We start from the raw sequence: 57,671 nt of genomic DNA on the forward strand, positions 1-57,671 counted from the left end.
CTTGGCGCGGCGAACCTGCTCGACGAGCTTGTCGACCGCGAGATCGAGGGCGACGAACTTGTCGCCGTCCGTGGCCTCGGCCCGGACGATCGGTCCCTTTCCGGTGAGGGTCAGTTCGACGGTCTCATCATCCATGCGCCCGTTGCGGTAGGCGTGATGCGTGACCTTGATGTCGAGGCGCTGCGCACGAGGTGCGAGCGTCTCGATGCGACTGGACTTCTCTTCAGCCACCGTGCGGAAGCGATCCGTGATCCCGACTCCCACGCCGACGATGCTGGTTTCCATCCTGACCTCCTTGCTCCGGTCCGCCCGGTTCAAGGGCGGACCTTCGTTCGCCTTGGTCTCCCCCACGCTAGTGCGGCGAGCGCGCGTTGTCACTCATGAACCGCCGGGAATATCTTCAGCGCCCACCCGGAGCGGCGTGTCGGCCAGCACGACGGCGCCCACGACCTGCCGACCGGCAGCGCTGAGCGCGCGCTGCGCCGCGCGGAGCGTCGCTCCCGTGGTCATCACGTCGTCGACGATGACGACGGCGCCCGCTCCCGGCCGCGCGAGGAACGCGCCCGCGACGTTGCGCTGCCGCTCCGCGCGGCCGAGCAGACGCTGGTCGAGGGTGCGTCCACGCGAACGGAGCCACCGAGCGACACGGGCCTCGCAGCGCCGTGCGAGCAGCTCGGGCACGGCGTACCCCCGACGGCGCAGCGCCGCCCGTGACGGCGGAACCGGGACCAGCACGGCATCCGCCCACCCCGCTTGGCGGACCAGGTCTGCCATCAGGGCGCCGAGTGGTCGGGCCAAGCCGGTGCGGCCGTCTTCTTTGAGCGCACGGACGACGCGGGCGGCCGTGCCCTCGTAGCGCGCGGCGCTGCGGACGTCGAGCCCGTCGGCATCGCGCCGGCGCGCTCGCGCGATCTCCGCGGCGCAGGTCTCGCAGAGCGGTCGGCCCGGTGCGTCGCATCCCGCGCACCAGACGGGTATGAGCAGATCGAGCGCGTCGGCGAGATGGTCCCGCCACGGCCCGCGCCGAAGGGGGTCGGGCTGCATCACCCCATGCTGTCGACGCGTTGGGGTCGGAGGCAGCGCCGTTCCCGCTGCTGTGGACGACGGCGTCGGGCCCGTCGCCGGGGAGAGGTCAGCGCGGCGAGCCCTGCTGGGTGGCGAGTACGCGGATGCCGCCCGCCACCGTAGGCCATGCCTGCCCCTTCTGCGCGTAGAGGACGCCCTCGCCGTCGAGAAGACGGACGGCGCGCAGCTGGTTCGTGGCGGCGATCGCGACGGGGCCGGCCGGTGCCACGATCTCCTCCCCGAAGCCGCCGACCGACTGCGAGATGACGACGTCGGAATCGCCGTCCTCCGCGAGGACCGCGATGGTGGACCCGTCGACCCAGCTCGCGTCGATGCCCGTGCCGGGCAGCTGCGCCACGGTCTCGCGATCGCCCAGTCCCACCGGTGCCCCGTCGTCGTCGCGGAGGATGCCCGCGATCCACAGCGCCGGACGCGAGCCGTCGCGCACCAGGGCGGCGATGCGCGTGCCGTCGCGCGACACCTCGATGCTCGAGATCTGCGATGCGCCCGGCCACGCGTTGGCGATCGAGACGACCGTGCCGTCGGCGCCCGTGGCCGTCAGGCCCGACGGTTCACCGGCCGGCACGCTCCAGATGAAGCCCTGCGGATCGATGGTCGGGTCGACCAGTCCCGCCCGCTCATCGACGATCTCGAAGGTCGCGTCGTCGCGCACGCGCACGACAGCGCCGGCTGCCGTGCGGACGGCGGCCGTGCTGCGATCCGCCCCCAGCTGGATCGACTCCGGCTCGAGATCGGGGAGGACGGCGGACAGCCCCGGCAGCGGCTCGATCTCCGAGCCGGAGAGGAATCCGAAGGCCTCCTCGGTCAGGACCGCTGGCCGGACATCGACGCGGATCGGCCGGACATCGACGGCCTGGGCGGCGACGGGTTCGCCGTCGACCGACATCTGGGCGCCGCGGATGCCGGCCGACTGCAGGCTCGCGTCCAGCTGCGCCTGCATCCGGTTGCGGGTCTCCGGCACGATCGCGAGCGCCGACTGCGACAGCGGCACCTGGGCCACTCCCCCCTCGAGCGGGACCGCGCGCGTCGCGAGCTCGAGGCTTTCCGGAAACGCCGAGTAGACGGCGCCCGAGAGCCAGGGGCTGGGGTCGCCATCGATGAGGGCCTCGGTGATGTGGGTGGCGGCGTTGGTCGCGGGGAACCAACGGCGGTCGGGCACGAGGTAGGTCCAGGACCGGTCGAAGTACATGACCGAGTACTCGCGGAAGACCGCTTGGAACCGGGCGCGGTCGAGCACCACGCCGTCGGGCGCGTCCGAGATCCGCCACTCGCCGTCGACCTCGACGAGGGAGAAGTCCAGCGGCATCGAGCCGCCGTCGGTCACCGACATGGCCCCTGTGGCGTCGACGGCTGCCTCGGGGGTGATGGAGACGGTGACGGTCCCGTCGCCCGCGACGGTGTAGACGCGTTCGCCCGGGAGGTCGATGGTGGCGCGGGCGGTCGGCTGCCAGGACGAGCGGAAATCCGGCGCGAGGAACTGCCGGGCCGTCCCCCAGTCGTCACGCGGTCCCGACCCCGCCGCGAGGAATCCCGCCACGATCTGCTGCGGCGTCGCCCCCGGCGGCGGATCGTCGGGGAGGAAGGAGAAGTCGACAGCGCCGGCCTCCTGGTCGATCGGCGCGCCGGCGACGACGGGGCCCGAGGTCGGCAGCCCCGTGCAGCCGGCCAGCAGGAGGGTGAACAGCATCCCCAGGACGGCGGCGACCGGGCGCGGACGTTTCACGACGAGCCTCTCGCGGGACGGGGAAGGGAGATCGGCTGGGTCAACCCCAGATCGTCGAAGGGTACGCCATCCTCCCCCGGGTCGACCGGGAGGGGCGAGTGACCGTCGAGCGGCTCGCTGCGCCGGGGAATCGTGAGCACGAAGTTGGTCCCCCGTCCGAGCTCGGACCACACCGCGAGTGTGCCGCCGTGCAACCGGGCGTCGCCGAGGGCGATCGAAAGTCCGAGCCCCGTGCCGCCGATGGTGCGCTTGCGCGAGGGGTCGGCTCGCCAGAAGCGATCGAAGACGCGCCCGGCGTCGGCGGGCCGCATCCCGAGACCATAGTCGCGCACGCCGATCGCGACCGCCCGGGCGTCGCTGTCGACGCTGACCACGATGGGCCGCCCCTCGCCGTGCTCGATCGCGTTGCCCAGCAGGTTGCGGACGATCCGGCGCACGCGCCGCGGGTCCATCTCCACGGGTGAATAGCCGCCCGGTGCGACGAGTCGCACATCGCTGCCGTGCTGCTCGGCGAGCTGAGCCATCGACGCGATGACGTCCTCGGCGAGCTGGGTCATACTCGTCGGCTCGCTCTCGAGCTGCACCGAGCCGGCGTCGTAACGGCTGATCTCGAGCAGGTCGGTGAGCAGCACCTCGAACCGGTGCACCTGGTCGTGCAGCAGCTCCGCCGCACGTGCCGCCACGGGATCGAACTCCTCCCGCCGGTCGTTGAGCATGTCGGAGGCGAGCCGGATCGTCGTCAGCGGCGTCCGCAGCTCATGCGAGACGTCGGAGACGAATCGCTGCTGGACCTGCGACAGCTCGGCGAGCTCCTTGATCTGCGCCTCGATGCTGTCGGCCATCGCGTTGAACGACCGTCCGAGGGTCGCGAACTCGTCCTCGCCGCGCACCTGCAGCCGCACCGCGAGGTCGCCCGCCGCCAGCCGCGAGCTGCTCTCGGCCGCCTGCGCGATCGGCTCGGTCACCGAACGCAGCACGATCCACGAGATCGCGCCGATGAGGACGACCAGCCCGACGCCGACGATCCACAGCGTGATCTGGACGAATGCGAGGGTCTGCGCCTCGCCGGCCAGGTCGTAGCCGAGGTAGAGCTCGTAGGCCCCCACCTCGGGGAGGACGATCTGCTGCCCCACGACGATGCCGGGCACCTGGCCGCCGCCGGACGCGGCGAAGCCGACGGGCTGCCACCACTGCAGCTCGTCGTCGCTCTGGACCTGCGCGCGCAGGTCTTCGCTGATGCGGTCGGCGGGGAGCCCCGCCGAGTCGAAGTCCTGCGGCGCGATGGCCGACGGTTCCGACGAGATCCGGAACGCGGCGATGCGGTCGGTCGAGGACTGGCGCTGAATGGAGGTGCGCACGCTCTCCATGAGGTTGTCGACGGCGACGACGTCGCCCCCGACCTCGGCGGCATCCAGCGTCGCCTGCGCCGACTGCGTCGCCCGCTGCGCCTCGGCGAGCAACTGGGAGGTGCGCGACTCGAAGAGGTCGTTCTGGATCGCCAGCGACATCCACACCAGTGCCACGGTGATCGTCAGCGCGGTCGCTCCGAGGGTGATCGCGACCGTGCGGAACCGCAGCGATCGCCGCCACGTGCGGGCGAGCCGACGCCCCCAGGATCGCCACCCGTGCGTCGCGACCGTCGCCGTCGTGACGGTGCGGATGGGCATCGGCGCGTCAGATGACGGCGCCGGCGCGATAGCCGACGCCGCGGACGGTCGTCACGATGCGCGGGTTGTCGGGGTCGATCTCGACCTTCGCCCGCAGCCGCTGCACGTGCACGTTCACGAGACGCGTGTCGGCCTTGTAGTGGTAGCCCCAGACCTGTTCGAGGAGCATCTCGCGCGAGAACACCTGCTGCGGCTTCGAGGCGAGCGCGACGAGCAGCTCGAACTCCAGCGGCGTCAGCGCGATGACGTCGGCGCCGCGCCGCACCTCGTGGCCCTCGATGTCGACGACGAGATCGCCGATGCGCAGCGACTCCGATGCCGACGCGACCGCGGGACGCAGGCGGGTACGGATGCGGGCAACGAGCTCCTTGGGATTGAACGGCTTGACGATGTAGTCGTCGGCTCCCGATTCGAGCCCGCGCACGACATCCGCGGTGTCGGTGCGTGCGGTCAGCATGATGATCGGCACACCGGACTCGGCGCGCACCTGCGTGCAGATCTCGATGCCGTCCACGCCGGGCAGCATCAGGTCGAGGAGGATCAGGTCGGGCTTCTCGCTGCGCCAGGTCTCGACGGCCGCCGCGCCATCGGCGCAGAAGACGGTGTCGAACCCCTCGGTGCGCAGCACGATGCCGATCATCTCCGCCAGTGCGGTGTCGTCATCGACCACCAGGATGCGAGAAGTCATGGGCGGCGTTCGTCTTTCGGCTCGGGCTCGCGCGCGACGTGCGCGTACTCACCGTACCCGACCCGCGCACCGTCGACTCCGGACGCCGCGCGCTCGTGTGACACGATGGGTTCGACCGAGCCGACTGTTCCAGGAGTGCATCGTGACGTCATACCCCGCGTGGACGCCGGCGCCGCGTCCCGGCATCATCCCGCTTCACCCGCTCTCGTTCGGAGTGATCCTGGGGCGTTCGTTCTCGGCCCTGCGGCAGAATCCGAAGGTGCTGCTGGGCTTCGCCCTCGTCGTGCAGACCGCCGCGATCCTCGTCGCGACCGCGGGAATCGTCGCAGTCGGCTTCGCGACGTTCGGCCGGCTCGCGTCGCTCCGTCCCGGCACCGACGAGTTCGAGACCGTCCTGGCCGGCTCCATCGCGATCAGCGGAGCGACGGCGCTCGTGCTGTCGCTGGCCGCGGGGGCGCTGGGCGTCATCGTCCAAGGGGTCGTGGTCAGTGAGGTCGCACACGCCGTCGTCGCCGAGAAGCACACCCTCGGCGGCCTGTGGCGCCGCGTGAAGCCGGTGGCCTGGCGACTCATCGGCTACTCCGCCCTGGTGTTCCTCATCGTCGCGGTCGTCATCGGCATCCTCACCGCGGGTGTCGTCGGGCTCGCGATGAGCGTCGGTCCCGCGGCCATCGTGCTCGCCATCATCCTGGGGCTGTCGGCGATCCCGCTGAGCCTGTGGCTGAGCACGAAGCTCCTGCTGGTTCCCTCCGTCATCGTGCTCGAGCAGTCGACGGTCTTCGGGGCCGTCGCGCGATCGTGGCGACTCACGCGCGGCCGGTTCTGGCCGACGCTCGGGATCATCGTCATCATCTCGACGAGTTTCGGCATCCTGGCCCAGGTGATCAGCGTTCCCTTCTCGTTCGTCACGATGGGGCTGACATCCGTCATCACGCCGACCGGCGACCCCGAACCCGGCCAGATCATCGCGCTGCTCGTCGGCACGCTTCTGGCTCAGGCGTTCGTCACCCTCATCCAGACCATCGCCGTCATCGTGCAGTCGACCGCGGGAGCGCTCGTCTACGTCGACTGCCGCATGCGGCGCGAAGGGCTCGACCTCGACCTGTCGTCGTACGTCGACCAGCGCGACGCCGGAATCGCAGCCCCCGACCCCTATCGGCGCAATGTGGGACGTGTGATGGACGGCCGCTGGCAGCAGCCCCCGGCGTACGCAGGCGCACATGCCGGATACGGCTACCCCGGGCAGCCGGGTTACGCGGCACCGTCGGGCTACGCGGCCCAGCCCGGGTACGCCGCGCCGGCCGGGTATCAGCCGCCGACGTCCGCCGAACCGCCGGCTCCGGGTCCGGCCCCGGCTCCGGCTGACGCGTCCGAGGAGACCCCCGCAGCCCCCGCGGATCGTCCGTCATCGACCGACTGGACCGCTCCGGGCGCTGACCGCGCATGAGATTCCTCGCCACTCCGGTCGCCCCGGACCCCGACGAAGCCCGTCGCTGGGCTGAGGAAGAACTCTCGAAGACCGCCTACCAGGAGGCCCAGCCCACGCCCATCGACCGCTTCGCGCGTGGCGTGGTCGACTTCCTGGCGGCTCTGTTCAACGGGCAGGTTCCGGCGACACTCGGCCCCTGGCTCGCGGTCGGAGCGATCGTGGTGCTGCTGGTGCTGGTCGCCGTGGCGATCCTCATCTGGGGGCGCCCGCGCACTGTCGTGCGCTCGCGGGCGAGCGTGCCGCTGTTCGGCGAGGACGAGACACGCAGCGCCGACCAGATACGCGCGGATGCGGCGGATGCCGCGGGCCGCGGCGCCTGGGACGAGGCGATCGTCCTCCGTGTGCGGGCGCTCGCCCGGGGGCTCGCGGAGCGCACGATCGTCGACCCGGCTCCGGGCACGACGGTGCATCGGTTCGCCGCTGACGCCGGACGCGTCTTCCCCGCGGAGAGCGCCGAGCTCGACCGGGTGGCCGGAGTGTTCGACGACGTGCGCTACCTGCGGCGGCCGGGCACGGCTGAGGCATACGCCACCGTGCGGGCCCTCGACGAGCGCCTCGCGGCGGCACGAGCGGAGATGCCGGTATGAGCACGGCCGTCGCCGCACCGTCGGCCCTGCGTCGACGATCGCGCTCGGTGCTCGGCTGGGCGGGAGTGGGCGCCGGCCTCCTCGTCGCCGGCATCGCGGTCGCAGCGATCGCCGGCATCAACACGATGCCGGCGCAGGGGCTCCTCGACCCCGAGGCCGCCGGCCCCGAGGGTTCGCGGGCGCTGGCCGAGCTGCTGCGCGACCGAGGCGTCGAGATCGAGATCGCCCGCGACCGCTCGGCGGCGCTGCGTGCCCTCGACGGCCGTGACGCGACGCTCGCGATCGCCGACACCGCACCGCTCGACGACGACGACCTCGTGGGCTTGCGGGATGCCGCCTCCGGCGTCGTCCTGCTCGAGCCGCGCACGCGCGATCTGCGCCTGCTGCTCGGAGACCCGCGCAGTGCGGGCTTCGCCGACGGCTCCGCGGTCGGGCCCGCCTGCGACCTGTCCGCCGCCGCCATCAGCGGGCCGGTCGCCCCCGGCGAGGTGTTCACCGCCGACGGGGCCGACCAGGCGTGCTATCCGGCCGCAGCCGGATTCGGGCTCGTCGCCTCCGGCGAGGGCGCCGACCGGGTCGTCGCCCTCGACGCGACCGCGCTGCTGGTCAATCAGCGGCTCACCGACGACGGGAACGCCGCGCTCGGGCTCAACCTGCTGGGCTCCCGTGGCACCGTCGTCTGGTACCTGCCGTCGATCGGCGACGGCTCGCTCACCGGCGCACCGTCGCTGGGTGAGCTCACACCCCCGTGGGTGACCCCCGCGATCCTGCTCCTGCTCGGCTCGGCCGTCGCCGCCGGGATCTGGCGCGGTCGCCGTTTCGGACCGCTCGTGGCGGAGAACCTGCCGGTGACCGTCCGCGCGTCGGAGACCACCGAGGGCCGGGCGCGCCTGTACGCGGCGTCGGCCGACCCCGTGCACGCGCTCGACCAGCTCCGACGCGAGACGCTGCGCCGCATCTCGCGGGCGCTGGGGCTCGGCTCCGCCGATGCCGGCGCCATCGCCGATGCCGCGGCGAGCCGCATCGGCGACGATCGCACACGCGTTCGCGGCATCCTGATCGACGACCTCCCCCGAAACGACCGCGACCTCGTCGACGCCGCCGACCGGCTGCGCGACCTGGAAGCCGCCTTCCTCCGATCCGTCCGTCCCGAAAGGAACACCCCATGAGCGAGACCGCACCCGGCGACCTGCGCGAGGCGATGAACCGTGTCCGGCTCGAGGTCGGCAAGGCCGTCGTCGGTCAGGACGGCGCTGTCACCGGCCTTCTCATCGCGCTCCTCGGCCGCGGGCACGTGCTGCTCGAAGGCGTGCCCGGCGTCGCGAAGACGCTGCTCGTGCGCACCTTCAGCCGGGCGGTGGGACTCGACACCGCCCGCATCCAGTTCACTCCTGACCTCATGCCGGGCGACGTCACCGGATCGCTCGTCTACGACGCTCGCACCGGAGAGTTCGAGTTCCGTTCCGGGCCGGTCTTCACCAACGTGCTGCTCGCCGACGAGATCAATCGGACGCCGCCGAAGACCCAGGCGGCTCTCCTGGAGGCCATGGAGGAGCGCCAGGTCTCGGCGGACGGCGTCTCCCGTCCGCTTCCCGACCCGTTCCTCGTGGCGGCGACGCAGAACCCGGTCGAGCACGAGGGCACCTACACCCTCCCCGAGGCGCAGCTCGACCGCTTCCTGCTGAAGCTCGTCATCGACCTCCCCGCCCGGGACGACGAGATCTCCGTGCTGCGTCGCCACGCCGACGGCTTCCGGCCCGGCGCGCTCGAGACCGCGGGCGTATCGGCGGTCGTGACGGCGGCCGAGATCCGCGCCGCTCAGCAGGCCGCGGCCGCCGTGGAGGTCTCGGACGACGTCCTCGGCTACGTCGTGGATCTGGCCCGCGCGACCCGCCAATCCCCGTCCGTCCAGCTGGGCGCGAGCCCGCGCGCCGCCACCGCCCTGCTCGCCGCCGCCAAGGCGTGGGCGTGGCTCGGCGGCTACCCGGCGATCACGCCGGACCACGTCCAGACGATGCTCGTGCCCGCGTGGCGCCATCGGCTGCAGCTGCGCCCGGATGCCGAGATCGAGGGCGTCTCCGCCGACACTATCCTGACCTCGGTGCTGCAGCAGACGCGCGTCCCGATCTGAGCCGCCGTGTACCTCTCCGGCCTGTTCGTGCTGCTCGTCGCCCTCGGCGTCGTGCCCGTCGTGCTCGCTCCCGCCGCGGGGCTGAACGCGGCGTGGACCGCGCTCGCGTGGCTCGGGCTCTGCCTCATCCTCGCCGCCGTCGACCTCGTGCTCGCGGGGCCGCTGCGCGCCGTCGAGATCGAGCGGCGCATCCCCTCCCGCGCACGGGCCGGCGAACCGGTCGAGACGACACTGCTGCTGCGCAATCGCGGCACCCGCCGCATCCGCGGGAACCTCCGGGACGGATGGCAGCCGACCGCCGGGGCCGGCGACGCGCGAGCCGCCGTCGACATCCCGGCCGGCGAGCGCAGAGCCGTGCCGATGCCGCTCGTCCCGCGGCGCCGGGGCGAGCTGCGGTCGGCGTTCGTCGCGCTGCGCAGTCGCGGTCCCCTGGGCCTCGCCGGGAGGCAGCGGGTCATCTCCGCCCCGGGTGCCCTGCGCGTTCTGCCCCCGTTCGCCTCGCGCCGGCATCTGCCGTCGCGGCTCGCCCGGCTGCGCGAGCTCGACGGCAACACGAGCGTTCAGGTGCGCGGGCGTGGAACCGAGTTCGACAGCCTCCGCGAGTACGTCCGGGGCGACGACGTCCGTTCCATCGACTGGCGCGCGACCGCCCGCGCGGGAACGACGATGCTGCGCACCTGGCGTCCGGAACGCGACCGCCACGTCGTGATCGTCATCGACACGGGCCGGACGAGCGCGTCGCGCGTGGGTGACGGTGTGCGGCTGGATGCCGCGATGGAATCGGCGCTGCTGCTCAGCGCTCTCGCCGCGCGCGCGGGCGACCACGTGCATCTGCTCATGTTCGACCGTGCGCGGCGCGCGCGGGTCACGGGCATCGACGGGCCGCGGCTTCTGCCCGCCCTCGTCGACGCGATGGCGCCGGTCGAGCCGACGCTCATCGACACCGACTGGAACACCGTGCTCACGGAAGTCCGTGCCCTGACCTCGCGGCCCTCGCTCGTGGTGCTGCTGACGGCGCAGGACGCCCCCGACGCCGCCCGCGGCTTCCTCGGAGCCCTGCCTTCGCTCACCGAACGCACCACGGTCCTCGTCGGCTCGGCGCAGGACGCACCCGAGCCGGCGCCCGTGCAGCGCACCGCGGAGGACGTCTACCGCGAGGCGGCGATCGCGCACGCGACCCGCGACGCCGAACTGGTCGCGGGCGCGATCCGCCGGGCCGGGGGCGAAGCCCTCAGCGCGACCCCCGAGGCTCTGCCGCCCGCCGTCGCCGACCACTACCTCGCTCTGAAGGCCGCCGGCCGCCTCTGACGCCCCGCTGAGAGCGGCATCAGTTGCCGCGCCGACCCGCGCCCCGAGCCCACCTGGCAGCTCACGCCCGCACCCAGCCCCAGAAGGGGCAACAACTGCCAACCCAGACCCCACAGCCCTCGCCCACCCCCGCAGCAACGGCGAAGGCCCGCCCCGGGAATCGGGACGGGCCTTCGCAGGGATGCTGCGGGTCAGCGCAGGTCGAAGCGGTCGAGCTCGGTGACCTTGGTCCAGGCGGCGACGAAGTCGCGCACGAACTTCTCGCTCGCGTCATCCGAGGCATACACCTCGGCGATGGCGCGGAGCTCGGAGTTGGAGCTGAACAGCAGGTCGACGCGCGTGCCGATGCCGATCTCCGACCCGTCGGCGTTCACTCCGCGGAAGGCGTGCGACCCGGGGTCGAGCGGCTTCCACGTGGCGCCGAGGTCGAGCAGCTTGACGAACACGTCGTTCGTCAGCACGCCCGGGCGCTCGGTGAACACGCCGAAGGACGACCCGTCGTAGTTCGCGCCCAAGGCGCGGAGGCCACCGACGAGCACGGTCATCTCGGGCGCGCTCAGCGTCAGCAGGTTCGCCTTGTCGATGAGGTGGTGCTCCGCCGGCAGGAACGCGTTCGGGCCGTAGTAGTTGCGGAACCCGTCCGCGACCGGCTCGAGGTGGCTGAACGACAGCTCGTCGGTCTGCTCCGCGGTGGCGTCGGTGCGGCCGGGACGGAAGGGAACCGTCACCTCGACACCGCCGTCGCGCGCGGCCTTCTCGACACCGGCGTTGCCCGCCAGCACGAGGAGGTCGGCCAGGGAGACCTTCTTGCCGTCGGTACGGCCGTCGTTGAACGACGCCTGCACGCTCTCGAGCACACCGAGCACGCGCTGCAGCTGGGCCGGGTTGTTGGCTTCCCAGTCCTTCTGCGGGGCGAGACGGATGCGGGCGCCGTTGACGCCGCCGCGCTTGTCGCTGCCTCGGAACGTCGAGGCCGCAGCCCACGTCGTCGAGACGAGCTCGCTCACGGTCAGGTCGGTGGCGAGGATGCGGGCCTTCAGGTCGGCGGCATCCGCATCGTCGATCAGCTCGTGGTCGACGGCCGGAACCGGGTCCTGCCAGATGAGTTCCTCCTGCGGGACCTCGGGGCCGAGGTAGCGCGCAATGGGGCCCATGTCACGGTGCGTGAGCTTGAACCAGGCGCGGGCGAACGCGTCGCCGAAGGCGACCGGGTCGTCCTTGAAACGGCGCGAGACCGCGTCGTAGGCGGGGTCCATCCGCAGCGCGAGGTCGCTCGTGAGCATGCGCGGCTCGCGGCGGCCGTCCGAGTGCGCGAGCGGCACCATGTCGGCGCCGGCACCGTTGACCGGACGCCACTGGTGTCCGCCGCCGGGGCTGCGCATGAGCTCCCAGTCGTAGGCGTAGAGGATGTGGAAGAACTCGTTGTCCCAGCGGGTGGGGTGGTAGGTCCAGGTGACCTCGAGCCCCGACGTGATGGTGTCGTCGCCGTGGCCGGTGCCGAAGTTGTTCTTCCACCCCAGGCCCTGCATCTCGACGCCCGCGGCCTCGGGGTTGTCCTCGAGGTTCGAGTCGGGTGCCGCGCCGTGGGTCTTGCCGAAGGTGTGACCGCCGGCGATGAGGGCGACCGTCTCCTCGTCGTTCATGCCCATGCGGCCGAACGTCTCACGGATGTCACGCGCCGACTTCAGCGGGTCGGGCTCGCCGTTCGGGCCCTCGGGGTTGACGTAGATGAGGCCCATCTGCACGGCGGCGAGGGGCTTCTCGAGGTCGCGGTCGCCGGAGTAGCGCTCGTCCGCGAGCCACGTCGTCTCGGGGCCCCAGTACACGTCGTCGTCCGGTTCCCAGACGTCGGGACGGCCGCCGGCGTAGCCGAAGGTCGAGAAGCCCATGGACTCCAGCGCGACGTTGCCGGCGAGGATCATGAGGTCGGCCCACGAGATCGACTGGCCGTACTTCTTCTTGACGGGCCACAGCAGGCGCCGGGCCTTGTCGAGGTTGACGTTGTCGGGCCAGCTGTTCAGGGGGGCGAAGCGCTGCTGGCCGGCCCCACCGCCGCCACGGCCGTCGGTGACGCGGTAGGTTCCCGCGGAGTGCCAGGCCATCCGGATCATGAGCGGGCCGTAGTGACCGAAGTCGGCCGGCCACCAGTCCTGCGAGGTGGTGAGGACCTCTTCGATGTCCTTCTTCACGGCGGCGAGGTCGAGCGACTCGAACGCGGCCTTGTAGTCGAAGTCCTCGCCGACCGGGTTGGCCACGGCGGGGTTCTTCTTCAGGATGCGCAGGTTGAGCTGGTTCGGCCACCAGACGTGGTTGGCGTTGCCGACCGTCGGGTGGGGCTGTCCGCCGTGCGACCCGTGGCCCTGCCCCTGTCCCTGGTCGCCGCCGTGGATGACGGGGCAGCCGCCGGCGTCGTTGGAGCGCGGCCGGGTCTCGCCGTCGGCGCGCTCGTCTTCGGGTGTGTCGATGGGGGTGACCGCCTGATCGGTGTCGGTCACGTCCTCGCCGATGGGCGCGGACTGCTGGTCGCGATCGCTCATGGGGATCCTTCCGTTGGGGGTTTTCGGGAGAGAGAGAAGGTCAGGATGCCGCCGGGGCCGCGGATGCGGCGCACGCCGCACACCGCCCCCAGTAGGTCACCTCGGCCGAGGCGACCTCGAAGCCGTGGTCGTCGGACGGGTGCAGGCACGGCGTGTGCCCGACGGCGCAGTCGACGTCTTCAACACGGCCGCACTCGGTGCAGACGAGGTGGTGGTGGTTGTCGCCGACGCGCAGCTCGAACAGCATGGAGCGACCGGCGGGTTCGATGCGGCGTGCGAGACCGGCGTCGGCGAAGTCATTGAGGGCGTTGTACACCGACTGCCGACTGGTCTGCGGCATCCGCTCGGCGACGGCCGCATAGACCTCGTCGGCGCTGGCGTGGGGCCGCGCGTGCAGAGCGGCGTAGACGGCGGAGCGGGACTCGGTCACACGCAGACCGAAGGCCCGGATGGCCTCGGGAGCGGTCACGATCGTCATGCCCCGATCGTATCCCGCATTTTTGATCAGATCAAATTAAGCCGGGGTGAACGCGCGTCTCAGCCCGCGACGAGACGCGGGGTCCCGGCCTCGTACTCGGTGAGGTCGCCGGTCTCGCCCCGGCGTGCCGCCATGCGCCCCAGGCCCAGCATGTAAGCGAGGAACACCGCGAGGGCCAGCGCGCCGATCCCGATCTTGATCGGCCACGGCCAGGGTTGACGTGTCACGAACCCCTCGACGAGACCGGAGAGCGCGAGGGCGAGGATCAGGCCGATCGCAACCGTCGCGAGGGAGCGTCCAGCCGCGGCGAGCGCCTCGCCTCGGCTGCGCCTGCCGGGGGCGATCCAGGCCCAGAAGATGTGGAGTCCCGTCGCCCCGGCGACGAAGATGCAGGTCAGCTCGAGCAGTCCGTGCGGCGCGATGTGCAGCAGGAATACGTCACCGCGGTCGAAGGAGATGAGGATAGCCGCCGCCTGACCGATGCTCACCGCGTTCTGCATGAGCACCATCACGGGCCACAGGCCGGTGATCCCGAACAGCACGCACTGGGCGGCGATCCAGGCGTTGTTCGTCCACACGGTGCCCGCGAACACCGCCGCGGGGTTCTCGCTGTAGTAGGCCGTGAAGTCGTTCTTCGCGTACTGCTCGAGCTGCGCCTGCGACCCGAGGGCCGCTACTGCGGCGGGATCGCCCGAGACCCAGAACGCGACGAGCGAGCTGATCACGACGAAGGCGACGGCGACAGCGAGCGTCGTCCAGCGCACGCGGTAGAGAGCGGCCGGCAACTGGTGCACGAAGAAGCGGGGCAGCTGCCGGAGCACGTTCTCGGGGGCTCCGGTCAGCCGCAGCCGAGCGCGCGACAGGATCATCGAGAGCCGGTCACCCTCGACACTGCGGCCCGCGGAGGTCTTGATGTCGGCGAGGTCGGCGGATGCGGCCCGGTAACGCGTCACCAGCTCGTCGACCTCGTCGCTCGACAGTCGGCGCGCGCGACCGAGCGCATCGAGCCGATCCCACTCGGCGCGACGCGCGGCGACCAGGGCGTCGAGGTCCATTTGCTTAACTGTACCCATGACCACGCCCGCTCCCCCGGTGCAGATTCGCCAGGACGAGATCCTCACCGGCGAGGCGGTCGCGCTCGACGTTCAGCCGCTGGGCTTCTTCCTCCGCGCCCTCGGCGCGCTCATCGACATCCTCTGCGGCATCGCGCTTCTGCTGCTGTTCTTCTTCGTCGGCGGCTTCGTGGTCGGTGGGCTCGGGCTCGAGAGCCTGTCGGGGATCCTCGTCGTGTCGGCCCTCGTCCTCGTGCTCGTCGTCATCCCGACCGCGGTCGAGACCCTCTCCCACGGCCGCAGCCTGGGCAAGCTCGCCGTCGGCGGCCGCATCGTGCGCACCGACGGCGGGGCGACCGGATTCCGCCAGGCGTTCATCCGCGCTCTCGTCGGGGTCCTGGAGATCTGGTTCACCTTCGGCGCACTCGCCGGAGTGGTCGCCGCCTTCACCCCGCGTTCGACTCGCCTGGGCGACATGGTCGCCGGCACCTACTGCGAGCGCACACGGGCTCCGCGCCTCCCGCCGCCCGCCGGACCGGTCCCGACCGAGCTGCGGGAATGGGCAGAAGTCGCCGACGTGGCGCGCCTGCCCGATCGCGTCGCCCGACGAGCATCCCAGTTCGCTCGTTCGGCCGAGGGCATGGAACCGGCGGCACGACTGCGCTCCGCGTCGATGATCGCCGCCGAGGTCGCCCCCTTCGTCTCGCCTCTGCCGCAGACGGATCCCGAGACGCTCGTCCGCGCGGTCGTCGCGGTCCGGCGCGACCGCGAGTACGCCGCGATCCTGCGGATCGACGAGCGGGCCCGTGCCCTCGTCGGCGCGGCTCTCGAGACGCCGCGCGGCTTCCCCGTCAGACGCGAAGCGTCTCGTGGCGGATGACGACCCAGCCCTTCGGCACCGAGAGGCGTTCGGTGTGGATCGCGCACAGGTCGTGCGCGTGCGGGTCGGTTCCGCCGCCCAGCGGTCCGAGCGCCGCCATCTGGTCGCCGTAGTCGAAGGTCAGGGTCGTCACGGCCTCGCGGGCGCAGCCCACCTTCGAACACAGTCTTTCGCGCATCCCGTCCACGGTAACGCCGCAGATGCCCCATGATCGGATGCCGCGCCGGTGCCGCATCTCGCGCCGCATAGGATGGCCTCATGATCCGGCGTCGTTCCCGACCCGTGCCGCCCCGGCGGAACCGGCCGTCGCGCCACGGCCGTCACGGCCGCGATGACCGGAGCCCCGTCGTCCGGCCGCCCCTCCCGCCCCTCGAGACCCGCTCCGAGCGGTTCGATCTCTCCGTGGGCACGGCCGCCGAGTTCCTGCGCAGCGCCTGGCCGGAGCTGCGGGAGGTCCGCTTCGAGGTCGCCGGGATGCCCGCGGCCAGTGACGAGGACGGCATCCCGCGTTGGCAGGTCTTCGCCGCCGAGAAGCGGATCGTGCTGTACCGGCTGCCGATCGAGCGCCTGAACCGGCTGCACCGCAACGACGATCTGCACCGCCGGATGATGGTGGAGAGCTGCGTCTTCCGTGCGGCGGCCGAGTATCTCGACCGCGACCCCTGGGACCTCGGGCCCGACCGGTTCCGCTTCCTCTGACCGGCAGGTCAGGGATACACGGTGAGTTCGGCCGCTGCTGCGGCCGAACCTGTCACGGGATAGGTCCCGAGCTGCCCAGCGCCCGAGAAGCCGACGGAACCGCGGATGCCGCCGGCGCCGGGGTCGAGGCGGTAGACGGTCCCCGCCGCGACATCGATGGTCTGCGACTGCCCCGCGGCCAGCTGCACCGTCTGAGAGGTCCCGCCGGACACGGGTGTCAGAGTCGCGACGGTCTCCTGGTCCGCAGTGAGCGTCAGCGTGGGCCCGGGGCCCGGAGCGACGGCGACGAGGGTCGGCGCGTCGACGAGGGGGGCGCCGACGGCCCAGGCGAAGTCGGCCGGAGTCGCCTGATCGGTCGAGGTCCATGCCGCCGCCACGAGCGGGTCGGGCGCGGTCGCGGTCACGGTGTAGTCACCGACGGGCATGCCCGTGACCTCGAGCTCGAGCGGGCGCCCCGCGGCGAGCGCGATCGCGTCCTGCTGCGACACCACGCTCCCGTCGGCGACGGAGCGGACCGTCACGCTCGCCAGGGTGTCGACCGCCGTGGCCATGAGGCGCACCGACAGCCCGCCGGCTGAGGCGACCGAGTCGGGCCCGACGGTGACGTCGACCGCAGGAATGACCTGCTGCGTCGCGGGAAGAGCGCTCGCTCCCACCTGGTCGACGCCGCCGGCGATGAGCGTGCGCGTGAGTGCGGACTGCAGGGATGCCCGCACCGGTGCGCCCTGGGCCGTGACCTGCACGACGGGGCTCTGCTCACCGCGGCGGAGCGCCGCGAGGGGGATGGCGCGCTGGGAGCGGGCGGCGACGACGACGTCCCGTCCCGCGACGGGGTCCTGAGCCCCGTCGGCGCCGAAAACGCGCAGGTCGACGGTCGCCGCCACATCCCCGGGGTTCGTCAGGAGGACGAGGTCGCTCGCGCCCGTCGCAGCCGAACCGCCCACGAGCCACGACTCCATCGCGGGCCGGGTGCAGGCCGAGACGGCCAGGCCGCGCAGGTCCGGGTCATCGAGCGACGCCGACGAGGCGGCGCCGAGATCCGTCGGGACCCCGCCCGTCGGCTCCGCCGAGAACGCAGCGGGCGGTGCGCCCTCGTCGGCGCGGTCGGGTGTCGCGAGCGTGTACGAGGTCGGGTCGCCGCCGTCCGCGGCCGAGACGACGGTCGAGGGCGCCGCCGCAGTGATCGCGCCCGCCGCCGCCGCATCGCGGCCGAGAGCGAGGAGCGGGCCGTCGCACGCCGCGATCGAGCGCGCCGCCTCGGGTACCACGTCGAGCGACATCGGCTCGCGGGCGAGGGTCGGCCACGGCGCCGCAGCGGCGACGACGACGCCGCCTCCGACGACGACGGCGGCCACCGCTCCCGCGGCGAGACGGGTCACGAGTGCGGTTCGCGTGTTCATCGGTCCCTCCGGCGAAGCGGTCGGATGCCCACCAGGCGCGGTGCCGCTCGCGAGGCCGACCGGCTGCCGCGCGTGGGCAGTGACAGGAGGAGGGCGATCGCGAACACCGCAGCGATGCCGCTCCAGGCGGCCGACGCCACGGCGCGGGCCGGCACCGACGCGTCGGCGCGGGGAGCCACGTCGCCCGACAGGCGCCACAGCTCGCCCTTGTCCGTCGACCCGACGGCGTCGAGCCCGTCTCGGCTGCCGAGGGCCGTCGCCGCCGCGAGCCGCGTGCTGCGGGCCGTGGCCGATTCGTCCTCGCCGGACGACGCGAGCAGGATGAACGCGACCCCGTGGTCTCGCAGCTGCGCGACGACGTCGTTCGCGGTGTCGGCGACCAGGTCGGCGGCGACCTGGGCAGCCTCCCGGTCGGCATCGGTCAGTTCGGTGCGCGCGGTCACGAGCGTCGACTGACCGCCGAGCGTCGCACTGCCACCCCACACGACATCCACGGCGACGCCCTCGTCTGTCGGCGTGAGGACGATCGTGCCGAGCCCCGGCGAGTTCGCCCCCTCCGCGGCGACGAACGCGGGGAGCGTGCTCGTCGCACCGCGACCGACGACCGACGCTTCCCGCGCGTGGGCGGTCAGCATCGGAACGGCCGCGACGACGAGCCCCGCCACAGCGAGCCCCGCGGCCGCGGTGCGGACGATGCGGACCGGCACGACGCTGTCGAGCGTCAGCAGCGCCCCGCCGGCGACTCCGATCCAGGCGAGGCTGAGCGCCGCACCCGGCCACAGCGCTATCGCGGTCGTGCCGTCGATGACGACGGCCACCCCGGCCGCGGCGAAGGCGGTCGCCACGCCGAGGCCGGCGACGGCGAGGAGGACGACCCCGACGAATCGCCGAGCCGACACCGCGGCGGCGAGAGCCAGAGCGAGCAGCGGCGCCGTGAACAGGATGAGCCACCACAGGGCGCCTGAGGCACCCGTGAAGGCGGCCCAGCCCGCGTCGGCGGGGAAGCCCGCCGCGAGCAGGAACCGGCCAAGGACGTCATCGGCGAACCGCGGGCCACTCCACGGCACGCCCGGGTCGGCCAGGAGCGACCAGGGGTCGCCTGCGCGGAGCCGCGCGAAGACGAGCGGCGACGACAGCGCCAGCGAGGGGACGATGATCCAGAGCCACCGGAACGCTGCGCGCCGGCCGCGGAGGACCATCGACAGCACGACGGCGAACACCCAGATGACCACGACGGGCGCCGCGAGCACGGGAGAGCATGCCAGCACCACGGCGAGCAGGATGGAAGCCGTGCCGGCGTTGCCCCACGACCGGTGCGCCGCGGCCGCGGCGAACGCCAACCAGGGCAGCACGAGGTGGACGATGACGGCTGCCGGTCGCCCGTCACCGAGCGCCACGAGGAACATCGGCGCGAGGGCCCATGTCACCGCCCCGACGATGCGCAGGACCGGGCGTTCGGTGATGCGGGTCGCCGCGAACCAGCCGCCGAGCACCGCCAGCGGTAGTGCGAGCAGCCACAGCACCACCAGCGCACGCGACGGGTCGGCGGGTGAGAACGATGCGAGCACGGCGAGGACCGCGCTGAACGGGTCGGCCGGCCCGACGGCATCCCAGCCGAGCGGACGCTGCGCACCCGTCGCTTCCGACCAGGCGCGGGCGGCATTGGCGGCGAGCGGAGCGAGCGCTCCCCCGCCGATCGAGGGCCAGCTCAGCGCGGCGGGCATCGACGCGATCGACACCGCGAGCGCCGCGAGCACGGCCCAGGCGCCGCCTCCGGAGAAGAACCCGAGCTCCGTGCGGCGGGGACCGTCGCCGGCGGGCTGGTCCTCGATGAGCCGCTGGCGCATGACGCGCGAGCTCACCCGCAGAGACGCCAGCTGCGACCACGATGCGCGCCGGTGACGCGCGATGCGACGTCGCGCCCGGGCCACCGCCGGCAGACGCACCATCACCGTCGCGGCCGCTGACCATTCGGGGCCGATCCGCGCGGGCCGCTTGCCGACCAGATGGAGGATGCTGCGCCAGAGCGCGAGCGGCAGCAGCGTGAGCCAGTGCAGCACGACCGCCGGCGGCGGGGCGTAGACCAGCCTCCGGTGCAGCTGCGCGACACGCGCGGCGTGGGCGGTACGAGCGCGCGCGCCGGTCGTCCGCGGTGCGGGCGGACCGGCCACGCCGTCGTGGGCCACGGCGATGCGCGCGCCGGGCGCGAGCACGACACGACCGCCGGCGAGGCGTACACGGACACCGAGGTCGAGCCCCTCGTCCGCTCCGGCCAGCGCTTCGTCGAGCCCCTCGAGCTCGCGCCACGCCGCCGTGTGGACGAGGATGCCGCGCACATCGCCGCCGAGGACGTCGTCCGTGCCGTCGTGCTGCCCCTGGTCGTGCTCACCGTCGGCGAGCCCGACCGCGGCACCGAACCTCGTCATGGAACGTCCGAGGGAGACGATGCGGGTGTTGTCGTCCCACTCGACGAGCTTGGGGACGGCGATGGCGACGGACGGGGCCGTCTCGAGGGCGGCGGCGAGGCGCTGCAGCGCCTCCGGTTCCGGCGCGACGTCCTGAGCCAGCAACCAGACGGCGTCACCGTCGAGGCGTCGCGACGCGAGCCGGAGCGCCGCGGCGAAACCCGTGCGCGAGGGCGCTGAGATCACCGCTTCCGCGCCCGATTCCTCGGCGAGGGTGCGCAGGCGTTGGTCCCCGCCGCACAGCACGATCGTGAGCGCGTCGACGGCGCGCGTCTGATCGCGCAGCGCGGCGAGCGTGCGCGTGAGATGGAAGGCCGCCGGCGTGCGTCCGTCGGGACGCACGACCAGGAGCGCGTGAACACGGGCGGGCATGACGGAGCAAGCCTAGGCGGCGATTCTGAGCGCCCCCGGCAGCAGCCGGGCGGTTCGCGGATATCGGTGGAGGCGGTCGCCGTCCCTCGTCAGACCGCGCGACGCTTCAGCTTGCGGCGCTCGCGCTCGCTGAGACCGCCCCAGATGCCGAAGCGCTCATCGTTCTGCAGGGCGTACTCGAGGCACTCCCCCCGCACGTCGCACGAGGTGCAGATGCGCTTGGCGTCACGGGTCGAGCCGCCCTTCTCGGGGAAGAACGCCTCGGGATCGGTCTGCGCGCACAGCGCGTCGGTCTGCCAGGCAAGGGCGTTGTCATCGCCGTCGGCATCGACCCGCCGCACTCCGGGGACCCCCAGGTTGACCGGGTCGACGAACCAGTTGTCGGGAACGCCCGAACGGTATGCCGTCATATCGTGTTCCCTCCTCGCCGGCCGGCACGCGAGCCGCGTGTCTCGCATTAATTACACCCGTGTCATTCCCTCGGGTCAAGTCGCGGATCGTAAACCCTCAAGCGCATGTTTAAGCTTCGCGACGATCCATCGGCGTGTCGCGGCTCACTCGCCACCCGGCTGGGCGACGAACGCCTCCCCGGCGCCGCCGATCGCGACCGACGCCGCCGAGACGACGGCCGCCGTGCCGGGAACGAGCTCCAGGCGCTCGCCGTCCGCTTCGACGACGATGTCACCGCCGGTCACGAGCACGACGGCCGGTCCGGCGAGCGCGATCTCGGTGACCGCTTCGAAGGTCGTCTCGACGCGCGCAAGGCGGAAATCCGGCACGCCGACGTCGTAGCCGAAGACGCCGGGAGCGACCTCGACCGGCTCGACGACCGGCGCGGGACCGCTCTCGGTGCTGACCACCCGCAGCAGCTCCGGCACGTCGACGTGCTTGGGGGTCAGCCCCCCGCGGAGCACGTTGTCGCTGGCCGCCATCAGCTCGACGCCGAGGCCGTCCTGATACGCGTGAAGAACGCCGGCCGGAGCGAAGAGCGCTTCTCCCCGCCGCAGCTCGACGAGGTTCATGAGCGTCGCCACGATGAGGCCGGCATCGCCGGGGAACGCCACCGCGATCTCGCGGAGGACGCGCCGTTCGGCCGCGAAGTCCGATGCGTCCGCAGCGTCGCCCGCGGAGCGCTCCAGCGCGGCGGCGAGGTCGGTCACGACATCCGGTGCCTCACCCGAGAGCGCCCAGCCGATGACCCGGCGCAGTGCGGCGGGCTCGTCCTCGGCGTCGGTCGGCGTGAGTGCGGCCGACAGCGCGCCGACACCGCCGGCCGCGCCCAGCGACGCGAGCAGACGCTGCGTGTCGGCGATGGGCCGCAGCCCGACCAGCGCGCGGAAGCTCTCCGACAGGGCCACGATGATCTCGGGCTTGTGGTTCTCGTCGCGGTACAGCCGGTGGGCGGCATCCCGGGGGATCCCCGCCGCCTCCTCCCGCGCGAATCCGGCGGCCGCCTGCTCCCGGGACGGGTGCGCCTGGATCGACAGCGACGTCGCCGCGGCGAGGATCTTCAACAGATACGGCAGGGGCGGAATCCCCGCCTCGGACAGGGCGAGGTTCAGCGGGCGTCCGGTGCCGTCGTCAACGCGCGACGGGCTGCCCGGGTGGTCGCCGAACCAGATCTCCGCTTCGGGGGTCCCCGAGGGCTCCCGCCCCTGAAGCTCGGCGATGAGCGTCTCGGAGCCCCATGCGTAGTCTCTGGCGATGTTCGAGATCGGAATCAGCACGGACCCAGCCTAGGACGCAGCACCGAGGGACCAGATGCCGAAGGGCGACGCCGCGGTAGCCTGTCTGCACCATGGCCGTCTACTCCCGACATCCCGTCTCGGCGCCGCCCACGGCTCCCGCGCGCGAGACCACCGGCCACCTTCTGCTCCGCGCCTGGTGCGTCTTCGTCATCGCCGCATCCATGGCCGGCACGAGCTGGTTGATGGCGTTCGGTTCGGCCGGCGCGGCGGTCGTCGTCGTCGGAACCGGCATCGTGTCGGTGATCCTGTGGGTGTCGTTGCGACCGCGCGTGCAGTGGCGCCGGCTGCCGTGGTTCGCGCTGGCCTACGTCGCGTGGGCGGTGGCTTCGATGCTGTGGTCGGCGTGGCTGGGCGCGACGGAGCTGACGCTGCTCCTGCTCGTATCGACGACGGTGCAGGCGATGTTCGTCGGGGCGGTGCTGACATGGCGCGAGATCCTGCGCGCGGTCGCGGCGGCGCTCAAATGGATGCTCGGGCTCTCGATCGTCTTCGAGCTGTGGGTCGCGCTCATCTGGCGCGGCGACATCCTCCCGGGCTTCGTGCGTCCGGGCGACGATTACGCGGGCCACGCCATCACCCTCTGGTCGCGCGACAACCTCTTCAACGGGGGCCGGCTGCAGGGGATCTTCGGAAACGCCAACCCCCTCGCCTACATCGCGCTCCTGGCGATCATCGTCTTCGTCGTGCGGATCGCCTCCGGGGCACCGCGACGGTTCCTTCTCGGCCTGTGGACCGTTCTCGCGCTGTTCCTCTTCTGGCGCGCGTCGTCGGCGACCGCGTTCCTCTGCGCCGTCGCCGTGGCGGTCGTCCTCGTGACGATCCTGCTGATGCGCACGGCCCGGCGGCCCGGCGAGCGCACGCGGTTCTACCTCATGTACGCGGCCGTCGCCGGGATCGGCGGCGGGGCCGTCTGGCTCGCCCGCGACACGGTCTTCGGGCTGCTCGGACGGTCCTCCGATCTGACGGGCCGGCAACGGATCTGGGATGCCGTCGGCGAGCGCATCGCCGAGCGCCCCGTGATCGGGTGGGGCTACTCGACCCCCTGGGTGCCCTCGGATCCGGCCTTCGACGGCTGGATCGTCGACCACGGTGTGAGCGTGATGCAGGCGCACAACATGTGGCTCGATGTCGCCCTGCAGCTCGGCTTCGTCGGTGTCGCCCTCATCGGTCTGGCGCTGCTGGCCTTCGTATGGCGCTCGTGGTTCTTCGCGGTCGACCGCCCCCGCTGGGACCTCGTCGCGGATCGGCCGTACAGCGCCCTGACGCTCGTCCCCTCGCTCGTCGCGACGATCCTGCTCGTCCAGGGCCTCGCCGAATCGGCTCCGCTGCTGAACTGGGGCTGGTTCCTCATCATCCTGTTCGCGTTCAAGATCAAGCAGGCCCCGCTGGTCGGGCGGGGGCCGGCCGAGCAGCGTCTCGACGCGGAGCAGGGCGACCGCCTGCCCGAGCAGCGGGAGGCGGTCCGCCACGCATGAGTGCTCTCAGGGGCCTCCGGCTAATCTGAGAGCATCATGGCCAGTCATACGCGTGGGGGATCCGGAACGGACGCGTCGGCGACCCCGGCACCCCGGCGCCTCCCTCTGCGGCTCGTGCGCGCGTGGTGCACCCTGGTCATCGCCTCGTCGATGGCCGGAACGGCATGGCTCATGGCGGTCGGCGTCGGCGGTTCGGCCGTCGTCGTGGCGGTCACGACCGCCGTGTCGGCGGCGATCTGGCTGATCCAGCGCCCCCGCCGCCGGTGGCGGCGGCTTCCCTGGTTCGCCCTGGCCTACGTCGCGTGGGCGGTGCTCTCACTGCTGTGGACGGAATGGCCGCGCGCGACCGCGATGACGCTCGCGCTGCTGCTGGCCACGACGGCGCAGGCGATCTTCGTCGCCTCCGTCCTCACGGGGCGCCAGATCATCGAGGCGATCGCCGCGGCGGTGAAGTGGATGCTGGCCCTCTCGATCGCCTTCGAACTGTGGGTCTCGCTCATCTGGCAGGGGCCGATCCTGCCGGGATTCGTCCGCCCGGGGCCCGACTTCACCGGCGACCCCATCATGTTCTGGTCGCGCGACAAGCTGTTCACGGACGACCGCATCCAGGGGATCTTCGGCAACGCCAACTCCCTCGCCTACATCGCGCTCCTCGGGCTCGTCGTGTTCGGGCTGCAGATCAACACCCGGGCCGGCCGGCGCGGACCGCTCGTGGCCTGGACGCTGCTGGCCGCATTCTGCTTCTGGCGCGGCTCGTCCGCCACGGCGGCGATGTGCGCGATCGCGATCGCGATCGTCATCGTCGTGGTGCTGCTGATGCGTCGCGCGCGCACGGCACGGACCCGCCGCATCCTCTACATCGTCTTCACCGTCACGGGGGTCGCCCTCATCACGACGCTGTGGATCGCGCGGGAAGCCCTCTTCGAGATGCTGGGCCGCTCCTCCGATCTGAGCGGCCGCAAGGAGATCTGGGCGACCGTGGGCGAGCGCTTCGCGGAGAGCCCGATCATCGGCTGGGGCTACTCGGTGCCGTGGGTGCCCACCGACCCGTTCTTCGACGGGTGGATCGTGGACCGGGGCGTCACGGTGATGCAGGCGCACAGCACCTGGTTCGACGTCGCGATGCAGCTGGGCATCGTCGGGGTGCTCCTGTTCGCCGTCGCCCTCGGCGCGTTCACCTGGCGTGCCTGGTTCCTCGCGCTCGGCCGCATCCCCCGCCCCGGCGACGCACGGGAGCCGCGGTCGCGTCTGCTGCTCATCCCCGCGCTCGTCGCGACGATCCTGCTCGTCCAGAGCATCACCGAGTCGTCGCCGCTGCTCAACTGGGGCTGGTTCCTGCTCGTCATGCTCGCCTTCGCGATCAAGCAGGCCCCCGCCTCCGTGCGCGGCACGCCCGTGCGGCGTCGGTCCACCCTGGCCGCCGCGTGGCCGCTCGAAGGCGGAGCCCCGATCGAGCGCGGCGCGCCCGTGGAAGGCGCGGCGTGAGGACTCCGCCGGCGCTGTCCACGTCGTGGATCGTCCGCACCCTCGACTCGGCCGCCTTCGCGCAGGCCTTCGCCCACACCGCGATCGCCGCGGTCTTCGCGCAGCACCTCGTCGAGCGGACGGCGGGCCGGGTCACCTGGCTCACCGTGATCGCGGGGCTGTGCGTCGTCGGGGCGGCCGTGCTCCTCGTCCGCCGTCGCGAGTTCACGCTCGTGCGGCTGATCCCGTCGACCCTCGTGGTCTTCCTCGGCTGGGCGCTGGCGAGCATCACCTGGACCACCGATGCCTCCGGCACCCTCGGTGGATGGCTCTCGCTCGCGTCGATCGCGTTCCTCGCCGTCGTCATCGCGAACACCCGCGACACGCTGCAGACGGTCCGGGCGCTGGCCGACGTGTTCCGCGTGCTCCTGGTGCTGTCGCTGGCGCTCGAGCTGCTCTCGGGCGTCTTCTTCGACATGCCGTTCACCTTCCTCGGCATCGAAGGCGACATCGCCGTCCTCGGACCGGTTCAGGGCATCTTCGGCACCCGCAACTCGCTCGGCTTCATCGCGGTCCTGGCGCTGATCACCTTCTACATCGAATGGCGGACGGTGTCGGTGCGCACCGGCGTCTCGCTCTTCTCGGCGGTGCTGGCCGCGCTGCTCGCCGCACTCTCGGACTCCCCCACCGTCCTCGTCCTCGCCGTCGCCACGGGGATCGCGACGGCGGCGCTCGGCCTCGTCCGGCGCACGCGCCGCGGACTGCGGCGGACGGTGCAGTCCGTCCTCGGCGCGACCGTCGTCGTCGGTGCGCTGGTCGGGTATCTCTTCCGCGAACGCATCATCGCCTGGATCGGAGCAGGCACCGACTTCTCGATCCGCGCCGAGCTCTGGGATCAGATCGCCTCGTTCGTCCGGGTCGAGCCCGTGCGCGGGTGGGGCTGGTTCGGCACGTGGTCGCGGACGGACTTCCCCTTCAACGCGATCAACTTCGCGCTCGGGGATCGCCACACCTCGGCGCTGAACGCCTACGTCGACGTCGTCCTGCAGCTCGGGTGGGTCGGTCTCCTCATCTTCATCGCGTTCGCCGGCCTGGCTTTGGGACGCGCCTGGCTCGTCGCGAGCGAGCGTCGGTCGATCCTCTACGCCTGGACGCCGCTCATCCTCGTGACGGTGCTCGTCGACGCCCTGTTCGAAAGCTTCCCCCTCCACGGCTACGGCTGGCTGATGCTCGTCCTCTGCGCCCTGCGGGCCGGGCAATCCAGATCCTGGCGAGAGAACATCCGGGACACCGCGCGGCCGGCATCGCCCGCCGGCGGACTGCCCGACGACACCTCGACGGGAACGCACGGCATCGCACGGTAGGATCGGGCCGGTGAGCGCGCAGGTTTTCGACCCGACATCGGCCACCATCGCCATCGTCACTTTCAACCGCTCCGCGCTCCTGTCGCGGCTGCTCGAGAGCATTGTCCGCATGGATCCGAAGCCCGGCCACGTGGTGATCGTCGACAACGCGTCGACCGACGACACGACCTCCGTCGTCGAGTCGTTCCGCGATCGGCTCGGGACGCAGCTCGAGTACCGGCGACTCGAGACGAACACGGGCGGCTCCGGCGGATTCAGCGAGGGCGTGCGCGTGGCGTACGAGCTGGGCTCCGAGTGGATCTGGCTCATGGACGACGACGTCGAGGTGCTTCCGGACGGGCTCGAGAAGATGGGCCGCTGGGCGCCGCGGTTCCGCAGCATCCAGGGTCGCCGGTACGACTACGACGGCAGCGAGTTCTACTGGCAGTACCGCATCGCCGAGCGCATGGGCATCCCGATCCCCTTCGCCCCCGCCGGATTCGGCGAGTCGGGCTACAAGGAGATGAACTCCGGATGCTTCGAGGGGATGTTCATCCACCGCGACATCGTCGCCCGCATCGGCCTGCCCGATCCGCGCTTCTTCATCTACTGGGACGATCAGCTCTACGGGTGGCTCGCGTCGCGCATCACGACGTCGGTCATCGTCGACGAGTTCGTCCTGCGCCGCACGCGTGAGATCCGCCAGTGGGACATGGGCATCCGCCACATGAACGCCTCGAGCAACGCCTACCGGTACTACATCATGCGCAACCGGGCGCACATCAAGCAGTACTACCGGACGAAGGGCGTCTACAACCCGGTGCTGTTCGGTCTCGGGACGACGCTGACCTTCGGCAAGGAGCTCATCCGGCTCTTCCTCGTCGAGCGCACCGTGCGCGGCACCTCCAACCTCTTCCGCGGCCTCCGCGACGGTCGACGCATCGCACGCGACCGTAGCTGGCAGCCGATGCAGCCGCTGACCGACCAGCCGGCCCGTCCCTGACGAAAGACAGACCATGCCTCACCTGCTGCAGCGCGCCGTGCTCCCGCTCGAGCACGACCCCGACCTCCTTCCCCTCTACGTCGACCCCGAGACGTGGACCGAGATCGACGAGGAACCGGTGCGCGTCTCGTCACGGGCCCAGCTGTCGAACATCCTCGGCCGCTCGGAGGCGCGCATCGTGGGCGGACGGCGCGTGTCGTTCGGAACGTACTTCAACGCCTTCCCCGCGTCGTACTGGCAGCACTGGACCCCGGTCCGCGAGGTGACCCTCACGGTGCGCACCGAGGGTCCGGCCACGGTCCTCGTCTACCGATCCAACGGCGGCGGAACCCGCCAGCGCCTGGAGACCCGCGAGGTCACCGGTGAGGCGACGAGCACCTTCGACCTCACCCTCAACCAGTACAGCGACGGCGGATGGATCTGGTTCGACATCGCAGCCGACCGCGAGGACGCCCGGTTCCTCGGGGCGGAATGGACGACCGAGCAGGAACCGGCCCGGTCGGGCAAGGCCTCGCTCGGAATCACGACCTACAACAAGCCCGACTACTGCGTCGCGACCCTCCGCGCCCTCGATGCGGCGCCCGACGTGCTCGAGCTGGTCGATCGCATCTTCCTCATCGACCAGGGAACCGACCGCGTCGACGCTCAGCCTGACTTCGCCGACGTCGCCGACAGCCTCGGCGAGACGCTCCAGATCGTGACGCAGCCCAACCTCGGCGGCTCCGGCGGTTTCGCTCGCGCGATGCACGAGACCCTGCAGCGCCCGGAGAGCGATTTCGTGCAGCTCCTCGACGACGACGTGCGCATCGAGCCCGAGTCCCTCCGACGCTCGATCGTCTTCGGTCGGTACGCGACGACGCCGACGATCGTCGGCGCCCACATGTTCGACCTGCTCGATCGTCCGAAGCTTCACGCCTGGGCCGAGGTCGTCGACGACGAGCCGTTCATGTGGCGCACGCTGCAGCAGGAGAAGATGCCGCACGACTTCTCGGTCGCGAACCTGCGGCAGTCCCCCGAACTGCACATGCGGCTCGACGCCGACTACAACGGCTGGTGGATGTGCCTGATCCCGGTGGAGGTCATCCGCCGGATCGGACTGTCGTTGCCCGCCTTCATCAAGTGGGATGACGCCGAATACTGCCTGCGCGCCCGCGACGCCGGCTTCCCCACCGTCTCGATGCCCGGCGTCGCGCTCTGGCACGTGTCGTGGGTCGGCAAGGACGACTCGATCGACTGGCAGGCCTACTTCCACGCCCGCAACCGGATCGTCGCGGCACTGCTGCACTCGAACAGCCCGCGCGGCGGCACGCTGCTGCGCCACAGCCGACGGCTCGACCTCAAGCACCTCATGATGATGCAGTACTACCCCGTCGAGCTGCGTCATCGCGCGCTGCGCGACATCCTGTCGGGGCCCGAGCACATGGCCGCGGGGATCGCGACCGCCATGCCCGCCGCGCGGGCACTGCAGAAGGAGTTCCCCGAGACGGTCATCCACCGCGACACCGGCGTACCGCTGCGCTCGCGCAAGGGCCGCCAGGTCTTCAAGCGTCTGCCCCGCCACACCTTCGACAGCCCCACCGGACTCAAGCTGCGCTGGTTCACGCTGTCGACCCTCGCGTCGCACTGGCTGCACGCGCCCCGCCCCGAGAACATCGCTCAGCCCGAGGTCGAGTTCGGCAAGGGCGATGCTCAGTGGTGGCGCCTCCCCCGGTACGACAGCGCCCTCGTGAGCGCCGCCGACGGGTCGGGAAAGAACATCTACACCCGCGACCGGGCGGCCTTCCGCCGTATGCTGCGCGAGAGCGTGCGCCTGCACGCGCAGCTCAAGCGCGACTGGCCGAAGCTATCGCGGCGCTATCGTCGCGCAATGGGGCAGCTGACCTCTCCCGAGTCGTGGGAGCGAATCTTCGACCCGTCTGGCCGCTGAGCCTCAGGCTTCGCCGTTGTGGTCCGCGTTGTACCGGTCGAGGACATCGCCGATCGGCCCGTCGAGGACCAGGGCGCCCTTGTCGAGGTAGAGGCCGCGCGTGCAGAAACGTCGCAGGTCCTTCTCGTTGTGGCTGACGAAGAAGAGCGTCCGCCCCTCGGCGAGGAGCTCATCGATGCGCTTGTAGCACTTCGCGCGGAAGGCGCGGTCGCCGACGGCGAGCACTTCGTCGACGAGGAGGATCGGCTCGTCCAGCTGCGACACCACCGAGAACGCCAGGCGCACTTTCATGCCGTTCGAGAGGTGCTTGTACGGGGTGTCGACGAAGTCGGAGATCTCCGCGAACTCGATGATGTCGTCGAAGCGGCGGCTGACCTCGGCCTTCGACATCCCGTGCAGACCCGCCGTCAGGCGCACGTTCTCCCGGACCGTCAGGTCGCCCACGAAGCCGCCCGTGATCTCGATGAGCGGTGCGACGCCGCCGTGCACCTCCACACGACCCTCATCCGGCAGCAGGACGCCGGCGACGAGCTTGAGGAGCGTGGACTTCCCCTGCCCGTTGCGCCCGACGACCCCGATCGACTCGCCCGGCTCGACCGAGAACGAGACATCGCGAAGCGCCCAGAACTCGCCCGGCCTGCTGCGACGGGACGCACCGCCGAACAAGTCCTTCAGGTTGCGTCGTCCGCGCCGGTTGCGGCGGAAGCGGACGCCGAGGTCACGCACCTCGATCGCGAGTCCCGTCATCACAGCTCCTTCAGCACCGGACGCTCGAGGCGTGAGAATACGAGGAGGCCGAGCCCGAAGATCAGGATGCTGGTGACGGCCCCGACGATCACCGACAGCGTGTCCCACTGATCGGGGAAGAACCCCACGCGGTAGAGCGTGAAGATGCCCGCCAGCGGGTTGAACGCCCCGATCTCCTTGAAGACTCCCGGCAGGTCGGCAACGCCGTAGATGATCGGCGACGCGTAGAAGAGCGCGCGCAGGACGAGCCGCGTGGTGCGCTCCAGATCGCCCCAGAGGACGCAGAGCGGGGCGACGATGAGCCCGAGTCCCAGCAGCAGGATCACCTGCAGCACCACGGCCACGGGAAAGAGCAGAAGCGCCGCATTCACCGTCGCACCACCGAAGATCGCGAACATGGCGAGGACGGGGAGCGAGAAGAGGAACTCGATCCCCTTGCTCAGGACGATGCGTCCCACCCAGATCGAGCGAGGGATGGAGGTCGATCGCACCAGTCGCGCGTCCTTGTTGAACGCGCGTGTGAAGTCGGTGACGGCCGAGTTGAACCACACCCAGGGCAGCAGCGCGGTGATGAGGAAGACGATGTACGGGTTCTCGCCGACGTCCCGATGGAAGACCTGCGTGAAGACGAACCAGTAGATCCCGCTCATGACGAGGGGATCGAGGACCGACCACAGGTACCCGAGGGCGCTCGTGGAGTACCGCACCCGCAGGTCGCGCGCCGACAGCAGCCACAGAGAGTGGAAGTAGCGCCGCGGCGATCCGGGGGCGCCGACGACGGCGGGACTCACCCGACGAGTTTACGCCGCGTCGCGACCGCATGACGCGACGATGGCAGGGATGGTTCAATCGAGAGATGCGCGCTTACCTGTGGCGACACCGACCGATTCGGTTCGTCTTCGCTCCGCAGCATGCGACATCCGGGACGACGATCATGCGCGGATCGCAACTAGCCACCATCTCGAACGGGTCGAGCATTCTGAGCGAGCGGTCGGTGTCATTCGTGCCCGCGGAGGACGAGTTCCGGGACTCCGATCTCTTCCTCACCAAGGGCGCCGCGCGAACGGCCGACGCCGCGCTGCTTCAGCGCTGGCGGAGGAAAGGTAACCGCATCTTCTTCGACCCGGTCGACGAAGCGATCCCCGACGAACTGATCGATGACTCCGACACCCTCGTGGCGGCATCCCGAAGTGCACTTTCGGCCTATCGGGAGCGCTGGCCCCACTTACGGGTGCGGCTGGTGAATCATCATGTCGACCCGCGCGTGACGGCAGCCATGAGCGCGGCCCCGCGACGTGAGCGCCCACGTATCGCCTACTTCGGCGAACTGCAGAACACCGTTATTCCGGCGACGATCGCTTCAGTCGTCGACGTGCACCCGGTGGACACCTCCCGTGAGGCACAGGCGTGGTTCTCACATCTGCCGCCCTACGCGGTGCATTACGCGATCCGGCGCTCTCGCGCTCTGGACCATCACAAACCGTTTTTGAAGGGCTTCACGGCCGCCGCGTGCCACGCCAACATTCTCATCCAACGCGGCCAGCCCGAGCCGGAGCTGTGGCTACCGCAGGACTACCCGTTCTGGGTGGACGCCCCCGCGTCGCAAAGTGACATCGGAGCGGCAGTCGATCGCGTCCGCGACGCTTTCGGCTCCGCGGAATGGCGCTACGGTCTTGATGTCATGCGTCAGCTCGAGGATGCCACGAGCGAACGAGCGACCCGTCGAGCCCTCGAAACCCTGTTCGCGATCTGACGTCAGCGCCTCGCGAACCGGCGAAGGCGGCGGATCACATTGCGGCGCACTGCGGCCGTGGCCCCGGCGATGCTGTCGGTCTCGCGGAGCATGAGGTCACGCTCCCACACTTGATGCTGATACGCCTCGATGCGGGCCTCCAACTGGCGCCGGACCTCGGTGCCGTCCGCTATCTCGTCACGAAGCTCCGCGACCGTGCGCTCGAGGACACTGACGGATGTCGCATCGAGACGCGCTACCTCACCTTCGAGCTCTTCGACCCGGCGCGCGCACCGACGCAACTCAGCAAGCATCGGCCCGTGGGAGACCCCGCGCGATTTCCCCAGCGCGATCTTTCGCTCGGTGATGACCGGCCAGCGGTGGTAGTCGGACTCGAAGTTGTCGACGTCGACAGCTCGCCAACGGACGTCGGTGTGCAGAAGAACGACCATGAGAGAGAGCTGATCTCGTCGCGAGTAGCGAAGTACGTGATCGAACCAGAGCCGCATCGCGGCGGCGACGGGCGCGGTGTTGCGTCGTACGAGGATTCCGCCCCAATGGGGTCGTGACTCCAGCACGTCGACGTACGAGAGCGCGTAATCGTTCAGCTGTTCGTAGACACGTGCAGGGTCGTCGTAGTTCAGCCGGATCACCTCGTCGAACTCGTCGATCACGCGGTCGCGGAAGCTGTGCGGAGCCAGAGCGAAGTCAACGTCGTCCGACAGCCAGTCGCCGACAAGTCGTTCAGGGGTCGCTCTCAGCTGAACCGACGCGTCTATGCACACTGTGACGTCATATGCGGCGAGCCGCTCGTGCCCGAGGATTTTGAAGACGCGTGAGCTACGGTGCAGATCCCGCGGAAAACGCGGCTCCACGAGGACGACCTCCCAGACGTCCGACGTCAGCGTCGGGTCGTCCGTGAAGCAGATGAAATCAGCCTCGCTGTCGGCGGCCGGCGGCTGATCGAGCAGGCGGTCGTAACCCCCGAGCGACACCGTGTAGACACAGACCTTCATCGCAGACCTCTCTCGCCGGTTCTCGGGCACACCGGCCAAACCAGCCTAGTGCGGCGCCCGCACCCGGGAACGACAGCGCACCCCGGGTAAGCTGAGCTGATGGAAAGCGACGCACGTTGAGAGCGCTGGTCACCGGTGCCGCCGGGTTCATCGGCAGCACCCTCGCCGAGAAGCTGCACGCGACCGGCTGGACGGTTACCGGGCTCGACAACCTGAGCACCTACTACGACCCGAAGTTCAAACAGCGCAACATCCGTTCGGCCGGCGACGCGATCACGAGGTTCGTCGAGGCCGACATCCGCTCGGCGCCGTTGGACGACCTCGTCGCCGACGCGGACGTCGTGTTCCATCTCGCTGGTCAGCCCGGCGTTCGTAAATCATGGGGCGACAGCTTCGCCGACTACGTGGACGCCAACATCTCCGCGACGCAGGTACTCCTCGAGTCGGTTCATCGCTCCTCCTCCCGGCCTCGTGTGGTCTACGCGTCGTCGTCGTCCGTGTACGGGGACGCGGAAGCCTATCCGACCCGGGAAGACCTGGAGCCGCGCCCGCGTAGCCCGTATGGCGTCACGAAGTTGGCGGCCGAGCATCTTTGCCGCCTCTACGCGGCGAACCATGGCCTGTCGACAGTGTCGCTGCGCTTCTTCACCGTCTACGGCCCGCGCCAGCGCCCCGACATGGCTTTCACGAGGTTCCTCTCCGCCGCTCTCGAAGGCGACCCGATCTCGGTCTATGGCACGGGCGAGCAGACCCGCGACTTCACATTCGTCGACGACATCGTCGAGGCCGTTGCACGCGCCGCCACAGCGGAGGTGTCGCCGGGTTCGGTCTACAACGTTTCTGGCGGCGGCAGCCACTCCGTGAACGATGTGCTCGACGTCATCGAAAAGCTCGTGAATCGGCCTCTCGACGTCCGGCGCAGTGCTCCTGCCGTCGGAGACGTGCAGCGGACGAGCGCCGACACGAGCGCGATCGCTCGCGACCTCGATTGGCGCGCCTCGACCGATCTGACGGCCGGGCTCGCCGCGCAGCTCGAGTGGGTACGGCGGGGACGCTGAGCGTAGACCGCCGCGACCCCGCGACTCAGTCGACGGCCACGCTCGCAGATGTGAGCACGGTCCCGGTCTGACGGAATTCGAGCGGCACGAAGAACGAGGCTCCCTGCCACATCACGTCCGACGGCGAACCTTCCGCGTCGCTGACCTCAGCGTTGATGAAGTATTGCCCCCCAGCGAACGCGGGGGCCGCAAGACGATATGACACGCTGTGCTCCCCCGGAGCGACCGCACCGTGCGGGAGTTCCATCCGCCTGGTCCCCGTTCCGAACACCTGCTGGCCGTGCGGTGTATCGATGCTGATGCTGGTGTTCCACTTCTCCGCCGCAGCAGGGTGTGAGACACGGAGCGTGACGATGAGGTCGTCCCCCGGCTGAGCGGTGCGCACGTGCCCTCCGCGCTCATCGGTGAGCGAGATGCTCAGGATCTTCGGCGACTCGCTCTCGGCGGGCTTCTCCGCCGCCGCGTCCGCGGTCGCCTTGCGCTTGCCCTCGAGCACTTCGCGGTGGATCTTCGTCGCCTCAGCTGCAGTCCCCGCGAAAACGAGCTCGCCGTTGTGAAGTACGACGCCGCGGTCGCACACTTCCATGACCTGCGACGCCGAGTGCGACACGAGGATGATCGTGCGACCCTCGTTCTGGAACTGTCGGATCTTGTCCATGCACTTGCGCTGGAATGCTTCGTCGCCGACCGCGAGCACCTCGTCGACGAGCAGAAGGTCGGGATCGGTATGGATGGCTACCGCGAACGCCAACCGCACGTACATTCCAGACGAGTAGAACTTCACCTGTGTGTCGATGAAATCGCCGATCTCGGCGAAGGCGACGATGCTGTCGAACTGAGCGTCGGTCTCCGCCCGTGAGAGTCCGAGGATAGATGCGTTCAGGTAGACGTTGTCCCGCCCGGAGAGGTCGGGGTGGAAGCCGGCGCCGAGCTCGAGGAGGGCAGCCATCCGGCCGCGCCGGCGTACAGACCCGGAGGAGGGGTCGATGATGCCGCCGATGATCTTCAGGAGTGTGCTCTTCCCGGATCCGTTGGGCCCCATGAGGCCGATGGAGGTACCGGCAGGGATGGAGAACGACACGTTCTTGAGAGAGTCGAACTTCTGCCGGTGCACTCGGCCCTGGCGGCCGAAGGTCACCACTCGTTCCTTCAACGAGTTGTCCCGCCGGATGACGAAGTGCTTGGAGACGTCGTCCACGACGACGATCTCGGGATGATCCGTTCCAGGTTCGATGTCCACGACGTCCATTACAGCTCCTGCGCGAAGTTGCCCTGCAGACGTGAGAACACACGCTGACACAGCCAGAGAAGGATGAGACCCACCACGAATGCGACGAGCATCCGCAGCGCGAGATGCGGCGGATAGTCCGCTGGGGTCCCGGAGACCCAGAACGCCCGGTGGAAGCCGAGGACGGCCAAGGTGAGCGGGCTGTTCGTGTAGATCTCGAGCAGCCATCCGGGAAACCGGAACTGCTGGAACACGGAGTTCACCATCGTCCACGCGTACACGATCGGGGAGGCCCACATGGCCAGCATGAGGACCACCTGAGTGAGGTATTGCACGTCGCGCAGATACACGTTCAGCGCCGACAGCAGCAGTCCGATGGCGAGCCCGTAGACGACGATGAGCGCCACGGCAGGCAGGAAATACACGATGCCGCCGGAGATCGGCGGTGCACCGAGGACCACGCATGCCGTGATGAGAACGAGCAGCTGCACGCAGAAGGTGAACATCGCCGACCCTGCGCTTGCCAGCGGGAAGATCTCGCGCGGTACGTAGACCTTCTTCACCAGGCCCGAGTTGCCGACGATCGATCCGGTCGATCCGGAGAGCATCTCGGAGAAGAAGGCGTAGACCGTCAATCCGGAGAAGATGTAGATCGCGAAGTCAGGGATGCCGCGAGCCGCACCGAGGAACTGTCCCATCACGACGTAGTAGACCGTGAGCTGAACAATCGGGTTGATCAGGACCCACAGAAGGCCGAGCACGCTGTCCTTGTACCGAGCCTTGATGTCGCGGCGCACCAGAAGCCCGAGCAGCTGCCGATGTGCCACCACGGCACGCGCCGACGACCAGAACCCCGACCCGGCCGTGATCGGGGCCAGGGGCAGCGAGGAGAGGCGCGCGTAGCGTGTATCAGCGGTTTCGGTCACGAGAATTGTTCCATTCTGTACGCCAGGCACACCCGGAAAGAATACAGCGCGGCGTCTGTGAACCACCCGCGGGGGGCGAGGGTCACCAGCGCTCCCCCAGTTGGGTCTCCAGCACCGGCGCGAGGGTACGCGCATACGAGCTGGAGAGGTGGTTGTCGTCGCGATAGACCGCGACGTTGCCGACCACGGCGGGGCAGACGTCATCCGGGCAGATCCACTCGGTCAGATCGACGTGCGTGATGCTCTCTCGCTGCAGGATCCGTGCCGGATTCGCAGCGGCCAACGAGCTGCCGCGCGGCATGGAGCAACCGTCCGGGTCGTCCGATTCGATGACGCAGCCGAACATGTCGTAACCGAACCTCGGGTTGTCGCGCACGGCGATGATCGGGATGCCGGCGGCGTCCATGCGGTCGAGGAACCGCTCGATCCCCGGCCGGAGGCGCTCGTCCTCGTCGCCCGCGTCGGCGGCGGTGACGATGGTCATGACCGCCGACGGCATGATCGCCTCCACATGGCTGATCGCCGCTTCGCGCCACTGCGGGCAGAAGTCGGGATCGAACCCGGGATCGTCCAGGCCCATGGCGCAGCCACCGCGCACGAGGGTGATCACGCCCCAGCCGCGCTGCTCCGCGATCGGCACGAGCGCCGCGGTCATCTGCTGCGCGTGCGAATCGCCGATCACCGCGATCAGCTCGCTCGCGCGCTGAGTACCGGGCATCTCCGAGCACGAGCCGTGCAGGATGTCGTCGGTGATGGCGCGCGGGCCGCTGCACTCGAGCTCGAGCTGAACCCACTCGTCCTCGATCGCGGTCGCGAGCGGGATCATCGGAAGTTCCGCGTCGGGCTCGGAGACGTCGTCGTCGAAGAGCACGTGCGCGCCCGGGTTCGCGATGAGCTGCTGTTCGGCCACCCTCTGCTCGCGGTACGCGGTCACGCCCTGCCACGTCCCGACCGGGACGACGACGATGAGCGCGGCGACAGCGACGACAGCGACAGACGGCATGACGCCGCGTTCGGCCCGGCGCCACTGCCGCACCGGGTGGTCCACGGCGAACGTCAGAAGTCGCGCGCACACCACGGAGGCGACGACGATGGCGAGGCCCCCGACCAGACCGACCTCGGTGCGTTCGCGGACGACGAGCCACGTGACGAGGATCGGCCAGTGCACGAGGTAGAGGCCGTAAGCGTCGCGGCCGGCCAGCCGTAGGGGACGCGACGCGAGCAATCGAGCGGGTCCGTAGCCGGCGTCTCCGGTTCCCGAGACCACGACCATCGCCGCGCACACGACCGGCCAGAGGGCCAGGTACCCGGGGAAGCCGCCCTCGACGTCGAGGACGACTCCGCAGGCGAGGAGCCCGGCGATGCCCGTCCACCCCAGCAGGGCGCTCAGGACGGGCCCGGGCCGCAGGTGTGGGAGCGCGACGACCAGCAACGACCCCGCAGCGAACTCCCACAGGCGAGCACCCGTATCGAAGTACGCCAGCTGCTGGGCGGCATCCGTGCGTACGACGGAGTAGCACAGCGAGATCACGAAGACCGCGCCGAAGACCATCGCGACGACCGCATCCGGAGACCGCCGGAATCGCCGGATGATCAGCAGGCAGAGCGCGAAGAGCAGAGCCCACAGCACGAACGCCTGCCCCTGCACGGAAAGGGACCAGAAGTGCTGGAGCGGGCTGAGCGCCTCGCCGCGGTTGTAGTAATCGACCGCGTCGGCGGCGAGGATCCAGTTCTGGATGTACAGCAACGACGCCCACGTCTGCTCCCAGAGCGACCGCCACATCGTCGCCGGATAGAACAGGCGCGCCAGCAGCAGAACGAGCAGGAGCGTGACAGCGGCGGCGGGCAGGAGGCGCCGGAACGTCCCGACGAGCCGGCGCGCGACGTCCGGTGGCGCTCCGGTGTGGATGCGGTGCAGGAACGTACGCGTCAGGAAGAACGCGGACAGCATCAGGAAGACGTCGACACCGCCCGATACGCGCCCGAGCCAGACGTGATAGGTCACGACCAGCAGGATGGCGACGGCTCGGAGCCCGTCGATGTCGGCGCGGTACCCCCAACGGCCCGCGTCCGTCCCCGGTCCGGCGATACCGCTCACGCGGTCCGTCAGCGAACCCACGACGTCCTCACGCGAGGTGGTTGTTCCACATCGACAGCGCTGAGCCGATGGCCATGTGCATGTCGAGGTACTGGTACGTGCCCAGGCGCCCGCCGAAGTGGACGTCCTGCTCACCCTTGGCGAGGTCGCGGTACGCCAGCAGTCCGGCGCGGTCCTCGGCCGTGTTCACCGGGTAGTACGGCTCGTCGGAACGGGTCGCGAAGCGCGAGTACTCCCGCACGATGACGGTCTTGTCCGTCGGGTACCGGTCGGCGCGCTCCGGGTGGAAGTGCTTGAACTCGTGGATGCGGGTGTACGGCGCATCGGCGTCGGCATAGTTCATGACGCTCGTGCCCTGGAAGTCCGGGATGTCGAGGACGTCCTGCTCGAAATCGAGGGTGCGCCACGACAGCTCGCCCTCGGTGTAGTCGAAGTAGCGGTCGACGGGGCCGGTGTAGACGATCGGCACCTGGCCGACGGTCGCCTTCTTGTTCAGCGGCTGCGACTCGTCGAAGAAGTCGGTGCTCAGCTTCACCTCGATGTTCGCGTGGTCGGCCATGCGCTCGAGCCAGGCGGTGTAGCCGTCGACCGGAAGGCCTTCCCAGGTGTCGTTGAAGTAGCGGTTGTCGTAGGTGTAGCGGACCGGCAGGCGCGAGATGATCTCGGCCGGCAGCTCCTTCGGATCGGTCTGCCACTGCTTCGCGGTGTAGTCCCGGATGAACGCCTCGTACAGCGGACGGCCGATCAGACCGATGGCGCGCTCCTCGAGGTTGTTCGCCTGCTTCGGGTCGAACTCGCCCGCGAGCTCCTGGATGAGGTCGCGTGCCTCACCGGGCGTGTACGCCGCCTGGAAGAACTGGTTGATCGTTCCGAGGTTGATCGGAAGCGGGTACACGACGCCCTTGTGGGTCGTATACACGCGGTGGACGTAGTTCGTGAACTGCGTGAAGCGGTTGACGTACTCCCACACCGTCGCGTTCGAAGTGTGGAACAGGTGGGCCCCGTACTTGTGCACTTCGATGCCGGTGGTCGGCTCGTTCTCGGTGTAGGCGTTGCCGCCGATGTGGTGACGTCGGTCGATGACCGTCACCTTGCGACCGGATGCCGCGGCACGCTCGGCGATGGTGAGGCCGAAGAAGCCGGAGCCGACGATGAGGAGGTCCATGGGGCGAACGCTTTCGTTTCGGGGCAAGCGAATGGGCGCCCCCGGGGCGGGGCGTCATCGATCCTACGCGACGCATTCCGCGGGCCTGAGGAAAGCGTGGGAAAGCCCGTTGAAGGCGTCGGCTACGATGGCATGTCGAATTGTCGCAGTGACGGAGTCGGGATCGAATGGACAGCTGGATCAGCATATTTCCGTCGATCCTCGTCGCTGCGCTCCTCCTGATCATCCCGGGCGGCATCGTGATGGCCGCCGGTTGGGGCGTACGCAACCCTTCGCGCTGGCTCCTCGCTCCGGCGGTCTCGGTCACGATCGCCGCCGTCGCCGCGACGGTCGCCCCGCTCGCCGGTCTGCGCTGGGGCCTGATCCCGCTCGCGATCATCACGGCGGTCGTCGCGGGCATCGGTCTCGTGCTGCGCCGTTTCGCGGGGAGTGACGACGCACCCTCGTCCCGCGGCACGCTGCTCGCCACGGCCGGCGCCCTGGCGGCGGCGGCCGGCGGACTCGGCATCCTGTTCGCACGCGCCTTCGGCGGTCCTGAGAACATCGCCCAGCGGTTCGACAACATCGTCCATCTCAACGCCATCGCCCTCGCCGTCAAGAACGGCAGCGCCTCGCCGTTCCAGATAGGCGCCACCTCGGACATCGGCGGCTACCCCAACGCGTGGCACGCCATCACGACGCTCGTCGTCGAGCTGACGGGCGTCTCGGTTCCGGCGGGGATCAACGCCGCGAACCTCGGCTTCGTCGCCATCCTGTGGCCCGCCTCGATCATGGCCCTCGCCGGGGCGATGTTCCACCGTCGCAGAGCCGCCTACGTCGCCGCGGCGGCACTGTCGACGGGCTTCGGCGCTTTCCCCGCGCTCTTCCTCAACTGGGGAGTGCTCTACCCCAACCTCGTCGGCTACGCCATGGCGCCCGCCGGGCTCGCCGCTGTGGTCCTCGCGCTCCGCGAACGCCGGCCCGCCGGGGTCGTCCGCGCGGTGCTCCTCGTGGCGCTCCTCGCGGGCGGCGTCTTCCTGGGACACCCGAACGCCTTCCTGGCCCTCCTCGCCTTCTCTGCCGCAACGGTGCTGAGCACGCTCCTGGCACGCGCGATCGCGGGCCGGTCGCGGCGTGAGTGGTGGACGCTCGCGGCGAGCACGGCAGGCTTCGCGGTGGTCTGCGTCGCGACGTGGTCGGTTTTCCGGACCTCGGCCGAGCATTCGGGCTGGAAGCCCTGGCAGAACCTCGCGCAGGCGTTCGGCGAGGCCGCGCTGGCCTCACCTCGGGGATACGCGCCGACCATCGTGATCGCCGTTCTCCTCGTGGCCGGAGCGATCGTGGCGGCGCGACGGCCGAAGTCGCTCCCTCTGCTCGCGCCGTTCGCGGTGGCCGTCCTGCTGTTCGTCGTGGCCTCGGGTCTGCGCATCGACCACCCGCTGCGCGAGTTCCTCACCAACCCCTGGTACAACGACTCGAACCGTCTCGCGGCTCTGCTGCCGATGGCCGCCATCCCTGTCGCCGTCCTCGGCGCCCTCGGAATCTACGACGCGGGACGCCGAGCCCTCGCGCGGCTCTCCGCGCCGAGCTGGGCCCGCGTCGCCGCCCTCGTCATCGCGGTGATCGCGGTGTTCTCCGTCGCCGTCGGCCCCAACGCCCGCTTCGCGATCTCGCAGGTGCGCGAGGCCTACGCCTACACCGACGACTCGATCCTCCTCACCTCCGACGAACGAGCCCTGCTCGACCGACTGCCGGAAGAGACCAGCGAGGACGCGCTCATCATCGGAAGTCCGCGCACCGGCGCGTCGCTCGCGCTCGCCCTGTCCGATCGCGAAGTGACCCAGCGGCACATCTTCGGGTCCCCCTCCCCCGAGCTGGTGTACCTCAACTCGCACCTGCGGAACATCGACACCGACCCGGCCGTCTGCTCGACGGTCGATGACCTCGGAATCGACTACGTCCTGGACTTCGGACGACAGGACGTCATGGACCAGTCGCAGGCCGTCATCTATGACGGCATCCAAGACCTCGCACCGGGTCGTCACCTCGTGCTCGTGGACTCGGAAGGTCCCGAAGCACGCCTGTTCCGCATCGAAGGATGCTGATCGTGGCGTCGCGTCGGCGTCTCGCGGTCGCCTACGACTGCCTCTTCCCCTTCACCACCGGAGGCGGGGAGCGCCAGTACCGCGCCTTCGCGGACGAGCTGGTGAAGCTCGGGTACGACGTCGACTACCTCACGTCACGGCAGTGGGACGATGACGGCGAACTGCCGGAGGCCTTCACGGTGATTCCGGTCACCGGACGGCTCTCGCTCTATTCCGCCGACGGGGTGCGGCGCATCCCCGCCGCGCTCCGGTTCGCGGCAGGCCTGTTCGGGACGCTCGTGCGCCGACGCCGTCGCTACGGCGCGGTGATCGTGAGCGGTCTGCCGATCTTCAACGTCTTCGCCGCGCGCCTCGCGCTTCTCGGATCGGGCACGCGTCTGGTCGTCGACTACCTGGAGGTCTGGCCGCGCCGCCAATGGGTCGAGTACTCCGGCACCGCCACCGGCACCATTGCCTGGATGCTCCAGCGCGCCGCCATCGCGGTGACGCCGCTCGCGACCTGCCACTCGCAGCTCAGCGCGACACGGCTGCGGAACGAGGGCCTGCGCTCGGCTCCGGTCGTCAGCCCGGGCCTCATCGACGCCACGGTCGAAGCGGGCCCGGTCACTCCGGCATCCGAGCCGCCGTACGTCCTCTACGTGGGACGTCACATCCCCGACAAGCGGGTCGAAACGCTCCCGGCCGCCGTCGCCGCGGCGCGCCGGGAGATCCCCGGCCTGCGCCTGATCGTGCTCGGGCGAGGACCGAGCGGCGATGCCGTGCGCGCAGCCGTCGCGGAGTCCGGTGGCGAGGCGTGGACCGAGTTCCCCGGATTCGTCGATGAAGAGCGGCTCGCCGAGCTGATACACGGGGCTCTCTGCGTCATCAATCCTTCGCGCCGCGAGGGCTACGGCCTCGTGGTGGTCGAGGCGAACGCGCACGGCACGCCCGTCGTTCTCGTCGCCGACCCGGGCAATGCCGCCACCGAACTGGTAGACACGGGAAGCAACGGCGTCGTCGCCGATTCCGCTTCGGCTGACGACCTCGCAGCCGCCATCCGCGCCGTCGCCGACGGCGGCGACGCTCTTCGTCGCACCGCGCGCACCTGGTACGACTCCGCCATCGAGACCCGCACAATCCGCCGTACCGTCGAGGGAATCCTCGAAGCCCTCGAACCACCGCGGCGCATCGCCCGGAACACGAAAGAAGACACTCTGTGACTGCTGCATCCCCGTCCACCGAGGTCGAACTGACGATTCTCATGCCCTGCCTCAACGAGGCCGAGACGCTCGAGGTCTGCATCCGCAAGGCGCAGGGCTTCCTCGCCCGCACCGGCATCTCGGGTGAAGTCCTCATCTCCGACAACGGCAGCACGGACGGCTCGCAGGAGATCGCGCTCCGCCTGGGCGCGCGCGTGTCGGCGGCGAGTCGCCGCGGCTACGGCGCCGCGCTGATCAACGGCATCGACAACGCCCGCGGGCGCTACATCATCATGGGCGACGCCGATGACAGCTACGACTTCGAGAACCTGGAGCCGTTCGTCGAGCGCCTGCGAGCGGGCGCCGACCTCGTCATGGGCAATCGCTTCGCCGGCGGCATCGCGCCCGGCGCCATGCCGCCGCTGCACAAGTACCTCGGCAACCCGGTGCTGTCGACCATCGGTCAGCTCTTCTTCCGCCCCAACGTCCGCGACTTCCACTGCGGTCTCCGCGGGTTCAACCGCGACCGGATGCGCGCGCTCGACCTGCAGACCACCGGCATGGAGTTCGCCTCCGAGATGGTGGTGAAATCCTCCCTCGCGAAGTACCGGATCGAGGAAGTGCCCACCACGCTGAAGAAGGACGGCCGGTCGCGCCCGCCGCACCTCCGCAGCTGGCACGACGGCTGGCGCCACCTGCGTTTCCTTCTCCTGTTCGCACCGCGCTGGCTCTTCGTCTACCCCGGCCTCGTGGCGTTCTTCCTCGGCGCCATCGCGGTCGCGGTGCTCGCTTTCGGCGGGGTGGAGATCGGCGGGATCGGCTTCGACGTCACCACGATGGTCTACGCGAGCGCGCTGTGCGTCACGGGCTTCCAAGCCCTGCTGTTCTTCTGGTTGACGAAGCTGTACGCGACTCAGGAGGGCTTCCTCCCGACCAGCGAACGGTACCGGCGCATCGTCGCGAAATGGTCGGCCGAGCGCGGCCTGCTCGCGGGCGTCGCTCTGTTCCTGCTCGGGATCGTGATCGGGATCGTGCAGGTCAGCGTGTGGGGCAGTGCCGACTTCGGCCAGCAGGATGCCGCGCAGGCCGTCCGGATCGCCGTGCCCAGCGCTCTCACCATCATCCTCGGGTTCCAGACCATCATGATGAGCTTCTTCTCGGGCGTCCTGACGACGCCGAGGCGCGAGCAGCGTCCCGAAGCCGTCATCGAGAGCTGATGCCGTCGCGAAAGGTGCTCGTCGACCTGCTCGGGTTCACCGGGTCGCGCGGCGGCACCGAGACCTACGTGCGCGAGCTGACGCCTCGACTGGCGGAGCGTCTGCCCGACGTGCGGTTCGCGGCGCTGACCGGCCGGGTCGGAGACGACGAGGTCCGCGGGTTCTTTCCCGGGCACGTGCAGTCTCTCGACTGGGTCGGCTCCGACCCCGGCACCTGGGCACTGGGGGCCGTGGCGGCGACCGAGGTCGTCGCCCGGCGCGGACGCGCCGACCTCGTCTGGGCCCCGGCCAACTTCGGTCCGATCTTCCGCGGCGTGCCGCGCGTGGTGACGGTGCACGACGCCATCTACGACGAGGTGCCGGGAAACCTCGCGCAACGCGCGCAACGGACCGTCACCTCGACGCTCATGCGCCGATCGGCGCAGACAGCCGATCGCGTGCTGACGGTGTCCCATGCTGCCGCCGCGAGCATCGCGCGCCACTTGAGCGTCCCCGCCGAGCGCATCTCGGTCGTCCACAACGGCAGCGCCGACCCCCGCCCCGTCGACGATCCGTGGACTGCTCTGGATGCCCTCCGGCTCCCGCCCGATCGGCCGATCGCCCTGAGCGTCGGAAACCGGATGCCGCACAAGAACTTCGTCGGCCTGCTGGAAGCCCTCGCGACGCTTCCGGCGACGGCGCGCCCGCTGACGGTGATCGCGGGAAGCCGACTCCCCGACCCGCTCGCCGACGATGTCTCCCGGCTCGGGCTCGACTCCGACGTCCTCCTTCCGGGGTGGGTGAGCGACGACCAGCTCGAAGCGCTGTTCCAGGTCGCCGGGCTCTACGTCTGCCCCTCGCTCGTCGAGGGGTTCGGGCTGCCGGTCGTCGATGCGCTGCGGCGGGATGTCCCCGTTCTCGCCAACGACGTGACGGTGCTGCGCGAGGTCGGTGGTGATGTCACCCGCTACGCCGACGCCACGAATCCCGCCGCGTTCGGGCTCGCGATCACGAAGGCCCTGAACGAGCCGGCGGACGCCGCCGCACGCGCGGCCGCACAAGCGTGGGCCTCACGATTCACCTGGGACGATGCGGCAGATGCCACCGCCGCCGTCCTCGAGGCGACCCTGGTGGAGACCTCACGGTGAGCGCTGCGCCCTCGATGAAGCGTCGCCTGCTCGGCTTCCTCCTCGTACCGGCGATCGCGGCGCTCTCCCCGATCATCGCTCTGCCGGCGGTCACCACGATCGCGGGGCCCGGCGGGTGGGCGAGCGCGATCGCCGGAGAGTCGATCGGGACGTTCGCCGCCATCGCGATCGGCTGGGGGTGGGCCACCATCGGCCCCGCGTTGATCTCGGTCGCGGCGGGCGACGACGAGCGCGCCAAGCTCTATCGCGAGTCGATCGCGGTGCGCCTGTCGATCTCGATCCTGGCGCTGCCCGCGCTGGCGGTCATCTGCTGGCTGATCGCGACGCCGGGCTCCGAATGGCTGACCATCCTGATGGGGATGCAGGGTGCCCTCATCGCCCTGTCCTTCACCTGGTTCTGCGCCGGAGTCGGAGACCCCCGCACGATCGTCATCTACGACGCGGCGCCGCGCCTGCTCGCGAACCTCGCGGCGGCCGGGCTCGTGCTCTCGACGGGCGTCGTGGTGCTCTATCCCCTCGCCGGCATCCTCGTCACGCTGATCGGCACCTCGATCTTCACGGTGCGCCTGCTCCGTCGGCATCCCGGTCCCTGGCCGCGGCCCCGCGACCTGCCCCGCCTTCTGCGCTCCAACCTGTCCGTCGCTCTCAACGACGCCGGCCTGAGCGGCTACTCGAGCGTCCCCGCCCCGGTCGTCAACGTCACGGCGGCACCTGTCGCCGCGGCCGGTTACGCGACGGGCGACAAGATGCTGAAGCTGGGTCAATTCATCCCCATGACGCTCGCCAACGCGCTTCAGGCGTGGATCGGCGAGGCGCACGGAAGCCATCGCGGACGCCGCATGACGATCGCGATCGGTCTGGCGACCGCGACGGGTGTCGCGGGATGGGCGGGCCTCGCCCTGGTCGGCCCCTGGCTGACGAGCGTCTACCTGCCCAACGCGCCCGCGCCGTTCGAGATCCTCGTGGTGCTGGGAGCGGTGTTCTTCTTCTTCTCGGTCCGAACAGCCGTCGCACGGCTGGTGCTCTTCCCCGCAGGCCAAGCCGGCGCCGTCATGCGCGCGACGCTGATCGCGACCGCCGTCGGCATCCCCCTGATGATCGGACTCGGGATCGCCTGGGGACCTGTCGGTGCCGCGCTCGGTTACGCCGCCACCGAGGGCGCAGCCGCGGCCCTCCTGACCCGCAGGTGCCTGCACGTTCTCCGCGACCTGCGCCGCACCCCCGTCGAGCCGGCGCCGTGAGCGCGACTCACGCGACTTCACGCGAAAGGACCGCACGATGACCATCGCCGTCAACGGCCGCTTCCTCATCGATTCCTTCGGCGGCGTCCGCCGATTCGCCACGGAACTCACCGAGCACCTCGCACACTCGCGCGACGACGTCGTGCTCCTGGTTCCTGCGTCGGCCGACACATCGGGAATCGACGGCGTGCGCATCGAGACCGTCGGCCGATCGGCGGGACCGGTCTGGGAACAGCTCGAACTCCCCCGCTGGCTCCGCCGGCACGGCTCCCCCGTCCTGCTGAACCTCGCGAACATCGCGCCCATGTCGTACCGGAACCAGTTCACTGTGCTTCACGACATCGCCCCGACGATCCGCCCCCAGGACTTCACCGTCCTCTTCCGCGTGCAGTGGCACCTCGCCGTGCGATTCGGGATGCTGCGCCGGGGCCAGCGGCTGGTGACGGTGAGCCATGCGTCGCAGCGTGAGATCGCCGAACGGTTCCGGGTGTCGGCCGACTCGATCGACGTGGTCTACGAGGGCGCCGACAGCCTCGGCTCACCGGAGGCGGGGCGCCCGGCCGCCGACGACTCCGAGATCCGCTTCGTCGCATTCGGACGGCATGGTGCGGCCAAGAACACCCGGGCCGTCATCGACGCGCTGGGCCATGTCGACGACGATGCACCGATCGTCGTCGAGTTCGTCGGCAGGCTCGATCCCGACCTCGAGCCCTACGCCGCGGAGAAGGGCATCCCGCCGCAACGCATCCGGTGGCGCGGCCCGGTCTCCGACTCCGAGCTCGCCGGCGTCTTCGCCGACGCGGACGGGTTCGTGTGGCCGTCCTTCCACGAGGGGTTCGGGTTGCCGCCGCTCGAGGCGCAGAGCTATGGAGCGCCCGTCCTCGCCTCCGACATCCCCATCAACCGCGAGATCCTGCAGGACTCGGCGCTCTACTTCCCCGCCGCCGAGCCTGCGGCGCTCGGGGGTCTCATGATGGAGCTCGTCCGCGATCCCGCTCGCCGGGCCGACCTGCGCGAGCGCAGCCGGCGCAACGCGGAACGATTCACCTGGGCGGCCACGACGACCGCGTGGAACGCGCTGCTGGACGAGAACCGTCGCTGAGTCGAGCGGGATTGCGCGTCGACCCCGTCGACAGGGGACAATCGGAAGCGTGAACCTCGGCTTCGTCGTGACGACCCTGGGCCGCCTCGGCCCGCTCCGCACCCTGCTCGACTCGCTCGAGCCGCAACTGCGCGACGGTGATGCGGTCGCCATCGTCGCTCAGGGGGAACAGGACGAGGTCGCGACCCTCGTCGCCGAATACGCGGGCCGCGGGATGGCCGTGACCGCCGCCACCTCCGCCCGTGGCGCCTCGCTGGGCCGGAACACCGGCGTCGCGGCACTGCCCGCGGGCGAACGAGTCGTCACGTTCCCGAACGACAACACGGTCTACCCGGCAGGCACGGTCGACGCCCTGCACGCGGCCGTCGACGCGGACGACTTCATCGCCGGCGGCTTCACATCGTGGGACGAACGGGGACCGAAGACCACTCTGCCCGCACCCGGCACGCCCCTGGACCGCTTCAACGTCTGGGCCGTGATCGAGATGGGCATCCTCATGCGCCGATCACTCTTCGACGCCATCGGCGGCTTCGACGAGCGCCTCGGCCCGGGCGCCGCCACCCCGTGGCAGGTCGCCGAAGGCACCGACCTCCTGCTGCGAGCGCTCGCACGCGAGCCGCGCCTGGCGCACGACTTCCGCTGGCTCCCCGCGGACGTCCATGTGGACGGCATCTCGACCGGGTTCGGGCTCACCACCGCCGAGCGGCGCCGCAAGCTGCGTGCATACGGTCGTGGTACCGCCCGGGTTCTCGGAGTCCACCGCTATCCGCAGTGGTGGCGGTTCGCCTTCACGGGTGCCGGGCTGCTCTACGGGGTCCGCAACCCCGCGCCGATCACGATCGGCGACGGCTGGCCCATGTTCGTCGGACGCCTCGAGGGCCAGCTCGGCCGCACCTTCGGACAGGCGCGGATGGTCTCGACCACGCGCTGAGCGGCAGGATGCCGCGCTGATAGGCTTCGGAAGTGTCATCGAGAGTTCTGATCACCGGCGGAGCCGGGTTCATCGGGTCCCACCTGTCCGAGCGTCTTCTCGCCGAGGGCGATGAGGTCATCTGCGTCGACAACTTCTTCACCGGATCCCGCCGCAACGTCGAGCACCTCTTCGACAACCCGCGATTCGAGGTCATCCGCCACGACGTGACCTTCCCGCTGTATCTCGAGGTCGACAAGATCTACAACCTCGCGTGCCCCGCGTCGCCGGTGCACTACCAGCACGACCCGGTGCAGACCACGAAGACGAGCGTCATGGGCGCCATCAACATGCTCGGTCTCGCCAAGCGCCTGCGTGTGCCGATCCTCCAGGCGTCGACTTCGGAGGTTTACGGCGATCCCGCGATCCACCCGCAGACCGAGGACTACTGGGGCAACGTCAACCCCATCGGGCCACGTTCCTGCTACGACGAGGGCAAGCGCGCCGCCGAGACGCTGTTCTTCGACTACCGGCGCCAGCACGACCTGTCGATCAAGGTCATCCGCATCTTCAACACGTACGGGCCTCGGATGCACCCGAACGACGGGCGCGTCGTGTCGAACTTCATCGTCCAGGCGCTTCGCGGCGAGCCGATCACGATCTACGGCGACGGATCCCAGACTCGTTCGTTCTGCTACGTCGACGACCTCGTCGACGGCATGGTTCGCCTGATGAACACCGACCACGGGGTCACCGGGCCCATCAACGTCGGCAACCCGGGCGAGTTCACGATGCTCGAGCTCGCGAACGAGGTCCTGCGCATCACGGGCAGCACCTCCGAGATCGAGCACCGCCCGCTGCCTCAGGACGACCCGAAGCAGCGGCAGCCCAACATCGACATCGCCCAGCGCGAGCTCGGTTGGAAGCCGTCGGTCGCGCTCACCGCCGGCCTCGAGCGCACGATCGATTACTTCCGCGGCGTGCTCGCCGCCTGAGGGCCGCGCATCGCGCAGCGCTGATGTGACACGATGAAGGCGTGAAGGGCATCATTCTCGCCGGCGGTTCGGGCACGCGACTGCACCCGATCACGCTGGGCGTCTCGAAGCAGTTGATCCCGGTGTACGACAAGCCGATGGTCTATTACCCCTTGTCGACGCTGATGCTCGCGGGCATCCGCGACATCCTGATCATCACGACGCCGCACGACGCGCCGTTCTTCGAGCGGCTCCTGGGCGACGGCTCGCAGTTCGGGATCTCGCTCACGTTCGCGCAGCAGCCGGCCCCCGACGGGCTGGCCCAGGCGTTCACGATCGGCGCAGACTTCATCGGCGACGACAAGGTGGCCCTCGTCCTCGGCGACAACCTCCTCTACGGACCGGGCCTCGGTTCACAGCTCAAGCGCTACGCCGACGTCGACGGCGGGGCTGTCTTCGCGTACTGGGTGGGCGAGCCTTCCGCGTACGGCGTGGTCGAGTTCGATGACGAGGGTCGCGCCGTGTCGCTGGAGGAGAAGCCCCGCGAGCCGAAGAGCAACTTCGCGGTGCCGGGCCTGTACTTCTACGACAACGATGTGATCGACATCGCCCGCAACCTCCAGCCCTCGCCCCGCGGCGAGTACGAGATCACCGACATCAACAGCGCCTACCTCGAACGGGGCAAGCTGCAGGTCGAGGTCCTCCCCCGCGGCACCGCCTGGCTCGACACCGGCACCTTCGATCAGATGACCGACGCCGCCGATTACGTGCGCACGATGGAGCGACGGACGGGTCTGCGGATCGGCGTTCCCGAGGAGGTGGCCTGGCGTCAGGGGTTCCTCTCCGACGACGAACTGCGCAACCGCGCGGCGAAGCTCGTGAAGTCCGGATACGGAACGTACCTGCTCGAGGTCCTCGAGCGCGGTCGGTGACGCCCCGCGCCGCGTCGCCCGGCACCATCGTCCGGACGACCATCCGGCGCGCGGCCGCGGTCGCCCGCTCGCGCGTGCGAGACGTCCGGGGCTCCTGGTGGGGCGGCCCCATCATCCGCCGCATCGACCGGGTCTGGTGGGCGCGGACCATCAACCGTGCCGACATCGTCGACCCGGTCGCCGTCTCCGCCCAGCGGCCAGGCCTGAGCCCGCGCGCCGCCGTGCGGCATTACGTCCGCCGGGGCTTCCGCGACGGTTTCGTCCTGAACCCGCTGTTCTCGGAACAGATGGTGTCGATGCAGCTCTCCGACGCGGGGAGGGTCCCGGCCCTGTACGCGTACCTGGTGAACGACCGCCGACGCATCCGGACGAGCCTGCTGTGGGACGCCCCCGGCTACGCCCTCGCCCACCCCGAGTCCTCCGACGATCCTGCCGGCCCGCTCGGCCACGCCTGGCGCGGCCTGCAGGCGGGGTCAGCCCTGGCCTTCGGCTTTCCGGGCGATCGTGCGCAGATGCGCGCGGACCGGATCTCGGCTCTTGCGACCCGAGCGCTCTCCCCGGCAGGGCGGACCGCCGCGGAGAGCGACCTGGCCGAACTCGCCTCCAACCACGTCGTGCTCCTGTGGCGCCTCGCCGGGCACGAGCGCGACTTCAGCCTCACGATGGACACGGCCGCGCAGGCGGGTCGCCGCATCGGTGCCCGTCTCGTCCTCGCTGTCAACGGCGAACGACCGGATGCCTGGGTGCCGGCCGTGGCCGCGTCGGCGGGCACCACCGGAACACTCGTCATCGCCGACGAGCCGTTGTCTTCCGTCGTCGGCAGCGTCACGGATCGGCTCGGTTCCGGCTCTCGCCTGATCGTCCGCGGGGCCGGTGACGAGATCACGACCGAGAGCGTCGTCGCCCTCGCCGAGACGGATGCAGGCATCACGTCGCCCCTCGTCCTCGACATCGACGGCGTTGTGATCAACTGCGGGCTGGTGCGGCGCGGACCTCGGCTGCATCCGCTCCTGCTCGGGCACCCCGCGGAGGACGCGCGCGGTCTCGGCCAGCGCGTGTCCGTCGACGGCATCGCCTCGTCGACGTTCGCCGTAACCGTGGGCACCTCGACGATGCCGGACACCGCCCAGGTCCGCACCGACGCGTGGGTCATCTCCCCTGAGCGTCATCTCCCGGCGCATGCGCGGGTCGAGGCGGCCCGGGGCATGACCGACGACCTCGACCACCTGGTCGCCCGCATCGGTCTGGCCGCGGTCCATGACGACGACGCGCGACTCGGACGGCGATCGCCCGCGGCTCGATCCGCGGCGCCTCGGCTGCGGTGGGCGCTCAAGACCGCTGCTCCAGCCGGGCTCGGTGCGGAGTGGTGGGGCGACACGCACTTCGCGCGCGGGCTCGCCGATGCGCTCCGACGCCTGGGGCAGGATGTCGTCATCGACTCCATCGGGGCCCGTAATCGGCCGTCCCACCATCTCGATGACGTCGAAGTGGTCCTGCGCGGACCGGAGCGGATCGATCCCCACCGATCGGCGATCTCGCTGCTGTGGATCATCAGCCACCCCGACCAGCTGACACGCGACGAGACCGCCGCGTTCGATCACGTCTTCGCCGCCTCCGAGAAGTGGATCCGGTCGGCGGCCGGAGCGCTCGGGCCGATCGAGCCGCTGCTGCAGTGCACCGACGTGCACCGCTTCCACCCCACGGGCGCAGAGCGCACGGACCGGATCGTCTTCGTGGGCACGGCCCGCGGCATCCCGCGTCCCTCCGTCATCGAGCCGATCCGCGCCGGCTTCCAGGTCGACGTCTACGGCCCCGACTGGACCGGCTGGATCCCCGCGTCGTCTGTCGTCGCGGCGGGGGTGCCGAACGCCGAACTGCCTGCACTCTACGAAGGCGCGCGCCTCGTCCTCAACGACCATTGGCCGGCCATGCAAGCATCCGGATTCATCTCGAACCGGCTCTTCGATGTCGTCGCCGCGGGCGGACGCGCGATCAGCGACGACGTCGAGGGAATCGACGAGCTGTTCAGCGGCATGGTGCGCACGTACCGCACCGTTCCCGAGCTTCTGGACCTGCTCCGGCAAGACCCGCAGCGCCTCTTCCCGTCCGGAGAGACGGCCGAGGTCATCTCGACAGGCATCCGGCACCTGCACTCGTTCGACGCTCGCGCCACGACGCTGCTCGAGACGGCGCTACGCGAGCGCACGGCGCCGGCGGGCGGCCGCCAGCGCTAGCGACGTCGCAGCGGACGCAGCATCCGCCTGACCCGTCGTCGCCACACCACCGACCGGTCGTACGCAGTCAGGAGGCGATCCTCCTGCTGGGGCCGGTGCAGCCTGGCGTACATCTTCAGGAAATCGCGGAAGGTTCCCCACTCGAACTCGCCGGCTCGGCGCAGGAACTCGATCTGCTCCATCGTCGAAGCAGGCGGCAGCGTCACCGAGATCTGATCGAAGTTGTAGTCCAGCGCGGTGTAGCTGACCGCCATGTAGTCGGGAGACGTCACCGTACGCGTGTGGTATCCGGCCTCCCCCGCGACGTACGCGGGGACGCGCTCGAGGATGTGAGCCAGCCCACCATCGACGTATGCCTCAACGCCGCCGAACTGGTCGTAGTCCCACGGCTGCTCGACGAGGCGACGCAGCGCTTCAGGGCGCGCGAAGAACATCGACCCGTAGGGCGCGAGCGGCGTCCCCTCGTCGACGGGCACACGCACACCCATTTTCGCCATCAGCTCGAGGAATCCGGGCTTGTTCGCCCACCACCCATGTCCGAGCGTCGGGTGCCCGATGTGCACGACCGGCGGGAAGGCCATGCCCAGACCTGATTCGCGTTGGAAGAGCGCGACGAGGTTGGCGGTGTAGCCGCTCGAGAACAGCAGGTTCTCGAACTGCTGCAGTTTGAAGTGACGCCCGACGTTGTCGGAATCCTGCGGCGTCTTCTTCGAATGCACCTTCACGACGAGGTCGTATCCGCCGTCGAGCAGCTCGTCGCGGCAGCCGATCAGGAACGCGGCTTGGTCTCGCCCGTTGTTGGAGGGAAGGACCCGCACCTCGACCGAGCCCCGGGCGGTGCGCCGCGACAGGTGCTCGCGGATGCTGCGGGCACGCTCCTCTTCCGGCGTCGTGATCACCAGGTCGTAGGCACCCGGGAGGGTGTCGATGCGATCCATGATCTCGTCGGTCATCTCGGGGTAGTAGATGTGTGCGACCGCGAGCGTCCGCAGCGGGCGGGTCGCGTCGTAGGTCCCGTCGTCCTCCTCCGCGAGCACCTCGAGCATGGCTGCGTCCGCATTCAGCGTCTGGGGCTCGACGTTGCGCGCGAGATCCTGGTAGATCAGCTCCATCGGGTAGCCACGGCGCTCCGCGGCCTCCAGCGTCCACCGGCCGATGACCGAGAGGCGATCCATGAAGGGTGGCCACTGGAAGAACGGGCGCCGCTTCAGGGTCGGGCAGCCCGCCTCGATGAGCTGCTGCGCGTAGAGGACAGCGTTGTTCTCGATCTTGTCGGTCAGGCTCGGGAAGGCGACTTCGGCGACGAAGCCGAAGTCGACGAAACGCTCGGTGAAGACCGCCTCGTGCTTCGCGACAGCATCCGAATAGCTGTCGAGCGACGGCAGATCGCGCCAATAACGGGTCCACTCTTCCGAGACAAACATGTCGCGCCGAACCGCCATCCAGTAGGACTGGAGGTGATAGGCGAGATAGGAGTCCCCGGTGAACGGGTTCGGCTCGACCCGCGGGTGGTCGGTCATCCCCCAGAAGTGGAGAGGCCGCTTGTCCATGCGCTCGAACAGCGGCGCGAAGTCGCCGATCGGCCCGAACCACGTGTCGTTCGCGAGGACGACCTCGTCCCACTCCGCGAGGCGATCGGCCAGATGCTCGAGACCCTCTTTGTAGCCGGTGATATCGAAGCCGCGGTTCTCGCGCACGAGGATCTCGTCGGCGACCGGCTCGAGCGTCTGACGGCCGGCGTCGGTGAGAAGACCGTTGACGACGACGAGGACGTGATCGCAATGAGCGCGCAGCCGGCTCAGCGCGTAGGGAATGTAGGCCTCGACGTCGCCCCGGCGGTCGTAGACGACGTAGATCAGCGCGCGCTTGCCACCTTCGGGGAACTCCGCAGCGGCGCGAGCCGGGAAGTTCACGAGTTCAGCAGTCTTCATTCCGAGTCCTCCCCGCGTCGCAGTCCCCGAGACAGCACGCGTCGCGCGCGCGCCACCACACCGTAGCCGCGCCGCGCGAAGTAGTAGATCGGCAGCAGACGCCGGGCCACGCCGAAGTGGTTGAGCCGCAGGTACATGCGGAACAGGGCCACCGGCCCACCGAACCCCATCGCGCCCGCCCCATGCAGGAACCGGATCTGATCGATCGGGTAGCCACGAACCGACATCGAGACCTGATCGGTCTTGAACTGGAGCGCGGTGTGACTGATGCTCGCGTGCTCGGGAGTCAGGACGGTTCGCGCGTGGAACCCGTCCTCGGCCGCGGCCAGCACGACCGTCCGCTCCTGGACATGCGCCAGTTCGCGGTTCCGCTTCCCTCGGCGATAATCGGCATGCCGCCAGCGCGGTTCGACCATCCTGCGGAGCGCGTCGGGACGCGCGATCCACATGCCGCCGTAGGGCGCGAGCGGCGAGACGGCGTCGACGGGCACACGGATGCCGAGCTTGTCCAACAGGCGTTTCGACGGCCCTTCGAGGCCGGCCCACCCGCGGCCCATCGTGCCGAACCCGATGTGGACCATCGGCGGGAACACGAGCCCCAGACCCGGCTCACGAACGAACATCTGCAGGAGGTTGCGGGCGTACCCGCGGCTGCCCAGCAAGTTGTCGAGCTGATATCGCCGCGCGTAGCGGCGCAGATTCAGTGTCTTGCGCGGAGAGGGCCGGTTGTGGAGCTTGATCACGATGTCGTGGCCCCCGTTGAGCAGCACGTCGCGGCAGCCGACGAAGAAGTCACTCATATCCCGGCCCGGGCCGGGCGGAACGACGCGCACTTCGAGCGAGCCGAAACCGAGGTCGTCGCGCTCTTCCAGGCGCGCCTGCACCTGCGCGGCGCTCATGCCGTCGCCCACGGTGACCAGGAGGTCATAGCCGGCGGGAACGTTCCGGATAGCCTGCAGCACCTCGTCGAGCCCGACGAACTCGCTGACGTGGAGGATGACGACGATGGTGAGGGAGTCCACGGCGGACGTGTCGGGCCGCGCCTGCAGGGGCAGGACGTCGAGCATGCCGGCGTTCGTGTTGAGCGCCTTCGGGGGAACCGACCGCGCGAGGCTCTGTCGAATCAGCCCGGTGGGGAAACCGTGGCCATCCAGACGCGCCAGCATCTCCCGCCCGATCACCGCGTGCTGGTCGAGGTATGGGGGGAAGAGTCGGAACTGCGCCTTGCCCACGACGGGGCACCCGGCGGCCAACAGTGCACGAGCACTGAACACGAGCGGGTCACCACTGCGGAAATCCGATGCGGGAAAGGCGAACTCGACCGCCAGCCCCGCCCCGCGCAACGCACGAGGGAGGAGGTACTCCGCATCGTGCGGACGCTCCGTGCTCGAGACCCAGAACTCGTCGAGGACTTCGCTGCTCAGCGCCTCCTCGCGCAGGACCGTCCACACCCAGGGCGCGGTCAGCAGCGGGAAGCCCTCGCCGGGGAAGGACTCCGGCTGGTGACCATGAGCGTTCTCGACCAGCTGCCAGGCCGCGCAGGGAACCTCGGCCATGCGGTTGATCACCGCGGAGAAATCGGAGACCGGTCCGAACCACGAGTCACCACTCAGGATCACTTCGTGCGCAGGCCCCGACTCGTCCGCGCGCTGTCGGATCGCGTCGCGGTAGTCGGTCGGCTGGAACACCGATGCCGCCGGCTCGGCGATCGAGTCGCAGATCCTGCGGAGACGCTGGCGCTCGGCCACCTCGAGCGCGTCCGGGACGATGACGACGATGTCGTCCATCAAAGGACGGAGCGCCGAGAGGGCGTGGATGACGTGGTCGTCCACCACCGCGCGCGGGCCTTCGACGGCATACACCAATCGGCGTCGTACGCGCTCTGCCGGTTCATCCATGTCGGCGGACGGCTCCTCTCGCGCCGCGGTCTGCGGCCGCTGAATTCTATCGAGCGCACGTGAGCGCTCTAGGCGCGTTCCCTCAGCGCTCAGGTGTAGGCAGGTAGCCTGGAGGGCGTGTCCACGCTTCTTGTGACCGGCGGCGCCGGGTTCATCGGTTCGAACTTCGTTCACCACGTCATCGACCACACCGATCACTCGGTGATCGTGCTTGACAAGCTCACCTACGCGGGCAACGCCGCATCCCTTGCGGGCCTGCCGGAGGATCGGGTGCGCCTGGTGCAGGGCGACATCGCCGACGCCGCCCTCGTAGACGAGCTGTTCGGCCAGGTCGACGCCGTCGTGCACTACGCGGCCGAGTCGCACAACGACAACTCCCTCCACGACCCCCGCCCGTTCCTCGACACGAACATCGTGGGGACCTACACCCTGCTCGAGGCAGCGCGGAAGCACGACAAGCGCTTCCACCACATCTCCACGGACGAGGTGTACGGCGACCTCGAGCTCGACGACCCGGCACGGTTCACCGAGTCCACGCCGTACAACCCGTCCTCGCCCTACAGCAGCACCAAGGCCGGCTCCGACCTGCTCGTGCGCGCATGGGTGCGTTCGTTCGGGGTGAAGGCGACGATCAGCAACTGCTCGAACAACTACGGGCCGTATCAGCACGTCGAGAAGTTCATCCCCCGCCAGATCACCAACGTCCTGCGCGGCATCCGCCCCAAGCTCTACGGCAAGGGCGAGAACGTGCGCGACTGGATTCACGCCGACGACCACTCCTCCGCCGTGCTGACGATCCTCGATAAGGGCGTCATCGGCGAGACGTACCTCATCGGCGCCGACGGCGAGAAGGACAACAAGACCGTCGTCGAACTCATCCTCGCCCTCACCGGCAACCCCACCGACGCGTACGACCACGTCACCGACCGCCCCGGACACGACCTCCGCTACGCGATCGACTCCACGAAGCTCCGCACCGAGCTCGGCTGGACGCCGCGCTACCAGGACTTCGAAGCCGGCCTGAAAGCGACCATCGACTGGTACCGCGACAACGAGGACTGGTGGGCGCCCGCGAAGGACGGCGTCGAAGCTTTCTACGCCTCGAAGGGGCAGTGACGCGTGGCCATCGAGTTCGGCAAGACGCTCACGGTCACCGAGACCGCCATCCCGGGGCTGATCGTCCTCGATCTGCCCGTGCACGGCGACTCACGGGGTTGGTTCAAGGAGAACTGGCAACGCGAGAAGATGACCGCGGCCGGCATCGATCTGCCCGACTTCGGCCCGGTGCAGAACAACATCTCGTTCAACGACGCGGTGGGCACGACCCGCGGTATCCACGCCGAGCCCTGGG

At 70.0% G+C, this 57,671-nt stretch carries 48 protein-coding genes (2 of these 48 running past the window's edge); 26 read left to right on the forward strand and 22 right to left on the reverse strand.

Annotated elements, in window-relative coordinates; genetic code table 11:
- The 5 genes from hpf to mtrA all read right to left on the reverse strand — a co-directional run.
- Window positions 1-285 carry the 5' portion of a ribosome hibernation-promoting factor, HPF/YfiA family gene (gene hpf, locus CI089_RS02545; protein WP_094260120.1) on the reverse strand. Its footprint begins 378 nt before the window's first position, so 285 of the gene's 663 nt are visible here — the first part of the coding sequence; its start codon is at window positions 283-285; the stop codon falls past the left edge of the window.
- 93 nt (window positions 286-378) lie between these two features.
- The gene (locus CI089_RS02550; RefSeq protein WP_094260121.1) at window positions 379-1,044 is read right to left on the reverse strand and encodes a ComF family protein; all 666 of its coding nucleotides are present in this window, start codon (window positions 1,042-1,044) and stop codon (window positions 379-381) included.
- An 88-nt stretch (window positions 1,045-1,132) separates the two neighbouring features.
- Window positions 1,133-2,809: an LpqB family beta-propeller domain-containing protein gene (locus CI089_RS02555; RefSeq protein ID WP_094260122.1), complete on the reverse strand. Its 1,677-nt coding sequence runs from the start codon at window positions 2,807-2,809 to the stop codon at window positions 1,133-1,135.
- Window positions 2,806-4,476: an MtrAB system histidine kinase MtrB gene (mtrB, locus tag CI089_RS02560; RefSeq protein ID WP_094260123.1), complete on the reverse strand. Its 1,671-nt coding sequence runs from the start codon at window positions 4,474-4,476 to the stop codon at window positions 2,806-2,808. The genes CI089_RS02555 and mtrB overlap by 4 nt, the downstream gene beginning before the upstream one ends.
- Window positions 4,477-4,483: 7 nt before the next feature.
- Entirely contained in the window at window positions 4,484-5,164 is a 681-nt protein-coding gene (gene mtrA / locus CI089_RS02565) for an MtrAB system response regulator MtrA (protein ID WP_094260124.1), read from the reverse strand.
- A 142-nt stretch (window positions 5,165-5,306) separates the two neighbouring features.
- Here mtrA and CI089_RS02570 point away from each other — a divergent pair, with 142 nt between their 5' ends.
- Genes CI089_RS02570 through CI089_RS02590 form a run of 5 tightly spaced genes read left to right on the forward strand, consistent with a single transcriptional unit; the run spans window position 5,307 to window position 10,679 of the window.
- Window positions 5,307-6,611, forward strand: a complete 1,305-nt coding sequence (locus CI089_RS02570) for a glycerophosphoryl diester phosphodiesterase membrane domain-containing protein (protein ID WP_094260125.1) — start codon at window positions 5,307-5,309, stop codon at window positions 6,609-6,611.
- Window positions 6,608-7,240: a DUF4129 domain-containing protein gene (locus CI089_RS02575; protein ID WP_094260126.1), complete on the forward strand. Its 633-nt coding sequence runs from the start codon at window positions 6,608-6,610 to the stop codon at window positions 7,238-7,240. The genes CI089_RS02570 and CI089_RS02575 overlap by 4 nt, the downstream gene beginning before the upstream one ends.
- On the forward strand, window positions 7,237-8,409 hold the full coding sequence (locus tag CI089_RS02580; protein ID WP_256977399.1) for a DUF4350 domain-containing protein: 1,173 nt from the start codon (window positions 7,237-7,239) through the stop codon (window positions 8,407-8,409). Before CI089_RS02575 ends, CI089_RS02580 begins: the two co-directional genes overlap by 4 nt.
- A complete protein-coding gene (locus CI089_RS02585) occupies window positions 8,406-9,371 on the forward strand; it encodes an AAA family ATPase (protein ID WP_064955664.1) in 966 nt (321 codons plus the stop codon). The genes CI089_RS02580 and CI089_RS02585 overlap by 4 nt, the downstream gene beginning before the upstream one ends.
- A gap of 6 nt (window positions 9,372-9,377) precedes the next feature.
- On the forward strand, window positions 9,378-10,679 hold the full coding sequence (locus CI089_RS02590) for a DUF58 domain-containing protein (RefSeq protein ID WP_094260127.1): 1,302 nt from the start codon (window positions 9,378-9,380) through the stop codon (window positions 10,677-10,679).
- A gap of 191 nt (window positions 10,680-10,870) precedes the next feature.
- Here CI089_RS02590 and katG read toward each other — a convergent pair whose 3' ends face one another.
- The 3 genes from katG to CI089_RS02605 are packed head-to-tail and all read right to left on the reverse strand — an operon-like array spanning window position 10,871 to window position 14,749.
- Entirely contained in the window at window positions 10,871-13,216 is a 2,346-nt protein-coding gene (katG, locus tag CI089_RS02595) for a catalase/peroxidase HPI (protein WP_094260128.1), read from the reverse strand.
- Window positions 13,217-13,256: 40 nt separating this feature from the next.
- Window positions 13,257-13,694 carry a Fur family transcriptional regulator gene (locus tag CI089_RS02600; protein ID WP_094260129.1) on the reverse strand — a complete coding sequence of 146 codons (438 nt, stop codon included), beginning with the start codon at window positions 13,692-13,694 and terminating at the stop codon, window positions 13,257-13,259.
- A 59-nt stretch (window positions 13,695-13,753) separates the two neighbouring features.
- Complete coding sequence (locus CI089_RS02605) at window positions 13,754-14,749, reverse strand: stage II sporulation protein M (protein WP_094260130.1); 996 nt, start codon at window positions 14,747-14,749, stop codon at window positions 13,754-13,756.
- 16 nt (window positions 14,750-14,765) lie between these two features.
- Here CI089_RS02605 and CI089_RS02610 point away from each other — a divergent pair, with 16 nt between their 5' ends.
- The gene (locus CI089_RS02610) at window positions 14,766-15,626 is read left to right on the forward strand and encodes an RDD family protein (protein WP_094260131.1); all 861 of its coding nucleotides are present in this window, start codon (window positions 14,766-14,768) and stop codon (window positions 15,624-15,626) included.
- Here CI089_RS02610 and CI089_RS02615 read toward each other — a convergent pair.
- On the reverse strand, window positions 15,598-15,804 hold the full coding sequence (locus tag CI089_RS02615) for a DUF3499 family protein (protein WP_036305938.1): 207 nt from the start codon (window positions 15,802-15,804) through the stop codon (window positions 15,598-15,600). The two genes, CI089_RS02610 and CI089_RS02615, sit on opposite strands and share 29 nt — an antisense overlap.
- 80 nt (window positions 15,805-15,884) lie before the next feature.
- On the opposite strand from CI089_RS02615, the gene CI089_RS02620 reads away from it, so the two are divergent.
- Entirely contained in the window at window positions 15,885-16,325 is a 441-nt protein-coding gene (locus CI089_RS02620; protein ID WP_023955399.1) for a metallopeptidase family protein, read from the forward strand.
- A gap of 8 nt (window positions 16,326-16,333) precedes the next feature.
- On the opposite strand, the gene CI089_RS02625 is transcribed toward CI089_RS02620, so the two are convergent.
- From CI089_RS02625 to manA, 4 genes are all read right to left on the reverse strand, one after another.
- The gene (locus CI089_RS02625; protein ID WP_094260132.1) at window positions 16,334-17,725 is read right to left on the reverse strand and encodes a DUF5719 family protein; all 1,392 of its coding nucleotides are present in this window, start codon (window positions 17,723-17,725) and stop codon (window positions 16,334-16,336) included.
- Complete coding sequence (locus tag CI089_RS02630; protein WP_094260133.1) at window positions 17,722-20,562, reverse strand: glycosyltransferase; 2,841 nt, start codon at window positions 20,560-20,562, stop codon at window positions 17,722-17,724. Before CI089_RS02630 ends, CI089_RS02625 begins: the two co-directional genes overlap by 4 nt.
- An 89-nt stretch (window positions 20,563-20,651) precedes the next feature.
- Window positions 20,652-20,972 carry a WhiB family transcriptional regulator gene (locus CI089_RS02635; protein WP_094260134.1) on the reverse strand — a complete coding sequence of 107 codons (321 nt, stop codon included), beginning with the start codon at window positions 20,970-20,972 and terminating at the stop codon, window positions 20,652-20,654.
- A 144-nt stretch (window positions 20,973-21,116) separates the two neighbouring features.
- Window positions 21,117-22,289: a mannose-6-phosphate isomerase, class I gene (gene manA, locus CI089_RS02640; RefSeq protein ID WP_094260135.1), complete on the reverse strand. Its 1,173-nt coding sequence runs from the start codon at window positions 22,287-22,289 to the stop codon at window positions 21,117-21,119.
- 71 nt (window positions 22,290-22,360) lie between these two features.
- Here manA and CI089_RS02645 point away from each other — a divergent pair, with 71 nt between their 5' ends.
- The 5 genes from CI089_RS02645 to CI089_RS02665 are packed head-to-tail and all read left to right on the forward strand — an operon-like array spanning window position 22,361 to window position 29,522.
- Window positions 22,361-23,785, forward strand: a complete 1,425-nt coding sequence (locus tag CI089_RS02645) for an O-antigen ligase family protein (RefSeq protein WP_094260136.1) — start codon at window positions 22,361-22,363, stop codon at window positions 23,783-23,785.
- Between the two features lie 36 nt (window positions 23,786-23,821).
- Entirely contained in the window at window positions 23,822-25,270 is a 1,449-nt protein-coding gene (locus tag CI089_RS02650; protein ID WP_094260137.1) for an O-antigen ligase family protein, read from the forward strand.
- On the forward strand, window positions 25,267-26,613 hold the full coding sequence (locus CI089_RS02655; protein ID WP_179223208.1) for an O-antigen ligase family protein: 1,347 nt from the start codon (window positions 25,267-25,269) through the stop codon (window positions 26,611-26,613). Before CI089_RS02650 ends, CI089_RS02655 begins: the two co-directional genes overlap by 4 nt.
- A 10-nt stretch (window positions 26,614-26,623) precedes the next feature.
- Window positions 26,624-27,595: a glycosyltransferase gene (locus tag CI089_RS02660; protein WP_256977402.1), complete on the forward strand. Its 972-nt coding sequence runs from the start codon at window positions 26,624-26,626 to the stop codon at window positions 27,593-27,595.
- 13 nt (window positions 27,596-27,608) lie between these two features.
- Window positions 27,609-29,522 (forward strand): glycosyltransferase, encoded by a 1,914-nt coding sequence (locus CI089_RS02665; RefSeq protein ID WP_094260139.1) that lies wholly within the window; start codon window positions 27,609-27,611, stop codon window positions 29,520-29,522.
- Window positions 29,523-29,525: 3 nt separating this feature from the next.
- On the opposite strand, the gene CI089_RS02670 is transcribed toward CI089_RS02665, so the two are convergent.
- Window positions 29,526-30,269: an ABC transporter ATP-binding protein gene (locus CI089_RS02670; RefSeq protein WP_094260140.1), complete on the reverse strand. Its 744-nt coding sequence runs from the start codon at window positions 30,267-30,269 to the stop codon at window positions 29,526-29,528.
- Window positions 30,269-31,060, reverse strand: coding sequence for an ABC transporter permease (locus CI089_RS02675; RefSeq protein ID WP_094260141.1), 792 nt, complete (start codon window positions 31,058-31,060; stop codon window positions 30,269-30,271). Before CI089_RS02675 ends, CI089_RS02670 begins: the two co-directional genes overlap by 1 nt.
- A 65-nt stretch (window positions 31,061-31,125) precedes the next feature.
- Here CI089_RS02675 and CI089_RS02680 point away from each other — a divergent pair, with 65 nt between their 5' ends.
- The gene (locus tag CI089_RS02680) at window positions 31,126-32,022 is read left to right on the forward strand and encodes a hypothetical protein (RefSeq protein WP_094260142.1); all 897 of its coding nucleotides are present in this window, start codon (window positions 31,126-31,128) and stop codon (window positions 32,020-32,022) included.
- A 2-nt stretch (window positions 32,023-32,024) separates the two neighbouring features.
- Here the strand turns inward: CI089_RS02680 and CI089_RS02685 are convergent, their stop codons facing one another.
- Window positions 32,025-33,047, reverse strand: coding sequence for a glycosyltransferase domain-containing protein (locus CI089_RS02685; protein ID WP_143738854.1), 1,023 nt, complete (start codon window positions 33,045-33,047; stop codon window positions 32,025-32,027).
- A gap of 86 nt (window positions 33,048-33,133) precedes the next feature.
- Here CI089_RS02685 and CI089_RS02690 point away from each other — a divergent pair, with 86 nt between their 5' ends.
- The gene (locus CI089_RS02690) at window positions 33,134-34,075 is read left to right on the forward strand and encodes an NAD-dependent epimerase/dehydratase family protein (protein WP_094260144.1); all 942 of its coding nucleotides are present in this window, start codon (window positions 33,134-33,136) and stop codon (window positions 34,073-34,075) included.
- 25 nt (window positions 34,076-34,100) lie between these two features.
- Here the strand turns inward: CI089_RS02690 and CI089_RS02695 are convergent, their stop codons facing one another.
- The 4 genes from CI089_RS02695 to glf form a co-directional block, all read right to left on the reverse strand.
- Window positions 34,101-35,324, reverse strand: a complete 1,224-nt coding sequence (locus CI089_RS02695) for an ABC transporter ATP-binding protein (protein WP_094260145.1) — start codon at window positions 35,322-35,324, stop codon at window positions 34,101-34,103.
- Complete coding sequence (locus CI089_RS02700) at window positions 35,324-36,229, reverse strand: ABC transporter permease (protein ID WP_256977407.1); 906 nt, start codon at window positions 36,227-36,229, stop codon at window positions 35,324-35,326. Before CI089_RS02700 ends, CI089_RS02695 begins: the two co-directional genes overlap by 1 nt.
- Window positions 36,230-36,311: 82 nt before the next feature.
- Window positions 36,312-38,348, reverse strand: coding sequence for an acyltransferase family protein (locus CI089_RS02705; protein ID WP_179223209.1), 2,037 nt, complete (start codon window positions 38,346-38,348; stop codon window positions 36,312-36,314).
- Window positions 38,349-38,355: 7 nt separating this feature from the next.
- Window positions 38,356-39,492, reverse strand: a complete 1,137-nt coding sequence (glf, locus tag CI089_RS02710) for a UDP-galactopyranose mutase (RefSeq protein ID WP_094260148.1) — start codon at window positions 39,490-39,492, stop codon at window positions 38,356-38,358.
- A 167-nt stretch (window positions 39,493-39,659) separates the two neighbouring features.
- Here glf and CI089_RS02715 point away from each other — a divergent pair, with 167 nt between their 5' ends.
- The 10 genes from CI089_RS02715 to CI089_RS02760 are packed head-to-tail and all read left to right on the forward strand — an operon-like array spanning window position 39,660 to window position 52,491.
- The gene (locus CI089_RS02715; protein ID WP_094260149.1) at window positions 39,660-41,576 is read left to right on the forward strand and encodes a DUF6541 family protein; all 1,917 of its coding nucleotides are present in this window, start codon (window positions 39,660-39,662) and stop codon (window positions 41,574-41,576) included.
- Window positions 41,577-41,578: 2 nt separating this feature from the next.
- Window positions 41,579-42,775 carry a glycosyltransferase family 4 protein gene (locus tag CI089_RS02720; RefSeq protein ID WP_179223210.1) on the forward strand — a complete coding sequence of 399 codons (1,197 nt, stop codon included), beginning with the start codon at window positions 41,579-41,581 and terminating at the stop codon, window positions 42,773-42,775.
- Window positions 42,772-43,971 carry a glycosyltransferase family 2 protein gene (locus tag CI089_RS02725; RefSeq protein ID WP_256977408.1) on the forward strand — a complete coding sequence of 400 codons (1,200 nt, stop codon included), beginning with the start codon at window positions 42,772-42,774 and terminating at the stop codon, window positions 43,969-43,971. Before CI089_RS02720 ends, CI089_RS02725 begins: the two co-directional genes overlap by 4 nt.
- Window positions 43,971-45,098 carry a glycosyltransferase family 4 protein gene (locus CI089_RS02730; RefSeq protein ID WP_094260151.1) on the forward strand — a complete coding sequence of 376 codons (1,128 nt, stop codon included), beginning with the start codon at window positions 43,971-43,973 and terminating at the stop codon, window positions 45,096-45,098. The genes CI089_RS02725 and CI089_RS02730 overlap by 1 nt, the downstream gene beginning before the upstream one ends.
- On the forward strand, window positions 45,095-46,339 hold the full coding sequence (locus CI089_RS02735; RefSeq protein WP_094260152.1) for a lipopolysaccharide biosynthesis protein: 1,245 nt from the start codon (window positions 45,095-45,097) through the stop codon (window positions 46,337-46,339). The genes CI089_RS02730 and CI089_RS02735 overlap by 4 nt, the downstream gene beginning before the upstream one ends.
- Window positions 46,340-46,376: 37 nt before the next feature.
- Window positions 46,377-47,441: a glycosyltransferase family 4 protein gene (locus CI089_RS02740; protein ID WP_094260153.1), complete on the forward strand. Its 1,065-nt coding sequence runs from the start codon at window positions 46,377-46,379 to the stop codon at window positions 47,439-47,441.
- A 49-nt stretch (window positions 47,442-47,490) separates the two neighbouring features.
- On the forward strand, window positions 47,491-48,372 hold the full coding sequence (locus CI089_RS02745; protein WP_094260154.1) for a glycosyltransferase family 2 protein: 882 nt from the start codon (window positions 47,491-47,493) through the stop codon (window positions 48,370-48,372).
- Window positions 48,373-48,404: 32 nt separating this feature from the next.
- Complete coding sequence (locus CI089_RS02750) at window positions 48,405-49,346, forward strand: UDP-glucuronic acid decarboxylase family protein (protein ID WP_094260155.1); 942 nt, start codon at window positions 48,405-48,407, stop codon at window positions 49,344-49,346.
- A gap of 41 nt (window positions 49,347-49,387) precedes the next feature.
- Window positions 49,388-50,257, forward strand: coding sequence for a glucose-1-phosphate thymidylyltransferase RfbA (rfbA, locus tag CI089_RS02755; protein WP_094260156.1), 870 nt, complete (start codon window positions 49,388-49,390; stop codon window positions 50,255-50,257).
- On the forward strand, window positions 50,254-52,491 hold the full coding sequence (locus tag CI089_RS02760) for a glycosyltransferase (RefSeq protein WP_094260157.1): 2,238 nt from the start codon (window positions 50,254-50,256) through the stop codon (window positions 52,489-52,491). Before rfbA ends, CI089_RS02760 begins: the two co-directional genes overlap by 4 nt.
- Here CI089_RS02760 and CI089_RS02765 read toward each other — a convergent pair.
- Complete coding sequence (locus tag CI089_RS02765; RefSeq protein ID WP_094260158.1) at window positions 52,488-54,422, reverse strand: rhamnan synthesis F family protein; 1,935 nt, start codon at window positions 54,420-54,422, stop codon at window positions 52,488-52,490. The genes CI089_RS02760 and CI089_RS02765 overlap by 4 nt on opposite strands.
- Complete coding sequence (locus CI089_RS02770) at window positions 54,419-56,320, reverse strand: rhamnan synthesis F family protein (protein ID WP_094260159.1); 1,902 nt, start codon at window positions 56,318-56,320, stop codon at window positions 54,419-54,421. Before CI089_RS02770 ends, CI089_RS02765 begins: the two co-directional genes overlap by 4 nt.
- A 117-nt stretch (window positions 56,321-56,437) precedes the next feature.
- On the opposite strand from CI089_RS02770, the gene rfbB reads away from it, so the two are divergent.
- Together rfbB and CI089_RS02780 are read left to right on the forward strand one after the other, a co-directional pair.
- Window positions 56,438-57,436, forward strand: coding sequence for a dTDP-glucose 4,6-dehydratase (gene rfbB / locus CI089_RS02775; RefSeq protein ID WP_094260160.1), 999 nt, complete (start codon window positions 56,438-56,440; stop codon window positions 57,434-57,436).
- A 3-nt stretch (window positions 57,437-57,439) separates the two neighbouring features.
- On the forward strand, window positions 57,440-57,671 hold the start of the coding sequence (locus CI089_RS02780; protein ID WP_094260161.1) for a sugar nucleotide-binding protein. The gene runs 1,187 nt beyond the window's last position; only the first 232 of its 1,419 coding nucleotides appear in the window; the start codon lies at window positions 57,440-57,442; the stop codon falls past the right edge of the window.

Source organism: Microbacterium sp. Yaish 1, from assembly GCF_002245215.1.
Lineage (GTDB): Bacteria > Actinomycetota > Actinomycetes > Actinomycetales > Microbacteriaceae > Microbacterium.

Coding starts and splice junctions, on each gene's coding strand:
- CI089_RS02695 (WP_094260145.1), bottom strand. CDS start 35,324: ATGGACGTCGTGGACATCGAACCTGGAACGGATCATCCCGAGATCGTC.
- CI089_RS02600 (WP_094260129.1), bottom strand. CDS start 13,694: ATGACGATCGTGACCGCTCCCGAGGCCATCCGGGCCTTCGGTCTGCGT.
- CI089_RS02670 (WP_094260140.1), bottom strand. CDS start 30,269: ATGACGGGACTCGCGATCGAGGTGCGTGACCTCGGCGTCCGCTTCCGC.
- CI089_RS02585 (WP_064955664.1), top strand. CDS start 8,406: ATGAGCGAGACCGCACCCGGCGACCTGCGCGAGGCGATGAACCGTGTC.
- CI089_RS02650 (WP_094260137.1), top strand. CDS start 23,822: ATGGCCAGTCATACGCGTGGGGGATCCGGAACGGACGCGTCGGCGACC.
- CI089_RS02625 (WP_094260132.1), bottom strand. CDS start 17,725: ATGAACACGCGAACCGCACTCGTGACCCGTCTCGCCGCGGGAGCGGTG.
- CI089_RS02620 (WP_023955399.1), top strand. CDS start 15,885: ATGATCCGGCGTCGTTCCCGACCCGTGCCGCCCCGGCGGAACCGGCCG.
- CI089_RS02730 (WP_094260151.1), top strand. CDS start 43,971: ATGCCGTCGCGAAAGGTGCTCGTCGACCTGCTCGGGTTCACCGGGTCG.
- CI089_RS02630 (WP_094260133.1), bottom strand. CDS start 20,562: ATGCCCGCCCGTGTTCACGCGCTCCTGGTCGTGCGTCCCGACGGACGC.
- CI089_RS02635 (WP_094260134.1), bottom strand. CDS start 20,972: ATGACGGCATACCGTTCGGGCGTTCCCGACAACTGGTTCGTCGACCCG.
- mtrA (WP_094260124.1), bottom strand. CDS start 5,164: ATGACTTCTCGCATCCTGGTGGTCGATGACGACACCGCACTGGCGGAG.
- CI089_RS02740 (WP_094260153.1), top strand. CDS start 46,377: ATGACCATCGCCGTCAACGGCCGCTTCCTCATCGATTCCTTCGGCGGC.
- CI089_RS02765 (WP_094260158.1), bottom strand. CDS start 54,422: ATGAAGACTGCTGAACTCGTGAACTTCCCGGCTCGCGCCGCTGCGGAG.
- CI089_RS02580 (WP_256977399.1), top strand. CDS start 7,237: ATGAGCACGGCCGTCGCCGCACCGTCGGCCCTGCGTCGACGATCGCGC.
- katG (WP_094260128.1), bottom strand. CDS start 13,216: ATGAGCGATCGCGACCAGCAGTCCGCGCCCATCGGCGAGGACGTGACC.
- mtrB (WP_094260123.1), bottom strand. CDS start 4,476: ATGCCCATCCGCACCGTCACGACGGCGACGGTCGCGACGCACGGGTGG.
- CI089_RS02645 (WP_094260136.1), top strand. CDS start 22,361: ATGGCCGTCTACTCCCGACATCCCGTCTCGGCGCCGCCCACGGCTCCC.
- CI089_RS02665 (WP_094260139.1), top strand. CDS start 27,609: ATGCCTCACCTGCTGCAGCGCGCCGTGCTCCCGCTCGAGCACGACCCC.
- CI089_RS02610 (WP_094260131.1), top strand. CDS start 14,766: ATGACCACGCCCGCTCCCCCGGTGCAGATTCGCCAGGACGAGATCCTC.
- CI089_RS02605 (WP_094260130.1), bottom strand. CDS start 14,749: ATGGACCTCGACGCCCTGGTCGCCGCGCGTCGCGCCGAGTGGGATCGG.
- CI089_RS02715 (WP_094260149.1), top strand. CDS start 39,660: ATGGACAGCTGGATCAGCATATTTCCGTCGATCCTCGTCGCTGCGCTC.
- CI089_RS02550 (WP_094260121.1), bottom strand. CDS start 1,044: ATGCAGCCCGACCCCCTTCGGCGCGGGCCGTGGCGGGACCATCTCGCC.
- glf (WP_094260148.1), bottom strand. CDS start 39,492: ATGGACCTCCTCATCGTCGGCTCCGGCTTCTTCGGCCTCACCATCGCC.
- CI089_RS02770 (WP_094260159.1), bottom strand. CDS start 56,320: ATGGATGAACCGGCAGAGCGCGTACGACGCCGATTGGTGTATGCCGTC.
- CI089_RS02575 (WP_094260126.1), top strand. CDS start 6,608: ATGAGATTCCTCGCCACTCCGGTCGCCCCGGACCCCGACGAAGCCCGT.
- CI089_RS02680 (WP_094260142.1), top strand. CDS start 31,126: ATGCGCGCTTACCTGTGGCGACACCGACCGATTCGGTTCGTCTTCGCT.
- CI089_RS02615 (WP_036305938.1), bottom strand. CDS start 15,804: ATGCGCGAAAGACTGTGTTCGAAGGTGGGCTGCGCCCGCGAGGCCGTG.